Annotated in this window: 47 protein-coding genes and 2 pseudogenes (1 of these 49 cut by a window edge); 31 read left to right on the top strand and 18 right to left on the bottom strand. The window is 60.0% G+C overall.

The window, feature by feature from the left end; genetic code table 11:
* Positions 1 to 166 precede the first annotated feature (166 nt).
* Entirely contained in the window at positions 167 to 2,266 is a 2,100-nt protein-coding gene (locus tag ACI3K0_RS13935; protein ID WP_404945470.1) for a carboxy terminal-processing peptidase, read from the top strand.
* A 31-nt stretch (positions 2,267 to 2,297) separates the two neighbouring features.
* On the opposite strand, the gene ACI3K0_RS13930 is transcribed toward ACI3K0_RS13935, so the two are convergent.
* Positions 2,298 to 3,179, bottom strand: coding sequence for a LysR substrate-binding domain-containing protein (locus tag ACI3K0_RS13930; RefSeq protein ID WP_148144607.1), 882 nt, complete (start codon positions 3,177 to 3,179; stop codon positions 2,298 to 2,300).
* A 135-nt stretch (positions 3,180 to 3,314) separates the two neighbouring features.
* Between ACI3K0_RS13930 and ACI3K0_RS13925 the strand changes: the two genes are divergently transcribed.
* The 8 genes and pseudogenes from ACI3K0_RS13925 to ACI3K0_RS13890 all read left to right on the top strand — a co-directional run bounded on the left by ACI3K0_RS13925 (position 3,315) and on the right by ACI3K0_RS13890 (position 12,368).
* Positions 3,315 to 4,865, top strand: coding sequence for an ABC transporter substrate-binding protein (locus tag ACI3K0_RS13925; protein WP_206827252.1), 1,551 nt, complete (start codon positions 3,315 to 3,317; stop codon positions 4,863 to 4,865).
* A gap of 21 nt (positions 4,866 to 4,886) precedes the next feature.
* Positions 4,887 to 5,768 (top strand): dihydrodipicolinate synthase family protein, encoded by an 882-nt coding sequence (locus ACI3K0_RS13920; RefSeq protein ID WP_148144609.1) that lies wholly within the window; start codon positions 4,887 to 4,889, stop codon positions 5,766 to 5,768.
* A gap of 32 nt (positions 5,769 to 5,800) precedes the next feature.
* Positions 5,801 to 6,763, top strand: a complete 963-nt coding sequence (locus ACI3K0_RS13915; RefSeq protein WP_404945469.1) for a nucleoside hydrolase — start codon at positions 5,801 to 5,803, stop codon at positions 6,761 to 6,763.
* A complete protein-coding gene (locus tag ACI3K0_RS13910) occupies positions 6,760 to 7,740 on the top strand; it encodes a nucleoside hydrolase (RefSeq protein ID WP_148144611.1) in 981 nt (326 codons plus the stop codon). The genes ACI3K0_RS13915 and ACI3K0_RS13910 overlap by 4 nt, the downstream gene beginning before the upstream one ends.
* Positions 7,737 to 8,711: an ABC transporter permease gene (locus ACI3K0_RS13905; protein ID WP_148144612.1), complete on the top strand. Its 975-nt coding sequence runs from the start codon at positions 7,737 to 7,739 to the stop codon at positions 8,709 to 8,711. The genes ACI3K0_RS13910 and ACI3K0_RS13905 overlap by 4 nt, the downstream gene beginning before the upstream one ends.
* Positions 8,711 to 9,652, top strand: a complete 942-nt coding sequence (locus tag ACI3K0_RS13900; RefSeq protein ID WP_206827256.1) for an ABC transporter permease — start codon at positions 8,711 to 8,713, stop codon at positions 9,650 to 9,652. Before ACI3K0_RS13905 ends, ACI3K0_RS13900 begins: the two co-directional genes overlap by 1 nt.
* A gap of 4 nt (positions 9,653 to 9,656) precedes the next feature.
* On the top strand, positions 9,657 to 11,462 hold the full coding sequence (locus ACI3K0_RS13895) for an ABC transporter ATP-binding protein (RefSeq protein ID WP_404945468.1): 1,806 nt from the start codon (positions 9,657 to 9,659) through the stop codon (positions 11,460 to 11,462).
* Positions 11,365 to 12,368, top strand: a pseudogene (locus tag ACI3K0_RS13890) (ribokinase). Before ACI3K0_RS13895 ends, ACI3K0_RS13890 begins: the two are co-directional and overlap by 98 nt.
* A gap of 11 nt (positions 12,369 to 12,379) precedes the next feature.
* On the opposite strand, the gene ACI3K0_RS13885 reads toward ACI3K0_RS13890, so the two are convergent.
* Genes ACI3K0_RS13885 through ACI3K0_RS13875 form a run of 3 tightly spaced genes read right to left on the bottom strand, consistent with a single transcriptional unit; the run spans position 12,380 to position 15,864 of the window.
* On the bottom strand, positions 12,380 to 13,600 hold the full coding sequence (locus ACI3K0_RS13885) for an amidohydrolase family protein (protein ID WP_206827307.1): 1,221 nt from the start codon (positions 13,598 to 13,600) through the stop codon (positions 12,380 to 12,382).
* 7 nt (positions 13,601 to 13,607) lie between these two features.
* The gene (locus ACI3K0_RS13880; protein ID WP_404945467.1) at positions 13,608 to 15,173 is read right to left on the bottom strand and encodes a gamma-glutamyltransferase family protein; all 1,566 of its coding nucleotides are present in this window, start codon (positions 15,171 to 15,173) and stop codon (positions 13,608 to 13,610) included.
* A 1-nt stretch (position 15,174) separates the two neighbouring features.
* Entirely contained in the window at positions 15,175 to 15,864 is a 690-nt protein-coding gene (locus ACI3K0_RS13875) for a GntR family transcriptional regulator (RefSeq protein ID WP_404945466.1), read from the bottom strand.
* A gap of 240 nt (positions 15,865 to 16,104) precedes the next feature.
* Between ACI3K0_RS13875 and ACI3K0_RS13870 the strand changes: the two genes are divergently transcribed.
* From ACI3K0_RS13870 to ACI3K0_RS13825, 10 genes are all read left to right on the top strand, one after another.
* Positions 16,105 to 17,658 (top strand): ABC transporter substrate-binding protein, encoded by a 1,554-nt coding sequence (locus ACI3K0_RS13870; RefSeq protein WP_404945465.1) that lies wholly within the window; start codon positions 16,105 to 16,107, stop codon positions 17,656 to 17,658.
* A gap of 76 nt (positions 17,659 to 17,734) precedes the next feature.
* Positions 17,735 to 18,700, top strand: a complete 966-nt coding sequence (locus ACI3K0_RS13865; protein ID WP_183685400.1) for an ABC transporter permease — start codon at positions 17,735 to 17,737, stop codon at positions 18,698 to 18,700.
* Between the two features lie 12 nt (positions 18,701 to 18,712).
* The gene (locus tag ACI3K0_RS13860) at positions 18,713 to 19,681 is read left to right on the top strand and encodes an ABC transporter permease (RefSeq protein ID WP_206827262.1); all 969 of its coding nucleotides are present in this window, start codon (positions 18,713 to 18,715) and stop codon (positions 19,679 to 19,681) included.
* 9 nt (positions 19,682 to 19,690) lie between these two features.
* Positions 19,691 to 20,884, top strand: a complete 1,194-nt coding sequence (locus ACI3K0_RS13855; RefSeq protein WP_206827263.1) for an amidohydrolase family protein — start codon at positions 19,691 to 19,693, stop codon at positions 20,882 to 20,884.
* Positions 20,881 to 22,386 carry an amidohydrolase family protein gene (locus ACI3K0_RS13850; RefSeq protein WP_206827264.1) on the top strand — a complete coding sequence of 502 codons (1,506 nt, stop codon included), beginning with the start codon at positions 20,881 to 20,883 and terminating at the stop codon, positions 22,384 to 22,386. The genes ACI3K0_RS13855 and ACI3K0_RS13850 overlap by 4 nt, the downstream gene beginning before the upstream one ends.
* On the top strand, positions 22,383 to 23,384 hold the full coding sequence (locus ACI3K0_RS13845) for an ABC transporter ATP-binding protein (protein ID WP_404945464.1): 1,002 nt from the start codon (positions 22,383 to 22,385) through the stop codon (positions 23,382 to 23,384). Before ACI3K0_RS13850 ends, ACI3K0_RS13845 begins: the two co-directional genes overlap by 4 nt.
* On the top strand, positions 23,381 to 24,361 hold the full coding sequence (locus tag ACI3K0_RS13840) for an ABC transporter ATP-binding protein (protein ID WP_404945463.1): 981 nt from the start codon (positions 23,381 to 23,383) through the stop codon (positions 24,359 to 24,361). The genes ACI3K0_RS13845 and ACI3K0_RS13840 overlap by 4 nt, the downstream gene beginning before the upstream one ends.
* A 38-nt stretch (positions 24,362 to 24,399) precedes the next feature.
* Positions 24,400 to 25,596, top strand: coding sequence for an amidohydrolase family protein (locus tag ACI3K0_RS13835; RefSeq protein WP_404945462.1), 1,197 nt, complete (start codon positions 24,400 to 24,402; stop codon positions 25,594 to 25,596).
* Between the two features lie 472 nt (positions 25,597 to 26,068).
* Positions 26,069 to 27,097: a four-carbon acid sugar kinase family protein gene (locus ACI3K0_RS13830; RefSeq protein WP_404945461.1), complete on the top strand. Its 1,029-nt coding sequence runs from the start codon at positions 26,069 to 26,071 to the stop codon at positions 27,095 to 27,097.
* Positions 27,098 to 27,099: 2 nt separating this feature from the next.
* Positions 27,100 to 27,804: a FadR/GntR family transcriptional regulator gene (locus ACI3K0_RS13825; protein WP_148144756.1), complete on the top strand. Its 705-nt coding sequence runs from the start codon at positions 27,100 to 27,102 to the stop codon at positions 27,802 to 27,804.
* A gap of 107 nt (positions 27,805 to 27,911) precedes the next feature.
* On the opposite strand, the gene ACI3K0_RS13820 is transcribed toward ACI3K0_RS13825, so the two are convergent.
* Genes ACI3K0_RS13820 through ACI3K0_RS13810 form a run of 3 tightly spaced genes read right to left on the bottom strand, consistent with a single transcriptional unit; the run spans position 27,912 to position 31,194 of the window.
* The gene (locus tag ACI3K0_RS13820; RefSeq protein ID WP_404945460.1) at positions 27,912 to 29,033 is read right to left on the bottom strand and encodes an iron-containing alcohol dehydrogenase; all 1,122 of its coding nucleotides are present in this window, start codon (positions 29,031 to 29,033) and stop codon (positions 27,912 to 27,914) included.
* A complete protein-coding gene (gene pdxA / locus ACI3K0_RS13815; protein ID WP_404945459.1) occupies positions 29,030 to 29,989 on the bottom strand; it encodes a 4-hydroxythreonine-4-phosphate dehydrogenase PdxA in 960 nt (319 codons plus the stop codon). The genes ACI3K0_RS13820 and pdxA overlap by 4 nt, the downstream gene beginning before the upstream one ends.
* Before the next feature lie 2 nt (positions 29,990 to 29,991).
* Complete coding sequence (locus ACI3K0_RS13810) at positions 29,992 to 31,194, bottom strand: exo-alpha-sialidase (protein WP_404945458.1); 1,203 nt, start codon at positions 31,192 to 31,194, stop codon at positions 29,992 to 29,994.
* Between the two features lie 391 nt (positions 31,195 to 31,585).
* Here ACI3K0_RS13810 and ACI3K0_RS13805 point away from each other — a divergent pair, with 391 nt between their 5' ends.
* The 7 genes from ACI3K0_RS13805 (at position 31,586) to ACI3K0_RS13775 (ending at position 39,989) form a co-directional block, all read left to right on the top strand.
* A complete protein-coding gene (locus ACI3K0_RS13805; protein ID WP_404945526.1) occupies positions 31,586 to 33,061 on the top strand; it encodes an ABC transporter substrate-binding protein in 1,476 nt (491 codons plus the stop codon).
* A gap of 85 nt (positions 33,062 to 33,146) precedes the next feature.
* Positions 33,147 to 34,061, top strand: coding sequence for an ABC transporter permease (locus ACI3K0_RS13800; RefSeq protein ID WP_148144632.1), 915 nt, complete (start codon positions 33,147 to 33,149; stop codon positions 34,059 to 34,061).
* Between the two features lie 14 nt (positions 34,062 to 34,075).
* Complete coding sequence (locus ACI3K0_RS13795; RefSeq protein WP_206827277.1) at positions 34,076 to 35,008, top strand: ABC transporter permease; 933 nt, start codon at positions 34,076 to 34,078, stop codon at positions 35,006 to 35,008.
* Positions 35,001 to 36,620, top strand: coding sequence for an ABC transporter ATP-binding protein (locus ACI3K0_RS13790; protein WP_183685388.1), 1,620 nt, complete (start codon positions 35,001 to 35,003; stop codon positions 36,618 to 36,620). The genes ACI3K0_RS13795 and ACI3K0_RS13790 overlap by 8 nt, the downstream gene beginning before the upstream one ends.
* Before the next feature lie 24 nt (positions 36,621 to 36,644).
* Positions 36,645 to 37,526, top strand: coding sequence for a dihydrodipicolinate synthase family protein (locus tag ACI3K0_RS13785; protein WP_404945457.1), 882 nt, complete (start codon positions 36,645 to 36,647; stop codon positions 37,524 to 37,526).
* Positions 37,527 to 37,882: 356 nt separating this feature from the next.
* Complete coding sequence (locus tag ACI3K0_RS13780) at positions 37,883 to 38,638, top strand: fumarylacetoacetate hydrolase family protein (RefSeq protein ID WP_404945525.1); 756 nt, start codon at positions 37,883 to 37,885, stop codon at positions 38,636 to 38,638.
* 202 nt (positions 38,639 to 38,840) lie between these two features.
* The gene (locus ACI3K0_RS13775) at positions 38,841 to 39,989 is read left to right on the top strand and encodes an iron-containing alcohol dehydrogenase (RefSeq protein WP_404945456.1); all 1,149 of its coding nucleotides are present in this window, start codon (positions 38,841 to 38,843) and stop codon (positions 39,987 to 39,989) included.
* 108 nt (positions 39,990 to 40,097) lie between these two features.
* Here the strand turns inward: ACI3K0_RS13775 and ACI3K0_RS13770 are convergent, their stop codons facing one another.
* Entirely contained in the window at positions 40,098 to 40,940 is an 843-nt protein-coding gene (locus ACI3K0_RS13770) for a helix-turn-helix domain-containing protein (protein WP_183685385.1), read from the bottom strand.
* Positions 40,941 to 41,174: 234 nt separating this feature from the next.
* Here ACI3K0_RS13770 and rhaB point away from each other — a divergent pair, with 234 nt between their 5' ends.
* From rhaB to tpiA, 5 genes and pseudogenes are all read left to right on the top strand, one after another.
* Complete coding sequence (gene rhaB, locus ACI3K0_RS13765; RefSeq protein WP_206827286.1) at positions 41,175 to 42,650, top strand: rhamnulokinase; 1,476 nt, start codon at positions 41,175 to 41,177, stop codon at positions 42,648 to 42,650.
* Positions 42,650 to 43,921: an L-rhamnose isomerase gene (locus ACI3K0_RS13760; RefSeq protein WP_404945455.1), complete on the top strand. Its 1,272-nt coding sequence runs from the start codon at positions 42,650 to 42,652 to the stop codon at positions 43,919 to 43,921. The genes rhaB and ACI3K0_RS13760 overlap by 1 nt, the downstream gene beginning before the upstream one ends.
* Entirely contained in the window at positions 43,918 to 44,772 is an 855-nt protein-coding gene (gene rhaD, locus ACI3K0_RS13755; protein WP_404945454.1) for a rhamnulose-1-phosphate aldolase, read from the top strand. The genes ACI3K0_RS13760 and rhaD overlap by 4 nt, the downstream gene beginning before the upstream one ends.
* Before the next feature lie 12 nt (positions 44,773 to 44,784).
* On the top strand, positions 44,785 to 45,117 hold the full coding sequence (gene rhaM / locus ACI3K0_RS13750) for an L-rhamnose mutarotase (protein WP_148144640.1): 333 nt from the start codon (positions 44,785 to 44,787) through the stop codon (positions 45,115 to 45,117).
* Between the two features lie 181 nt (positions 45,118 to 45,298).
* A pseudogene (gene tpiA, locus ACI3K0_RS13745) lies at positions 45,299 to 45,997 on the top strand (triose-phosphate isomerase); the annotation flags it as partial.
* A gap of 146 nt (positions 45,998 to 46,143) precedes the next feature.
* Here the strand turns inward: tpiA and ACI3K0_RS13740 are convergent.
* The 10 genes in view from ACI3K0_RS13740 to ACI3K0_RS13695 are tightly spaced (at most 57 nt apart) and all read right to left on the bottom strand, a layout consistent with a single transcriptional unit that may run on beyond the window.
* The gene (locus tag ACI3K0_RS13740; protein WP_206827891.1) at positions 46,144 to 47,229 is read right to left on the bottom strand and encodes a branched-chain amino acid aminotransferase; all 1,086 of its coding nucleotides are present in this window, start codon (positions 47,227 to 47,229) and stop codon (positions 46,144 to 46,146) included.
* A 57-nt stretch (positions 47,230 to 47,286) separates the two neighbouring features.
* On the bottom strand, positions 47,287 to 48,129 hold the full coding sequence (locus ACI3K0_RS13735; protein ID WP_404945453.1) for an HpcH/HpaI aldolase/citrate lyase family protein: 843 nt from the start codon (positions 48,127 to 48,129) through the stop codon (positions 47,287 to 47,289).
* Complete coding sequence (locus ACI3K0_RS13730) at positions 48,126 to 48,578, bottom strand: MaoC family dehydratase (RefSeq protein WP_206827887.1); 453 nt, start codon at positions 48,576 to 48,578, stop codon at positions 48,126 to 48,128. The genes ACI3K0_RS13735 and ACI3K0_RS13730 overlap by 4 nt, the downstream gene beginning before the upstream one ends.
* On the bottom strand, positions 48,578 to 50,437 hold the full coding sequence (locus tag ACI3K0_RS13725) for an acetyl/propionyl/methylcrotonyl-CoA carboxylase subunit alpha (protein ID WP_404945452.1): 1,860 nt from the start codon (positions 50,435 to 50,437) through the stop codon (positions 48,578 to 48,580). Before ACI3K0_RS13725 ends, ACI3K0_RS13730 begins: the two co-directional genes overlap by 1 nt.
* 12 nt (positions 50,438 to 50,449) lie before the next feature.
* Positions 50,450 to 52,045 carry a carboxyl transferase domain-containing protein gene (locus tag ACI3K0_RS13720; protein WP_404945451.1) on the bottom strand — a complete coding sequence of 532 codons (1,596 nt, stop codon included), beginning with the start codon at positions 52,043 to 52,045 and terminating at the stop codon, positions 50,450 to 50,452.
* Complete coding sequence (locus ACI3K0_RS13715; protein WP_404945450.1) at positions 52,045 to 53,208, bottom strand: acyl-CoA dehydrogenase family protein; 1,164 nt, start codon at positions 53,206 to 53,208, stop codon at positions 52,045 to 52,047. The genes ACI3K0_RS13720 and ACI3K0_RS13715 overlap by 1 nt, the downstream gene beginning before the upstream one ends.
* Positions 53,209 to 53,236: 28 nt before the next feature.
* Positions 53,237 to 54,631, bottom strand: coding sequence for a dihydrolipoyl dehydrogenase (gene lpdA / locus ACI3K0_RS13710; RefSeq protein ID WP_404945449.1), 1,395 nt, complete (start codon positions 54,629 to 54,631; stop codon positions 53,237 to 53,239).
* Between the two features lie 3 nt (positions 54,632 to 54,634).
* The gene (locus ACI3K0_RS13705; protein WP_404945448.1) at positions 54,635 to 55,897 is read right to left on the bottom strand and encodes a dihydrolipoamide acetyltransferase family protein; all 1,263 of its coding nucleotides are present in this window, start codon (positions 55,895 to 55,897) and stop codon (positions 54,635 to 54,637) included.
* A gap of 3 nt (positions 55,898 to 55,900) precedes the next feature.
* Complete coding sequence (locus tag ACI3K0_RS13700) at positions 55,901 to 56,914, bottom strand: alpha-ketoacid dehydrogenase subunit beta (RefSeq protein ID WP_206827875.1); 1,014 nt, start codon at positions 56,912 to 56,914, stop codon at positions 55,901 to 55,903.
* 1 nt (position 56,915) lies between these two features.
* Positions 56,916 to 57,671: the 3' portion of a 3-methyl-2-oxobutanoate dehydrogenase (2-methylpropanoyl-transferring) subunit alpha gene (locus tag ACI3K0_RS13695; protein ID WP_206827873.1), read on the bottom strand. The gene runs 477 nt beyond the window's last position; only the last 756 of its 1,233 coding nucleotides appear in the window; its start codon lies beyond the right edge, outside the window; the stop codon is at positions 56,916 to 56,918.

The raw sequence follows: 57,671 nt of genomic DNA, 5'->3' as shown, positions 1-57,671 counted from the left end.
GCGCAAGGCGACGGCAGGGCAGAGCGGGAGCCGGCTCGCGACAGCAATTTTGTCGATAATGTGGGCGTTAGACACAAATTATTGCGCATAGAGTTGGGTTGCTAAAACGGCACGGTTGATGCAACACCTGACAGTCTGTTTATTCTGCACTTGGGATTATAGCTGAATGCGCGCTCGTTACGGTTTCGTTGGCCTGTTTCTTCTAATGGCACCGTCGGCCTATGCCCTGGAGCTTGGCCCGCCACCGGTTCTTGCGCCGCAAAAGAGCCAGGCGGAGGCCGCAAATCTGAGCGCGCAATTCCTTGAGCGCTATGCCTACAAGCCGGTTCCGCTCGACGATGCCCTGTCTGCGAAAATCATGGATCGATATCTGAAGTCGCTCGATCCGGACCGGAGCTTTTTCCTGCAGGCCGATATCGACAAGTTCATGGTCAACAAGACCAGGATCGACGATGCCATCGTCAACGAAGACCTGAAGATCCCGTTTTCGATATTCAACGTCTATTCGCAGCGCGTTGTCGATCGCATGGCATATGCGCGGGACCTGCTCAAGCAGGGCTTCGATTTCAGCGCCAAGGAAGATTTTCCTCTGTCGCGTGAGGATGACCCATGGGCGCAATCGGAAGCACAGCTTCATGACCTGTGGCGCAAGAGTGTCAAGAACGACTGGCTGCGGCTGAAACTAGCCGGCCAGACAAGCGACACAATTCGCAATACGCTCGACAAGCGTTACGAGAACATCCAGCAGCGCGTCTACACCTACAAGAGTGATGACGTGTTCCAGTCCTTCATGGCTGCCTACACAACCTCCGTCGATCCGCATACCGACTATTTCGGTGCTGCCGCCTCGGCTGATTTCGACATTTCGATGAAGCTTTCGCTGGTCGGCATCGGGGCGGTTCTGCAGGAACGGGACGGCTACACGACCATTCGCGAACTCGTGCCCGGCGGTCCGGCCCAGCTATCCGGGCAGCTGGCGGTCGGAGATCGCATCATCGGCGTTGGCCAGGGCAAGGATGGCGCGGTCAAGGAAGTCGTCGGCATCCGCCTCGACGAAGTTGTCCAGCTTATCCGCGGCGAGAAGGACTCCGTCGTGCGGCTCGATATCCTTCCCGCCGAGACCGCCGCGAATGCAAGCCATCGGGTGATCAGCCTGGTGCGCGACAAGATCAGCCTTGAAAAACAGGCTGCGAAGAAAACCGTCCTGCCCATCGATGATCATGGTGTGCCCCGCAAGATCGGGGTCATTACCCTGCCGGCCTTCTACGAGGATTTCGATGCGCGCCGCAAAGGCGACAAGGACTACCGAAGCGCCAGCCGCGACGTCGCCAAGCTTCTCGGGGAGTTGAAGCAGGAAAAGGTCGATGGCGTCCTGATCGACTTGCGCGACAATGGCGGCGGTTCGCTGACCGAAGCGATCGACCTGACCGGTCTGTTCGTCGGCAAGGGTCCGGTCGTTCAGCAACGCGATGCGGCGGGCAGGGTCGAGGTCGAAAGCGATGATCTTTCCAAGCCGGCCTGGGCTGGCCCGGTCGGCGTGCTGATCAATCGCGGCTCTGCGTCGGCATCAGAAATCTTTGCAGCGGCGATACAGGATTACGGTCGCGGCGTGATCATCGGCGAGCCCAGTTTCGGCAAGGGCACAGTGCAGACTGTCATCGATCTCGACCAGGCCGTTCGCAACAATACGCCGAAATACGGCCAGTTGAAGCTGACGATCGCGCAGTTTTTCAGGATAGACGGCGGCACGACCCAGCTTCGTGGTGTGACGCCTGACATTACTTTGCCGGGTCTCCTTGATCCGAAGATCGTTGGCGAGTCGAGCTATGACAATGCCTTGCCGTGGGACAAGATCAAGCCTGCCAGATATACCGCATCAAACAAGACGACTTCGTTGCTGCCGCAACTCCTGAGCCGTCATGAAGCCCGCGTGAAAGACGATAAGGATTTTCAGCGTTTCGTCGAAGACGCTGCGGAGTTGAAGGCGCAACGGGAAAAGCGCGTCATCTCCCTGAATGAGGCCGAGCGCCGAGAAGAGATGAAAGCCCTTGAAAGCCGCCTGAAGGCACGTGCAGAAGGTGATGACGGCGTGCTGCGTGGCGAGGATGACGGCTTGCAGGCCAACGAGCGCAGTCTGAGTGCGGATCTTGCGCTTGAGAATGCCCGCAAGAACGCAAAGGACGTCTTGAGGGCCGAGGCTGCTTCCATCGTTGCCGATCAGGCGGAATTGCTGGCTCCAGTGCGAAAGGCCGCCAATCAGCCGTAACGAAGCGCCGGCAGGAAAGGCTCGCTCTGGGTCAGTTCTGGATCAGGTGCTGGATCCTGTTGATGATCTCGTCGAGGATGGCGATCCGTTGACCGCCGCTCGGGCGTATGGCGAAATAGGAAACCTCGATATTCGGTTCGAACGGGATGGAGATCACATCCGCCTCCGCGGACCTGAGGCTGGTGTGATCGACGATCCCCACTCCCATGCCGGCGGCGGCGAAGTAGCAGCAGTTCAGCATGGATGTTTCCATAGTGCTGACCGGCTGATGCTCCTCGCGAGAAAAGGCCCTGTCGAGCGAGAGGCGCAAAGGCGAATTCCGGCCTGGTATCAGCACCCGCTCATCGATGAGATCGGAGGGCGTAATGACGGAACGCCCCGCCAAACGATGGCCCGGCGCCATCGCGGCAACGGCATGCGTGCTGTGCAGACGAACGGCGTTTTTGTCGGGCATGCGCGGTGAAGCGAAGACCAGGCCGAGATCGTAGCGGTTCCGCTCGACCATGTCCCAGATGTAACGACTGTTCTCGACCTCGATAACCAGAGGAATATCCAGCCGCTCGCCGATCACGTCGACTATGGCCCGATGCAGATAGGGACGGACAAGTGATGTCACGCTGCCGATACGAAGAACGGTATTCTTGTGCAGGCGGATATCGTCGGCGGCCTGGGCAATCTGGTCGAGACCCAGATAAAGCCGCTCGACCTCCCGATAGAGCTGGGTCGCCTCTGCGGTCGGTATGAGGCGTGCGCCGATCCGCTCGAACAATGTCATCTGAACGACGTCCTCGAGATCGCGGATCAACCGGCTGACGGCGGGTTGGGTAACATTGAGGGCATCTGCCGCCGCGGTAATGCCCCCGGCCATCATCACGGCCCTGAATGCCTCTACCTGACGTGGTTTCAATCGCATGCTGGTATCCTCTCCATAACATTTAGGCATGGATCGAGTACAAAATGCAATTTTTCTTTCTTGTAAGAAAGCTTTAACTCATCTCCACCCCGCAGGGAGAGTGCGGAGATTGGACAACCCGGAGGAGTCCTCACCATGAAGTTTTCTGTGTTCGCAGCCGCATTGGTCGCGTCTGTTTCCGCCATGCCGCTCGCAAGCCAGGCAAAGGATTTGACCGTCGGTCTTTCCGCCTCGACGACATCCATGGATCCGCAATTCTATGTCGTCGGCCCCAATAGCGCGATGGCGCGCAATATTTTCGACGGCCTTGTCAATCAGGACGACAAGCAGCAGATCCAGCCGGCTTTGGCAGTCTCCTGGCAGATCGTTGATGACACGACCTGGGAATTCAAGCTGCGCGAAGGCGTGAAATTCCACGACGGCAGCGATTTCACCGCTGAAGACGTGGTCGCCAGCATCAAGCGCATTCCGCTTGCATCCACCAACAGCCCTAGCTCGTTTGCCGCCTATGTGAAGGCGATCACCGACGTGACGGCAGTCGATCCACTGACGGTGCGCATCAAGACCTCCGGCCCGACGCCGCTGCTCTTGAACAACCTCAGCCGTATCGCCATCCTGCCGGCCGAGATGGAAAAGGTCACGACCGGTGAGATGAACACTGGCAAGGGCGTCATCGGCACCGGGCCGTTCAAGTTCGTTTCGTGGTCTCCGGATGATAACGTCGTCGTTGAGAAAAACGATGCCTATTGGGGCGAAAAGGCTCAGTGGGACAAGGTCACCTTCCGTGTCTTCAAGAACCCGAGCGCCCGTGTTGCCGCCATGCTTTCGGGCGATGTCGACATGATCGAAAACATCCCGACGGCCGATACCCGCCGCCTGGAAGCCTCCGACAAGATGAAGGTCGTCAACATTGCCGGCAACCGCATCATGTATCTGCATATGGACCAGAACCGCGAACAATCGCCGTTCGCCAAGGGTCCTGACGGCAAGAACCCGCTCTTGAACGCCGATGTGCGCCGTGCGCTTTCGCTGTCGATCAACCGCGAGGCGCTGGTCGATCGGATAATGGACGGGCAGGGCGTACCTGCCGGCCAGGTCGTGCCGGAGGGTTATTTCGGTTATGATCCGGCCATCAAGGTCGATGCCTATGATCCGAACAAGGCGAAGGAACTGCTTGCCAAGGCCGGTTACCCGGATGGTTTTGCGCTGACCTTCCATGCCTCCAACGACCGTTATCCGAACGACAGCAAGGTGGCACAGGCAATCGGCCAGTTCTTCAGCCGCGTCGGCGTGAAGACCGAAGTCGCCACCCTGCCAGGCAGCGTTTATTTCACCCGCGCCTCGAACCTCGAGTTCTCGTTCATCATGGGTGGTGCTGCCGTCGAAACCGGCGAAGCTTCGGGCGTTCTCGGGCCTATCCTTGAGACCTATGGCGAAAAGGCCGGCCAGGGCAATCGCGGTCGTTATTCCAACCCGGAATTCGACAAGGCGCTCAACGAAGCCCGTGCAACGCTGGACGATGCCAAGCGCGAGGACCTGCTGAAGAAGGCCACGGAAATCGCGATGACCGACCTCGGCGTCATCCCGGTCTTCTATCTCGCCAATACCTGGGCGGTGAAGAGCGACATAAACTATGCGGGTCGCTCCGACGGCTACACGCTTCCCTATTACGTGAAGCCGAACTGATCGAAAGAGGAGCGGTTCACCATGTCCTTCAGCGGTGTATTTCCCTATCTCGTTTCGCCGATCGACGAAGCCGGCAATGTGATGCGGAATCTGCTTGCAGATCTGGTGGACCATCTCATCGATGAAGGTGTCCATGGCCTCGCGCCGCTCGGCAGCACTGGTGAATTTGCCTATCTCTCCCAAGAGCAAAGGCGCCGCGTCGTCGACACGGTGATCTCGGCCAGCAGTGGCCGTGTCCCCGTTGTCGCCGGCGTGGCGTCGACATCAACAGCCGATGCCGTTGCCCAGACCGAATATATGGTGAACTCGGGCGCCGACGGGATTCTGGCCATCCTGGAAGCCTACTTCCCGATCAGCGACGAGGGGGTTGAAGCGTATTTCACCGCAATCGCCAAGGCGGCAAAAGGGCGCCCCGTGGTGCTCTACACCAACCCGCAGTTCCAGCGCTCCGACCTGTCGCTCCCGGTGATCGAGCGCCTTAGCCGCATCGACAATATTCGTTACATTAAGGATGCCTCCACCAATACCGGTCGTCTTCTCTCCATCATCGAGCGGACGCGTGGCCGGATGGAAGTGTTTGCAGCTTCCGCACACATTCCGACCTGCGTGATGATGATCGGCGGGGTTGGCTGGATGGCTGGACCGGCCTGTATCGCGCCCAGACAGAGCATTGAACTCTACGAAACCGCCAAGGCGGGTGATTGGGCGCGGGCAATGGAGCTGCAGCGGCCGCTCTGGAAGCTGAACGAGGTTTTTGCGAAATACTCGATCGCCGCCTGCATCAAGACGGCGCTCGACCTGCAGGGATTTGCCGTTGGTGCGCCGATGCATCCGCAAATGCCGCTGAATGACGCGGCGCGCGAGGAAATCGCCGGCGTTTTGCGCAGTATCGGCGCCCTTTGACGTTTCTGATTCCCACATTGAAGGCATTTTGTATGAAGCCGACTTCGATCATCGTCGATTGTGATCCCGGTATCGATGACACGATTGCGCTTTTGACCGCATTCGTTTCGCCGGAACTGAAGATCCTTGGTATAACTCCGGTCTGCGGCAACCAGCCGCTGGAGCGTACGGTGCGTAATGCGCTGCAGGTTTGCGAGCTCGGAAACCGCACTGATATCCCCGTCTATGCCGGTTGTTTCCGGCCGATGCTGCGCGAGCCGATCCATGGACAGTTCCATGGCAAGACGGGCCTCGGCAACACGACGCTGCCGGAGCCGGTGAAGAAGGCGGAAGCGATGTCCGCCGTCGATTTTCTTATCGAAGCGCTTGGCAATGCTGCCGAAACCGGTGAGCGCATCACGCTCTGCTGCCTTGGACCGCTCACCAATGTTGCGGTGGCCCTACGGATGAAACCGCAATTGGCCGACGGTATCGAACGCATCGTCATGATGGGCGGTGCCTATCGCGAGCCGGGCAACCGCACGATGACCTCGGAATTCAACGTTCTCGCCGATCCACACGCCGCGCATATTGTATTTTCGAGCGGCATCCCGATCGTGGCGCTGGCGCTCGACGCGACCCATCAGGTGATGCTGAAGCCGGAGCATGTCGCCGAGTTTTCGCGCGTCAGCGGCCGTATTTCCGAAACGCTGGCCGAACTCATGGCTTTCTGGGACCGCAACGACGTGCGCCGTTACGGCTCGCGCGGCGGCCCGCTTCATGACCCGCTGGTCATGGCCTACATCCTCGCGCCGCATTTGTTCGAGACGCAGAAGGCGCGCGTCTTCGTCGAATACGAAAGCGAGCTTTGCATGGGCCAGACGATTGCCGACTGGTATGGCAAGAGCGGGCTGGCGCCGAATGCAGACATCGTCACCAAGGTCGATGCGGAAGGCGTGATTGCCTTTTTCCTGGAGCGCCTGTCGCGCTACGCTGACGAAAAGGCTGTCGCATGAGCAGCCACAAGGTCATCATCGATGCGGATCCGGGCGTGGACGATGCCGCCGCCATCCTGATGGCGCTTGCCTCGCCGGAAATCGAGGTTCTCGGCCTCTCTATCGTGGCCGGCAATGTTTCGCTGGAACATACGGTTACGAATGCCTGCAAGCTGGTGGGCGTGAGCGGCCGCCGTGACGTGCCGGTTTTTGCCGGCGCAAGTGGCCCGCTTGTGCGCGAACAGGTTTATGGCAAATACGCTCGCATCGGTTCGTTCGATGACAAGCTGGTCAAGGCGGGCGATGTCGTGCCGGCAGAAGAGAGTGCAATCCAGTTTATCGTGCGTTCGGCTCGCGCCGCCGTAACGGCGGGTGAGCAGATCACCATTTGCGCCATCGGACCGCTCACGAATGTCGCACTGGCGCTGATCCAGCATCCGGATGTCGCGCGCGGCATTCGCCAGATCGTATCGATGGGCGGTGCCTTCACGGCGCTTGGCCATCGCACGCCCTGGGCGGAGTTCAACATCTATGCCGATCCGCACGCGGCCGAGATCGTTTTCCAGTCCGGCGTGCCGATCGTGCTGATGCCCCTCGACATGACCTTTCAGGCTTTGTTTACGGCAGACCATTTCGAGCGGTTCCGCGCCGGCGGCGAGGCGGGTGCCGCACTCTACAATCTCTTCACCACTTTCGACCGCAGCGACGAAAAGCGCTTCGGTCGTCCGGGCGGCCCGATCCATGATGCGACGACTATCGCCTGGCTCATCCGCCCCGAACTGTTTACCAGCCGCGAGGCTTTTGTCGGCGCGCAGGTTACCGGCCTGACGATGGGTTATACCTATGCCGATTTCTACAACAAGATGAACCGGCCAGCCAATACCACTGTCGTCACCGATGTCGACGAAACCGGGTTCATCGAATTGCTGATCGAGCGCATTGCCCGCCATGGCGGGGAAACGTTCGGTAGCCGAACTATGGGAGGCTCACACGCATGAGCGGATATCTATTAAGCCGGTCCCTGCAGACCGTGCTCACACTTTTCGTCATGTCTGTTCTGGTCTTTGCTGGCCTCTTTCTCGTCGGCAACCCGGTCGACGTCCTCTTGAGCCCGACCGCGACACCGGCCGAACGCCTGCAGGTCATTCAGGCCTTCGGTCTCGATAAGTCGGTCTGGGAGCAGTACTGGATCTTTCTGACCAACGCTCTCTCCGGTGATCTCGGCAATTCATTCGTGTTCAACCAGCCGGCCCTGACGCTGATCCTGAACCGGATGCCGGCGACCTTGGAACTGGCTTTCGTGGCGCTCGCCATGGCGCTGGTCATCGGTATTCCGCTCGGCGTTTATGCCGGCTTGAAGCCCAAGGGTTTTATCTCAAAATCGATCATGACCTTCTCGATCCTCGGCTTCAGTCTGCCGACCTTCTGGATCGGCCTCGTCATGATCATGTATTTCAGCGTCTATCTCGGCTGGCTGCCGTCATCGGGCCGTGGCGATACCGTCAATGTGTTTGGCGTGCCGCTGTCGATGTTCACATGGGATGGCCTGTCGCATCTGTTCCTGCCCGCCTTCAATCTGGCGCTGTTCAAGATCTCGCTGGTCATCCGCCTCACCCGCGCCGGCGTGATGGAAACCATGCAGCTCGATTTCGTCCGTTTCGCCCGTGCCAAGGGACTGCCGGAACGCCGTATCGTCACCGTGCACGTATTGAAGAATACACTCATCCCGCTGATCACCGTCATCGGCCTCGAACTCGGTTCGCTGATCGCCTTTGCGGTCGTGACCGAAACCATCTTTGCATGGCCGGGCATGGGCAAGCTGATCATCGATGCCATCGGTGTTCTCGATCGCCCCGTTATACTCGCCTACCTGATGATTACCGTCGTGATGTTCAGCGTCATCAACCTTCTGGTCGACATTCTTTACTCGATCGTCGATCCCCGCGTCCGTCTTGAGGGGAACTCGTGATGACCGACAATACTTCGTCCTCCACCACTTCAGTTCATGCCACTGCAAACAGCGGTGCAAAATCCACCTCCCGTTCGCCTGCGCGCGAAATCATCTATGCCTTGCTGCATGACAAGCTTGCGCTACTCGGCATGGTGCTGGTGACCATCTTCATTCTTGCGGCGATCTTCGCGCCGCTGATTGCACCGCAGAACCCTTACGATCTCGCACAGCTCGACATCATGGATGGTCGCCTGCCGCCGGGTTCGGAAAGCATGTCGGGCATGACCTACCTGATCGGCACCGACACACAGGGGCGCGATCTGTTCAGCGCCATCCTTTATGGCCTGCGCACCAGCATCCTCGTCGGCCTTTCCAGCGCGGCGATCGCATTGGTCATCGGCGCCTCCATCGGCCTCATCAGCGCCTATGTCGGTGGCCGGACCGACTCGATCCTGATGCGTATCGTCGACATTCAGCTCAGCTTCCCCGCCATCCTGATCGCGCTGATCTTCCTCGCCATTCTCGGTCAGGGCGTAGACAAGATCATTCTGGCGCTCGTCGTGACGCAGTGGGCCTATTATGCCCGTACGATCCGCGGTTCGGCACTGGTGGAGCGCAAGCGCGCCTATGTCGATGCCGCCCGCTCGATGGCGCTGCCGGACCGCAGCATCCTGTTCCGGCACATCCTGCCCAACTGCCTGCCGCCTCTGATCGTGGTCGCCACCATGCGCGTTGCCTATGCAATCATGCTGGAAGCGACACTCTCCTTCCTCGGTATCGGCCTGCCGGTCACCGAACCGTCGCTGGGTCTCCTGATCTCGAACGGTTTCGAATATCTGCTCTCCGGCGATTACTGGATCAGCCTCTTCCCGGGCATCGCCCTTCTGTTGCTCATCGTCGCGATCAACCTGATCGGTGACAGCCTGCGCGACATCCTCAATCCGCGTCGTGAGGGCTAAGATCATGACAAGTCCAATTCTCTCCATCTCCAACCTCAACACGGCTTTCCGCGTCGGTAGCGAGTGGCGCAATGTCGTCAAAGATGTGAGCTTCGACATCGCACCGAAGGAAACCGTTGCCGTCGTCGGGGAATCCGGTTCCGGCAAGAGCGTCACGGCCATGTCGATCATGCGCCTGCTGTCGCCCGGAAACTCCCGCGTGACCGGCAAGATTGAATTCGAGGGCAAGGATCTTCTGTCCATCCCGCTCGAAGACATGCAGAAGATCCGCGGCAACCGTGTAGGCATGATCTTTCAGGAACCGATGACCTCGCTCAACCCGGTCCTGAAGATCGGTGAGCAGATCACCGAAGTGCTGCGTCAGCATCGCGGCATGTCGGAAAGCCAAGCTCAGGCTGAAGCCGTACGGCTTCTCGAAAAGGTCCGGATTCCCTCGGCCAAGGCGCGCCTCAACGAATATCCGATGAACTTTTCGGGCGGCATGCGCCAGCGTGTCGTCATCGCCATCGCGCTTGCCTGTGATCCCAAGCTGCTGATCGCAGATGAGCCGACCACGGCTCTCGACGTCACCATCCAGGCGCAGATCCTCGAACTGATCAAGACATTCCAGGAAGAGGAGGGCATGTCAGTCCTCTTCATCACCCATGACATGGGCGTGGTCGCGGAAATTTCCGACCGCACCGTCGTCATGTACCGCGGCGAGCAGGTCGAGACCGGCACGACGCACGATCTCTTTGCCGGCGCAAGACATCCCTATACCCGTGCGCTTCTGTCGGCTGTGCCGCAGCTTGGCTCGATGACCGGCAAGGATCGTCCGCTGAGGTTCCCGCAGGTCGACATGCAGACCGGCGAGATCAAGCCGGTCAAGGCGACCGAAGACACCGTCAAGCGCGATCAGCCGCCGATCCTCAAGGTCGAGAACCTGATCACCCGCTTTCCGGTCAAGCGGGGCTTCCTGCGCAAGACGATCGGCCGTATCCATGCCGTCGAAAGTGTTTCGCTGGAGCTTCGTCAGGGCGAAACCCTGTCGCTGGTCGGCGAATCCGGTTGCGGCAAGTCCACCACCGGCCGCTCGATCATCCGCCTCACCGATCCGGTGTCGGGCGAAGTACGGATCGATGGCAAGAACGGGCTGAAAGCCGGAAATACGGAACTGACGGACATTCGCCGCGAAGCGCAGATGATCTTTCAGGATCCGTTCGAAAGCCTCAACCCGCGTATTCGTGTCGGGCAGGCGATCGCCGAGCCGATGATCACCCATGGTCTGGTGAGTGCATCGAATGCGCGTGACCGTGTTGGTGAACTCCTGGAGCGTGTTGGTCTTGCCGCGTCGATGGCGGATCGTTTCCCGCACGAGTTTTCCGGCGGCCAGCGGCAGCGTGTCTGCATCGCCCGTGCGCTTGCTCTGGAACCCAAGCTGTTGATCGCCGACGAATCCGTTTCGGCGCTCGATGTGTCGGTCAAGGCGCAGGTCATCAACCTGATGCTGGACCTTCAGGAAAAGCTTGGGCTGGGTTACCTCTTCATTAGCCATGACATGGCGGTTGTCGAGCGCATCAGCCACCGCGTTGCGGTCATGTATCTCGGTGAAATCGTCGAAATCGGCCCGCGTCAGGCCGTGTTCGAAAACCCGCAGCACGATTATACCAAGCGTCTGATGGCGGCGGTTCCGATCGCCGATCCGTCACGCAGGCAGACGCGCCGCATCTCCAATGACGAGATCAAGAGCCCGTTCCGCGGCGCCGATTACGTTCCGCCCAAACGCACCTATGAAGAAGCCGGCGAAGGCCACTTCGTTCAGGTCGCTTGAAGGAAGACATGCCATGATCATCACCTTCGGCTCCATCAACGTCGACTTTGTCTACGAGGTCGAGGAGATGCCGCAACCGGGGCAGACCCTGCTTGCCAGACGGTTCCGCACGGAATCTGGCGGCAAGGGCGCTAATCAGGCGCTGGCGGCGGCACGGGATGGCGCCGAAGTGGTGATGGTCGGTGCGGTCGGCAAGGACAGCCTTGCCGAAATCGGTCTGCAGAACCTTGCCACTGCGGCGAATATCAGCCGTGTCGCCCGTGTGGATGAGCCGACAGGCAACGCCTCTATCCATATCGACGCCAGAGGCCGCAACATGATCGTGGTCGCATCCGGCGCCAATCTTTCCGTGTCTTCGGATGCCGTGGAAGAGGATCTGCTGCAGCAGGCAAATGTCGTGCTGATGCAGATGGAAAACGATGTGGCGGAAGTGGAAAAGCTCATCCGCCGCGCAAGTGCCTCGAAGGCCCTGTCGATCCTCACCCTCGCTCCGGCCTTCCCGCTGTCCGAAAAGATACTGTCGCTCTGCGGCCTTGTCGTCGTCAACGAAGATGAGGCCGAGGCGCTGGCCGGTTGGCTCGGCTGCGGAGCATCCGCCGCAGCGCTCTCGACCCGCCTTGGCACCGGCGTTCTGCGAACTCTGGGTGGAGACGGTGCGGAAGCCTGTGTCGATGGAGATGAAATCCGGGTCACGGCTCTGCCGATCGATGTAAAGGACACGACAGCGCCGGCGACTGCTTTGTCGGCGTGCTTGCTTCAGCACTCGATCGCGGCCTGCCGCTCAAGGCGGCCATGGAACGCGCTTCGGTCGCGGCCGGTATAGCCTGCTCGCGACGCGGCAGCCAAAGCAGCATTCCTGCAGCCGGGGAAACCGACAGGCATCCCGGATTGCTCGCACTGACGTAAATGCAATCGCCTCAGAGCAACCGCGCCTTCGGGCGAACGAATGTCTTTCGCCCGCGCTTCCATCCCGCAAGGGTGGGAGCTGAGGAACGGACGATCTCGGATGGATTTGCGGCATCGAGAGCGACGATATCTGCCGGTTGGCCGACCGACAGATCATGTCGAAAGCCGGTAATTGCTGCTGCTTGCGCTCCCACCATGTCGAAGACAAGCTCGATGTCGGCGTCACGCGAAAGCTGCATGACATTGGCATAAAGATTGGCCATGCGCGCCAGCGATGCATCACCGAAGGGCGTGAACGGGTTCAGCACATTATTGGTCGCGATTGCCGTTTTGACGCCCAAAGCTGCAAGGGCGTTGGCAGGTGCGATACCGCGCGGAACATTCGAACCATATTGCCGCCCCATAAGAAAAAGGTCGGTTGCAGGCAGGACCGTGAGTGCGATACCCGCCTCGACAATCTTCTTTCCAACTGTGGAAAGCGCATCGGGATCGAGCGCTGACAGATTGGTGACATGCCCTATCGTCACGCGGTCGGCATAACCGTTTATTCGTGTCGCTTCGATCACGGCCGGAAGATCGGTTCTTGCCGGATCGAGGCTGAAATCGAGGTGGAAATCGACATCGACATCATGTTTTCGCGCCAGTGCAAAGATCCTGCGGACATGTTCTGTCGGATCGGTATCGGTATAGGGGCAGCCGCCGATCAGGTCCGCCCCCGAGCCAAGTGCGTCGTCCAGCATGGCTTCCGTTTCCGGTTCCTGTGTCAGCCCTTCCTGCGCGAAGGCGCAGATCTGGATATCGATTGCGAAGGCGTAATGCTCGCGAACCCGCTTTATCGCCTCGAAGGAGCGCATTCCGGCGCGTGGGTCGATTTCAACGAATGTCCGCATGCGGTTGGTGCCATGCATGATGGCCTTTTCGACCAGCGCCGATGCCCGCTTGTAGACGTCGTCCTCCGAGAACCCGGCCTTTGCCTTCGCCGTCTCGCGCACGGCCTCCTCGAGCGTTCCCGCACAGATCGAGCAGCGTTCCATGATGCAGGCCTTGTCGAGATGGATATGGCTGTCGACAAAGCCGGGAAAAGCAAAGGCTCCTTTGAGATCCTCTACCTCGACCGCCTCGCAAGTGATCCGGCTTCCTATTTCTGCAATCAGGCCGTCCCTGATGGCGATATCGACCAGGCCCGGATGGCCGGCGATCAAGGCATTGCGGAGAACGAGATCGACTTTCATCTGAAACCTATATTCCGATGGCGCAGCCATCGCTGCGCGGGTCATGCGCCCCGTCCGTCCAGCCGTCACCGTCCAATCGAATGACGCCGGCCTGACCGGAAAGGGCATTCAGCGCCGAGATCGGAATGACCTCGTGCCCGCGACCCGCAAGCTCGGCCAGAACATCATCGCCGACGGCATCCTCGATCTTGAGGTTGTCGCGGGTGTCGGAGAAGGTTCTGCCCAAAAGGAAACGGGGCGCCGAAAGGGCGGATAGTGGGTCAAAGCCGTGGTCTATAAGACGGCTAAGAAGAACGGTCAGCGTCTGCGGCTGGCCGTCTGCGCCCTGGGTACCGTAGAGAAGATGCGGCATCCCGTTCTTCAGGCCAAGGCCGGGATTGAGCGTGTAAAAGGGGCGTTTGCCGGGCGCCAGCACATTCGGGCTTTTCGGATCGGTGCTGAACGCGGCTCCTCGGTTCTGCCAGAGAATGCCGGTATCCGGCAGCAATACGCCGCTGCCCCAGTCATAATAGGTGCTCTGCAGTACGCTTGCCGATCGGCCTTCGGAGTCGACTGCTGCGAGGTAGACAGTATCGCCGGTCTGGAAACGGTGAGGCCAGGGCAGGGCGGATTTGGGATCGATCGCCCCCGCCTTGGCCGCAAGATAATCGCCCGCCAGCCATTCTGCGCAACGTTGCGCGGCGAAATCCGGATCGGCGATCTGCTCACGGTCGAGAAACGCCTGTTTTACCGCCTCGACACAGAGATGGTAGAAATCGGCAGAGGTCGGATCGACATTCCGCATCGAGAAATTCGACAATATGCCCATGATGGCGAGTGTCGAAATACCCTGCGAGGGGGGCGGCGGGGCCAGAAGCTCGATATCGCGATAGGTGACAGACACCGGGTCGGCAAGGGTGGCCACGGTCTTTGCCAGATCATCTGCCCGGATCTGGCTGCCGGCTGCCTCCAGTGCCCTGGCGATGCGGTTAGCGAGTTCGCCCTCGTAGAATTCGCGATGCCCATGCAGAGCGATCGCTTTTAGCACTTCGGCAAGCTGCGGTTGGCGTTGATGCCCTTCCGTGACGAAAGCATTTGCGACCCCCGGCCAGCTTTCGATCTCGCCGCTTCGAAAGGCATGCCAATGCTGTTGCGAGCGGCTGACCGGAAAACCTTCCTCCGCCAGTTCGATCGCATCGCCAAGCAGTGAGGCAAGGCTCTCCTTGCCCTGCCAGTTTTCCTGCGAAAAATTGAGTGCCTGGCCCCAGCTGTCGACGACTGCTGCGGTGGTCAGGGCAGAAAGCGGGCCGCGGGCAGGTATGGTTTCAAACTTCGGCAGGTCATTCGCTGCCTGGCCGATCCCCATGATGGCCTTGCGCCGGCCGGCGCGGTCGGCGACGATCCAGATAGCATCGCCGCCCAGCCCGCAAAAATGCGGATAAAGCACTGTCAGCGCGGCACCTGCAGCGATCACCGCCTCGATCGCCGTACCACCGCGGCGCAGGACCTTGGCTCCGGCTTCGCTGGCGAGATGATGCGGGCTTGTCACCATGCCGCGCCTGGAGCGCGCAGCCGTCTCTCTTTGCTGGCTCATTTCAATCGGATGCCGACATGTAGCGATTGAGGATTTCGGTAATGTCGGGGACGTCATCCTTGTCATCCGTCTTGGCGCGGTCTTCGACTGCATGCAAATGGTGGTCCATGATCCGGCAAGCCGTCTGTGGATCCTGCTCCTTGAGCGCCTCGATCAACTGCACATGTTCGTCGATCCCGCATTCGGCGGAATGCGGTCTTCCGAAACGCGCGAGGATCAGCGACGAGCGCGAGACGACCTGGCTGATGAAGTCGATCAACAGTTTCGATCCGGTGAGTTCGGCAAGCAGGATATGAAACTCGCCGGCAAGCCGGATGGAGCGCGGCGAAGATGCCTGAAGCGCCCTTTCTTCTTCCCGAACATGGCTGATCAGCGCGTCGATGCCATCGCGCGGCATGCGCTTGCACAGCCTTTCGATCACTTCACGCTCCAGGCAACGTCTCAGAGCAAAAACCTCTTCCGCTTCTTCCAGCGTCGGCATGGCGACGGCTGCGCCGCGGTTCGGCTTGATCTCGACAAGGCCGTCGGAAGCCAGCCTTAGCAACGCATTACGGGCACTCGTGCGGCTGACACCGAACGTATCACCGATGGAATCTTCCGGCAGCTTGGTGCCGGGCTTCAACGCCTGTTCGAGGATTGCGCGACGAAGCGAAGCGTAGATCGCATCGCTTCTGCTGAGATTGGTGGACATTGCTGTCGCTCTTTCGAATGAATGCAGTTTCATCAGCATATCGCATAAAAATCGTACGTCATCCAGTCTAATAAATTGCATGCAATTATCTATTGAGTTTGCATTCGTTCTGATCTAGCCTGAAGTCAAGCTCATAGAGAAAGCGCCAAAAGCCACCTTCAGCAGCCGGTTTTAACGTCATGCATTCCAGTTCCAAGCATCGTCTTGTGAGAATTGCATGCAATCCGAGGGGAATTATCAATGCGTTTATCGAGAATTCTGGTGGGGGGCGTTGCGCTTCTTGCTCTTGCGATGCCGGCCACGGCCGGAACGTTGAAATGGGGTGCCTCGCGCGATATCAGCTCGCTCGACCCCTATTCCTACGGCGACAGTTTTGCGCTTGGCGTCCTCAATCACACTTATGAGGGACTGGTCCGCTACGATCGCAATCTCAAGATCGAGCCTGCGCTCGCCACATCCTGGGAAATCGTCTCGCCGACGACATGGCGGTTCAAGCTGCGGGAAGGCGTGAAGTTCCACAACGGCGCCGATTTCACGGCTGAAGATGTGCAGGCTTCGCTGAAGCGCGCCTCGGACCCGAAGTCGCCGCTGCGCGGCAATATTCCGGCCTATAAGGGCTCCCGCGTCATCGATGCACACACGATCGAGATCGATGTCTCGGCCAATTACCCGCTTCTGCCGAATGACCTTACAACCATCTACATCTTCGATGCAGGTTGGCTGAAGGTCAATAATGCCGAAGCGCCGACCGATGTCGGGTCCGGCACCGAAGGTTATGCCACCTACAATGAAAACGGCACCGGCCCGTTCAAGCTCGAAAGCCGCCAGCCGGACGCAAAGACGGTCTTCACCAAATTCGATGGCTGGTGGGACAAGCCTGAACACAATATCGACCGGATCGAGCTGACCCCGATTGCCTCGCCGGCAACTCGTGTTGCTGCCCTTCTCGCCGGCGATATCGATTTCACCGACCAGGCGCCGGTGCAGGATCTGCCGCGGCTTGCGGCTTCGCCTGAGGTCAAGGTGCTGGAAGGCACCGACCTTCGCACTGTGATGATCGGTTTTTCCCAACGTGATCAGCTTCTGTCCGGTGCTGCAAACCCGATGAAGGATCTGCGTGTCCGCCAGGCAATGCAGCTCGCCATCGATCTCGACCTGATCAACAAGAAGGTGATGCGCGGAAAATCGCGCAATGCCGGCGCGCTCGTGGCTCCGCAGATCCCCGGTTATGACGCGGCACTTGATACGCCAGTGAAAGCCGATCCGGAAAAGGCCAAGGCTCTGCTGAAGGAGGCAGGCGCGGAAGGTTTCGAATTCGAGTTCAACTGTGCCGACAGCCTCGTCAACGAGGAGCAGATCTGCCAGGCGGTTGCTTCCATGTGGTCGCGCGTCGGCCTGAAGCCGAAGCTGGACCAGGGCACCCGTGCGGTACAGACGCCGAAGCGCTCGTCCGGCAAGGTCGATGTCTACACGCTCGGCTGGGCGACCCTGCCCATGCTCGACACCTACAGCCTCACCTCGCAGGTTCTTCATACGAAGGAAGGCTCGTTCGGCATCTTCAACTGGGGCGGCTGGTCCGACAAGGAATTCGATAAGGTAACCGAGGCTTCCGCCGTCGAACTGGATCAGACCAAGCGGCTGGCGATGGAAGCGCAGTCGCTGAAAATCGCCAAGGACCATGCCCTGATGATCCCGCTGCATCAGCAGCCGCTTGCCTGGGCGACAACCGCGAAGATCAAGGATTTCCCGCTCTTCTCGGACAACCTTCCCCGCCTTTGGCTGGTGAAGATGTAAGTCGCCATGCCCCTTGCCGTCGATCACACCGGCAAGGGGTACCATTCGCTTTTCTGAAACCAGGGACGCCGCGACCATGATCGCCTTCCTCGTAAAACGCGTCGGCAACGCCATCCTTGTCATGCTGACCGTCGCCTTTTTCGCCTTCCTGATCTTCCGTTTCCTCGGCGATCCCGTCGAGATGATGGTGAATGAAAGCGCCACCCAGGTGGAGCGCGACGAGTTGCGCAGCCGTCTCGGCCTGAATGACGGATTTCTGGTGCAATATCTGCGTTTCGTCACCAATGCCGCCCAGGGTGAATTCGGTCTTTCCTGGCGCAATCAGCAGAATGTCATCACCCTGATCGGCGAGCGTTTTCCGGCAACTTTCGAACTCGTCATCATCGCCACCATCCTGTCGCTGGCGATCGGTATTCCACTCGGCGTCTTCACCGCGATCGGCCGCGGGCGCTGGTGGGCTGAAGGCCTGCAGTTTTCCTCCATCGTCGGTGTCTCGCTGCCGAGTTTCTTCGTCGGCATCATCCTGATCCTTGCCTTTTCCGTCAGCCTCGGCTGGCTGCCGGGTTATGGTCGTGGCGAGGTCGTGCAGCTTGGCTGGTGGTCGACTGGACTGCTGACGCCCTCCGGCCGTGCCGCAATCGTGCTGCCGGCGCTGTCTCTGTCGCTTTTCCAGATCACGCTGGTTATGCGCCTCGTCCGCGCCGAAATGCTGGAAATATTGCGGGCCGATTTCATCAAGTTCGCCCGTGCCCGCGGGGTGAAACGCCGGGCGCTCTGGTTTCGCCATGCACTGAAAAACTGTCTCATGCCGGTGGTGACGCTGACGGCAATGCAGGTGGGCAACCTGATCGCCTTTGCGCTCGTCACCGAAACCGTCTTCCAGTGGCCCGGCATGGGCATGCTGTTCATGCAGGCCGTCACCTTCGTCGATATCCCCGTCATGGCGGCCTATCTCTGCATCGTATCCTTCATCTTCGTGACGTTGAACACGTTCGTCGACATTGCCTACGCGCTGATCGACCCGCGCCTGCGCGCTGCGTGACGGGAGACAATCATGACACCCCTGATCAATACTGCTGAACAGACTGCGAAACGGGACCCCCGCTCCGCTCCCTTCTGGCTCTCCCGTCTGCGGGAATCCGATTTGTGGTGGAGTTTCACGCACCACCCTTCCGCCGTCGGAGCCGCAATCCTCTTGCTGCTTCTCATCGGTTCGGCATTCTTCGCGCCCCTGATCACCGTCCAGAATCCTTACGATCTCGCCTCGCTCGACCTGCTCAACGCCGAGATCCCGCCGATCTGGATGGAGGACGGCCAGTGGCCGTTCATCCTTGGAACCGACACGCAGGGCCGCGACCTGTTGTCGGCCATTCTTTATGGCTCGCGGGCGTCGATCGTCATCGGCGCCGCTTCCGTCGCGGTATCGCTGATCGTCGGCTCGGCGCTCGGATTGGTCGCGGGTTATTACGGCAAATGGGCGGATGGTCTGCTGATGCGGGCCGGAGACGTTCTCCTGTCGATGCCGACCATGCTGATCGCCATCCTCGTCTCGGCGCTCGCACGGCAGGCTCTGCCGCCGTCCTTGCGTGAGGTTGGCGCTTCCAGTGTCATCGTGCTGGCGATTTCACTTTCCGCCTGGGTGCAATATGCGCGCACCGTCCGGGCGCTGACCATGGTCGAGCGCAACAAGGAATATGTGCAGGCGGCAAGGCTGATCCGCGTGCCGACATGGCGGATATTGATCAAGCATATCCTTCCCAACACCACCACGCCGCTTCTGGTGACTGCGACGCTGAATTTCGGTCTCGGGATCCTGATCGAGGCGACGCTTTCCTTCCTCGGCGTCGGCATGCCGCCGGAACAACCGTCGCTCGGCACCCTGATCCGCATCGGCAATCAGTTCCTGTTTTCCGGACAATGGTGGATCGTGCTTTTCCCCGGCCTGCAGCTCTGTCTGCTGGTCGTCTCGATCAACGTGCTGGGCGACTGGCTGCGTGACGCTCTCAATCCCAAACTGCGCTGAGGCATATCCATGAGTGATCTTCTGATTAAGAACGCAAGACCCCTGGGGGGCGAGGCGTCCGACATCCTGATCAGGGACGGCCTTATTGCCGCGATCGGACAGGGACTTTCCGACGAAGGCATAGCAACGGAGGACGCCGGTGGCCGCATCGCCATTCCGGGCCTGGTCGATGCGCATACCCATCTCGACAAGTCGCTGCTTGGTTATCCCTGGTATGTCAACGAGGTCGGCCCGCGGCTGATCGACAAGATCGACAACGAGCGCAAGGTGAAACGCGACTACGGGCTTGATGCCCATGTCCAGTCCATGCGCCAGTCGCTGCAGTCTGTCGGTTACGGCACGACGCTGATCCGCACCCATGTGGATATCGACACCGATCAGGGGCTGGTCGCGCTCGAAGGCGTGATGGAAACGCGTCGCCAGCTTGCCGGTGTCGTCGAGATCGAGATCGTCGCCTTCCCGCAATCCGGCCTGCTGCGTCGGCCGGGGACGGTCGAACTGCTCGATCAGGCGATGGCGATGGGCGCGGATCTCGTCGGCGGCCTCGACCCTTGCGGCATGGACCGCGACCCGAAGGGACATCTCGACACGATCTTCGCGCTGGCGGAAAAATACGGCAAGGGCATCGATATCCATCTGCATGAAGGCGGCGAACTCGGGGCCTTTTCGATGGAGCTGATCTTCGAGCGTATTCGGGCTTTCGGCATGCAGGGCAAGGTGGCCGTCAGCCACGCCTTCTGCCTCGGGATGCCCGACTGGAACGTGAGCCAGGGACTGATCGATACCTGCGCCGAACTCGACGTGCCGATCCTGACCACCGCACCGCCGTCGCGCGAAGTCCCGTCGCTCAAGCGGTTGCGTGCTGCCGGCGTGCGTTTCGGCGCGGGCGTCGACGGTTTTCGCGACACATGGGGGCCTTATGGCAATGGCGACATGCTGGAGCGCGCCATGCTGCTCGGCATGAAGAACAATCTGCGCCGCGACGATGAATTGCTGATGGCGCTTGATGTCTGCACGACAGGCGGCGCGGTGGCGATGGACCGTGCCAACCATGTGCTGGCTGTCGGCGGGCGTGGCGATGTGGTCATCGTCGAGGGCGAGAGTGTCGGTGAGGCGATCGTCACCCACCAGCCGCGCAAGCTTGTCGTGACGACCGGCAATGTCGTTGCCCGTGACGGGAAGAGCCTGCGGGAACGGCCATGATCAGAGACAGAAACTGGTCCGTCCTTCCGCTCGGAAAACGGCCGCCCGGCCGGTGGGCGCTGAAGGCTCGCTACATCGTTGCCGATTTTCCCGAAGGCCGGCGGCTCGTCGAAGGTGGCGAAGCGGTGATCGAGAATGATCGCGTCATCTGGATCGGCAAACGGTTCGAGGGCGAAGTTGCGGCACGTTACGATATGGGCGACGCCCTGATCGGCCCCGGCTTCGTCGATCTCGATGCGCTGTCTGACCTCGACACGACCGTTCTGGGCATGGACAACCAGCCAGGATGGAAAAAGGGCCGTGTCTGGCCGACGGATTACGCAGCATGGGCTTATGAAATGTACAGCCCGGAAGAGCTTGCCTTTCAGAAGCGTTATGCCTTTGCGCAGCTTCTTCTGAACGGCATTACTTCGGCTCTGCCGATTGCATCGCTCTTCTACCGCGCTTGGGGCGAGACGGTGGCGGAATTCGAGGCGGCGGCGGTGGCAGCCGAGGAACTCGGCCTGCGCGTCTGGCTCGGGCCTGCCTATCGCAGCGGCGGCGTGATCCTCGATGAGACGGGCGCGATGCAGGCGGTTTTCGACGAGGAGCGGGGGCTGGCGGAACTGGATGTCGCCGCGGCTTTTGCAGGCCGTATCCACGGAACCGCCGGTGGCTTGCTCTCCGGGATGTTCGCCCCCGACCGTGTAGAGACCTGTACCGAGACCCTGTTGCGCCGCACATTCGCCCATGCCGGGGAGCTGGGTCTTCCGGTTCGCCTGCATATGGCACAGGGCGAAATGGAACTGCAGACCGTTCGGCGCCTGCATGGGGTCACCGCGCCGGAATGGCTGGATGGCCTTGGCCTGCTCTCCTCACGCCTGATAGCACCGCATGCGACCGTCGCCACGAACGACGATCTTGCCCGCTATGCCGCAAACGGCGTCACGGTCGCCCATTGCCCGCTGGTTTCGGCCCGGCATGGTTCTGCGCTCAAGTCCTTCTCGAAGCTGAAGGCGATGGGTATCCGCATCGGGATGGGCACCGACACCGCGCCGCCGGACATGGTGCTGAACATGGCGGTCGGCCTGATGGCAAACCGCATTGCCGAAGGGCGTGGCGATGCCGGATCTGCCGCGGACTTCTACGACGCTGCGACGATCGCAGGTGCCGACGCTCTCAAACGCCCCGATCTAGGTCGGCTTGCCATCGGCTCCAAAGCAGATATCGCCGTCTTCGACATGGCCGACCGGATGATCGCACCGCGCATCGATCCGATCCAGACGCTCGTCTATGGCGCGACCGGGCGCGTCACCCGCGCCACCATCGTCGATGGTCGCCTGTCGATGCGTGACGGACAGGTTGCCGGCATCGATCTTTCGGCGGCTCGCGATGAGGCACAGGCGCAGTTCGACAGGCTTGTGAAGCGTTATCCCGAACGCACTTACGGGCATCCGCCGGTCGAGACGATCTTTCCTCCAAGCTATCCACTGCATCTCAGCCAAAGCGAGGTCGCGTCATGAGCATTTCCTGTCACCCTCCAGCCTCCGACGCACTTGCGTTGGATGTTCGCGGCCTGTCCGTCGAATTTCCGACCCGCAAGGGAGTACTCACCGCACTCTCCGATGTTTCGTTGACGATCAAACGCGGCGAAATTCTCGGTGTCGTCGGCGAATCCGGCGCGGGCAAATCGATGACGGGCATGGCCGTTCTCGGCCTGCTCGAACCGCCCGGCCGTGTGGCTTCCGGCGAAATTCGCATCGGTGGCAAGCGCACGGACAATCTCGGCGAAGCGGAAATGGCATCGATCCGCGGCAGCATGGTCGGCGCGATCTTCCAGGATCCGCTCACCTCGCTCAATCCGTTGTTCTCCGTCGGCCAGCAGTTGATCGAGACCGTCCGGCTGCATTCCAGCCGAAGTCGCGCGGAAGCGCGCGCTCAGGCTATCGCATTGCTGAAACAGGTCGGCATTCCCGGCGCGGATGAGCGGATCGATCACTATCCGCACCAGTTTTCCGGCGGAATGCGCCAGCGTGTCGTCATCGCACTGGCGCTTGCGGGCAATCCGCAACTGATCATCGCCGACGAACCGACAACGGCGCTCGATGTTTCGATCCAGGCGCAGATTACCGCGTTGCTGCGCCGGCTGTGTCGCGAGCACGGAACCGGCGTCATGCTGGTGACGCACGATATGGGCGTGATTGCCGAGACCGCCGACCGTGTGGCCGTGATGTATGCCGGACGCGTCATCGAGATCGGTCCGGTCGAAGAGGTGCTGAGCCGGCCGAAACATCCCTATACGCGTGGCCTGATGGGTTCGATCCCGGCACTCGGCGCCCGTGTCGAGCGTCTTGCCCAGATCGACGGTGCAATGCCGCGGCTGAATGCCATTCCCACCGGTTGCGCCTTCAATCCGCGCTGTCTTGAAGCCGGGTCGCGGTGCCGGCAGGTCCGCCCCGTGATGGTTGCTGAAGGGCAGGGCAGTGTTGCCTGTCTCGTTCATGATGGAGGTGTTCAGTGAGAAGCGCAAACAACGCCCTGGAAGTCGACCAGCTCTCCCGCATTTTCGATGTCTCCGCGCCCTGGCTGAACCGGGTGATCGACCGCAAGCCGAAGCGTTACCTGCGCGCCGTGCAGGATGTCACCTTCACGGTCGAGAAGGGGAAATGCCTCGCACTTGTCGGTGAATCCGGCTGCGGCAAGTCCACGGTCGCGCGACTGGTCACCGGGCTCTACGCACCGAGCGAAGGCGCAATCCTTTATGCACCCGCAGTCAAGGGCAGGGGCCGCGGCAAGCCGATGGAAGCGCAGATGATCTTCCAGGATCCGCATGCGAGCCTCAATCCGCGCTGGCGCGTGGGCGATATCATTGCCGAGCCCATCCGCGAATTCGATCTGCGCAGCGGTGCAGATGTGATCGAGGCGCGTGTCGCCGAACTGTTGCGCACGGTCGGCCTTTCTGCAGACGATGCGAAACGCTATCCGCACGAATTTTCCGGCGGGCAGCGTCAACGCATCTCGATCGCCCGGGCGCTCGCCAGCGAGCCGGAATTCCTCGTCTGCGACGAGCCGACCTCTGCACTCGACGTTTCGGTGCAGGCGCAGATCCTCAACCTGATGCGCCGCCTGCAGGACGAACTCGGCCTTACCTATCTTTTCATCAGTCACAACCTTGCCGTCGTGCGGCACATGGCGGATCGGATCGCGGTCATGTATCTCGGCCGGATCGTTGAGGAAGCGGATACCGAGGCGCTTTTTGCCGATCCGCAACACCCCTATACGCGACTGCTGCTCCAGACGATCCCGGATGTCGCGGCTCCCAATCGCGACCGGGAACTGATGGGCGGTGAACCACCAAGCCCGCTTGATCCGCCAAAGGGTTGTGCGTTTCACCCGCGCTGTCCGATGGCGACGGATATTTGCAGCAAGGCGGCGCCCGAAGTTCGGGCACGCAAGGGCGGAGGTTTGGTTGCCTGTCATCTGGCGCTAGCCGTCTGAATCCTTCAACGACCAAGATTTTCAGGAAATACCCGATCATGAACAAGACGATATTCACCAATGCGAAGCTTGCCGATGGGAGGCTGCACGATATTCATGTCGAGAACGGCCGGATAACCGGTATCCAGCCGGCGACCGAGGCATCCGCTTCAGGCATTGTCGTCGATATCGCAGGGGATCTGCTCGTTCCGGGTTTCGTCGAAGGTCATATCCATCTGGATACGAGCTTCTACGGCGGAAAATGGGTGCCGCATCGTCCCTGCACCAACGGTTTCGACGTGCATGAACGGGTCGCCTTCCAGGCCGAAAACATGGCGAAAGCGGAGCCGATGGCCGAGCGTGCCATCAAGCAGCTCGAACTTTGCGTTTCGCACGGCACGCTGCAGATGCGCAGCCACGTCATGGTCGACGGGTCGGTCGGGTTGAAGTCGCTGGAGACCATCCTGGCGGTGAGGGAAGAATACCGGGATATAATCGATATCCAGCTCGTCGCCTTTCCCCAGAGCGGCATTCTGAAAAGCCCCCGCACTCCAGAGCTTCTCGACGAGGCCATCGGCCTCGGCGCAGACCTGATCGGCGGCCTTGACCCGGCCAGTTTCGACCGCGATGTCAGCGCCCATCTCGACGTCGTCTTCGGCATTGCCGAAAAACGCGGCGTAGATGCGGATATCCATCTGCACGAGGGCGGCACGATGGGAGCCTTCACCATCGATGAAATCTGCGCACGGACGGAAGCGCTCGGCATGCAGGGCCACGTTTCGATCAGCCACGCCTATGGTCTCGGCGATCTTCCAGCCGATGCAGCGCGCAAGATCGCCGCAAGGATTGCCCGGAGCGATATCTCGATCATGACCAATGCGCCGGGACATCACAGCTTTCCGCCGGTCGCGCTGTTGCGCTCTGAAGGCGTCAATGTCTTCAGCGGTAGCGATAATATCCGCGATAGCTGGTGGCCTTATGGCGATGGCGACATGCTGCGCCGGGCGGAGATCATCGGCTACCGGTCCGGCTTCTTCACCGACGCAGAACTGCAGGCAGCCTTCGATATCGTCACCACGGCGGGTGCCAAGGCGCTCAGGCTCGTTGGTTACGGGATCGAAGTCGGCGCAAGGGCTGATTTCGTTGCGATCGCTGCCGAACATGTTGCGGAAGCGGTCGTCGGCTTTCCCGGAAATCGCAAAGTATTCAAACAGGGGCGCCTGGTGGCCGACCAAGGCCAAGTCAGGCAAAAGTAACTAGCATAAAATCGCGTTTCGACCGAGAGCCTTGCCCCACGTCATGGTTGGCGGCCTCGGTTGGAGCGGTAGAAGAAAATCATGGCAGTCCAAAGCTATTTCCGTATAGCGAAGAACGGGCTTGTGACTGGCAGTCGAGATTTCACCGAGTGCCAGCACGCCACCGCATCGATAAAATACCGCATCCCTGCCATTCGGAAAATGTCCGTCAAGTTCCAGAAGGGCTGAGCGATTGCTGCTGCCCTTGTTTTCTTTGCAATTGATCAAAACGGCGAAATTGCTGTCGATTCGATAGCTGGCCTTGTTGATGGCTGCGAGGTTTCTCTCCGATCGCAGGCCTGGCAGAGTAGGCTTTACGTCCCCTCGCTTTGTCAGAAGAGGTGATCTCATTTGTAATTTAGTTCTATATTATTGTTGACATATAAGCGTTTTTTTATGGTATAAAGATTACAACATAAGTGGGCGGAGACATATGTTAGCCATTCTCGCGGACGATTTGACAGGTGCGCTCGACTCTGCAGCCCCTTTTGCCGGGCGTGGTCTTCGTACGGAAGTCGCGCTCGACCGGGATGCAATCTCTGGTGTCGTTGGGGACCGCCCAGACGTTTTGTCGATCAATCTTAATACGCGGGAAATTGATTCAGATAAGGCTCGTGCTGTAACGACTGCGGTCATTGCTCTGCTGCCGAAGGGGACGAAACTTTTCAAGAAGGTCGACTCCCGCTTGAAGGGCAATATTGTCGCCGAGTTGGATGCTACCCCCTTCAAGAAAGCTCTCGTCGTGCCGGCGATCCCGGAATTTGACCGTATCGTGGAGGATGGGCGCGTCTCCGGTTTCGGCATAGAGACACCGATCGTGATTGCCGATCGGCTGGGCGCCCATGCTGCCTGCGCCCGCATTCCGAATACCCGCACGCCGGCCGATATGGATGCCATTCTGGCTGAGGCGCAGAGCGACGGCACGGACCTGTTGGTCGGAGCTCGTGGCCTTGCCGAAGCGCTTGCTCGACGCATGACCGCCGGAGCCGAGGCACGTGCGGCAGCCATTCCCTCCGGCCGGATTGCTTTCGTTATCGGCTCGCGCGATCCGATAACGCTTAGGCAGATAGAAATTCTGCGCCATGAACACAGGTTGAATTATCTGCCTGCGCCCAACGGTCATCTCGACGCGGCAACCGATACCGGATCTGACTTGACGCTGGTTCAGGCAACGCCGGGTACCGACGATGTAAACCCTCAGCTTGTCTCAGAAGCTCTGGCGGACGGTCTGAAGCGGAATTTCGCCGATTACGAAGGCATACTGCTTCTCTCTGGTGGCGCGACTGCGGAAGCCGTGCTGCGCAGGTTCGGTCTTTCGCGGATGCGCCTGCATGGTGAATGTATGCCGGGCCTGGGTATTGCTTCAGCCGAGGGGCGCTGCATTATCGCCAAATCGGGTGGTTTCGGTCAGCCCGATACGTTGAAACAGATTGCAGATACTGTCCTGCAGAAAGCAGGTTGATGATGGGATTGGAAACAGGAACAGCTCGCAAAGGTCTCGCTGACGTCGTTTTCGAGCGTATGCTGCGTGCGATCAAGTCCGGTGCCTACAAGCCGGATGAGCGTCTGCCGACGGAACATGATCTCGCCGCCGAATTCGAGGTTTCCCGCCCGGTTATCCGCGAGGCATTGAAGCGCTTGCGCGACCAGAGCCTGATCTATTCTCGCCGCGGGGCGGGTAGTTTTGTCCGCTCGATGGGTCTGAGAAACCCGCTCGGTTTTGGCCAGTTGGAAAATGTCGCTGACCTTCTGAATTGTTACGAATTCCGCCTGACGCTGGAGCCGGCTGCAGCAGCTGCCGCCGCGACGCGGCATGATGCCGAAAGCCTGAAGGCGATCCGCCAGGCGCTGGAACTGCTGCGTGACGCGACAAACCGCCAGTCACATCGCGAAGACGCAGATTTTCAGTTCCATCTCGCAATCGCCCGCGCCGCCCAGAACAATTATTTCTCCACCGCCATGGAAGCGTTGAAGGACCATATTGCCGTCGGAATGAAGTTCCATGGCGCCTCGATCAAGCGGGAGGCGTCTGGCTTGTCCCGCGTGTTTGGCGAACATGAGGCTATCGCCACTGCGATTGCCAGCCGTGACGAGAATGAAGCGCGGCGGCTGATGCTTGAACATTTGAAGGGCTCGCGCGAGCGGCTTTTCCAGTCATCTCATAAGTAGGGTGGGAGAGAGCGAAAATAGCTCTCTCAAGTCTATACCGCAGCGATATCAGACAAAAAAGGTGGCGCGAGCTATCGCGCCACCTCTCCTCCTCCAGCGGCCTGTGATCAGAAGCTGGCCCTGTAGATCCCTAGAACGTCGTTAACACTCATATCGACCGGGTTATTGTCCATCAGTCGGCGAATGGCGTGGGCGTCCGCGGCAAAGCGGGGCAAATCAGCTTCGGCGGCACCGTGTTTGGCGAGAGACATCTGGATGCCAAGATCAGCGCAGAAGCCATGTGCCGCACTACTCAGGTCGGCCTGTGAAAGGTTCTTGCCGAGGCCGAGTGCCTCAGCAACTTCTGCCGTCTTGTCCCTCATGACGGGTTGGTTGAAGGCGAGGACGTGCGGAAACACGATGGCGTTGGCGAGCCCATGCGGCAGATGCAAAAGCGTCCCGAGCGGATAGGCAATGGCATGACCTGCCGCCGTGTTGACCGGGCCAAGGCAAATGCCGCCGTAATAGGACGCGAGCATCAGCCCTTCGCGGGCTTCTCGGTCCGATCCATCCTTGACCGCACGTGCCAGGAATTTGCCGACAAGATGAAAGCCCATACGGGCAAAACCGTCGATCATCGGATGGGCGCGTCTGTTGGTGAATGCCTCGACGCAATGCGCCATGGCATCGACGCCGGTTGCGGCTGTTACGGCCGGCGGCACCGAATAGGTCAGTTCCGGGTCTAGCACCGCCAGATCGGCGATCAGATGCGGGCTTTCGACCGCGATCTTGCTGCCCTTGACCGGGTCGGTAATCAGCGAGCGGATACCGGCTTCCGAACCGGTGCCGGCTGTCGTTGCCACCTGCGCCAGCCGGGTCTTGCGGCCGGTAACCTTGTTAGGCCCGGCAACGTCGGCAAGCGTCTGTTCGCCGTCCCACAGGGCTGCCACCAGCTTGGCGACATCCATGACCGAACCGCCGCCGAGACCGACAACGAGATCCGGTTTTGCCGCCCGCGCTGCAGCAAGCGCTGCATCGAGCGTCGCAATTTCAGGCTCGCCCGGAATGGCATCGAACACGGATATTTTGCCCGGCAGTTTAAGGCGATCGACAAAGCCGACAGTGATCGGCGTCGCGATCACCAGCGTCGAGGATACGTCACCGGCCCATGGCCCAACTTCGCCGATCGTACCGGCGCCAACAAGAAGTCTTTTCGGCTGATGCAGGGTGATAACGGGAGCGCTGCTCATGCCTGTTCTCCTTTGCCGCCGTTCACCAATTTGCGGGCATAGGCTATGGCCGAGAGCATGTTGCCGTGGTTGGCAATGCCCTTGCCGGCAATGTCGAAGGCCGTTCCGTGATCGACCGAAGTACGGTCAATCGGCAAATCAACGGAGACATTCACAGCGGTATCAAAGGCGACAAGCTTGATCGGGATATGACCCTGGTCGTGATATTGCGCGACCACGAGATCGAATGCGCCGGAATAGGCGCGGTGGAATACAGTGTCGGCGGAAATTGGCCCATAGGCATCGATGCCTTCGGCACGCGCTGCCGCAACGGCCGGTGCGATCTGGTCATCGTCTTCAGTGCCGAAAAGGCCGTTTTCGCCGCAATGCGGATTGATGCCGGCAATCGCGATGCGGGGAGCGGCATAACCGGTGCGCTTCAGGTGGTCATCACCGGCCTTGATCGTTGCCAGTACCCGTTCGGTCGTGGCGCGGCGAATGGCTTCCTGCAAGGAAACATGGGTGGAAACGTGGATGACTTTCAGCTTTTCAGATGCGAGCAGCATATAGGCCGCTGCTGATTTGGTCAGGCTTCGCAGCATGCCCGTATGGCCGTCGTAATGGTGGCCGGCAAGGTTGAGTGCTTCCTTGTTGATGGGGGCTGTGACGACGCAGCCGATCACTCCGGCTTCCGCATCTCGCACCGCTTTTTCGATGAAACGGAAAGCTGCGTCGCCAGCGACCGGCGACAGCGTGCCCCATGGAAGCGGCGCACCTTCGATAGGGAGGTCAACGACATAAGGTTTGAGATCGATATCGACGTTCAGTGCCTCACGGGCCGCTTCCAGCGTGGGCAGATTGCCGTAGATGCGGGTGGCAGCGCGGTCCGCATCGTCCATTTCGGCCAGCGCCCGCACCGTGATTTCCGGTCCGACGCCGCAGGGGTCACCCATGGTGATGCCGATGATATTGCTCATGATTATTCTCCCGCTTCTGCACTCGAACTGGCATTGGCCCAGCCCGGAGCCAGACGAACATATTTGATGGCGCGCCTGTAATAGGTGTAGGCGATGTGGAGGCTGCCGTCTGATCCTTCCAGCAGCCACGGATAGGACATTTCCTTGTTGTGGCCGTCGATTGAATTGTTCGACATGCAGGTGCCAGGACCATTTTCAATCACGATCCGCTGTGAAAAACTTCTGGCACCATCAGCCGAAATGCAGACGGAAACCGGAGCGCGTGGCACGCCCCAGATGGGCACGCAGCCGCCATCCGGGTTGGCATCCGGCCGGTCGTCTTCTTCGCCCAACTCATCGTAAAGCGACGCGCGGCGATCTGCAGACATTTCCGCATTGGTCGGGTTGCAGATCATTGCGATCCGGCCGTCTTGCAGGCGGATCGCTGCAATTGAAGAATTGTTGTTTGGCACATCGGTTGCCTGTGGCGCGGACCAAGTTCGGCCGCCGTCCCCACTTTCCGTGCGATAGACGGAATCGGCCTGGCGGCGGCGGAATACTGCCGCCAGTTTATTCTCGCCGATCAAGACAGGGCTCATATGTACGCAACCTGTCGACTGGTCGATATCCTCCAGTCGCCATGTCTTCCCGCCATCTTCGGAGATGCCGACAGCGGCACGGTCATGGCTGCCATTCCACTTTTGGCCTGGACGCTGGATGCAGCGGAAGATCGGCAAAAGCCACGCGCCATCATCGCGTACCACCAGAGGAGCGCGAACGAAACAGCCGCGCGGCAGATCGAGATATTGCCCCTCGCTTGCCGTCAGCTTGGTCGGGTCGCAGGCATCGCGCGAAATCTCCGCCAGACGAATCCGGCATTCGTCCTGATTGCCGGATGGCTGCGAGGTGTGAAACAGGATGAGCTTGCCATCAGGTGCGGCAAACAGAACCGGATTCTGTTCGGAATGATCTGGGTCGAAGCTCAGCCGCTGCGGCTCGCCCCATTGGTCGGAGCCTTCAGGCAGGACCGAAGCAAAGATCGAGATATCCGACTTCCCTTCTAGCGTGCCGCCAAACCAGGCGCAGATAAGTGCGCCTTCATCGGTCATGTGAAGGAAGGAAGCATGGTTCTGGATCATCGGAGAGGCCAACATGGCCTCATGTCGTCCATTTCCGGCAACGTTTACCGCGCCGTTCATGGCGGATGCAATCTCTTCAGGCGTCATCGGGGTCTCCTCTTGACCCTATGAAAATCACTCAAATAACAAAGTTGTCAAGTTTGAAAAAAAACGAAATTTGCCATTGATGACCCTATGTTGCGATACATCTATCTGAAATTAAATCGTTTTATGAAAGTTAAGTTTGTACAAATCGATAGTTCCGAATATTTAATTTGACAAACTTATCGAGAAATCCGATGGTCGGTGCCAGCTCGATCAAGGCGATCGTTAAGGACGGAGGCATCCCGACCGACGCACAGGGCTTCAGGAGGAGTGCCTTCAGCACGCGAACGCCAATGCGCCGCGAGATGAGCAGCAAACGGTGCGACATGCACCCCAGAGGGAGGAAATGACATTGAAAACCTCGCATCTATTTGGAGCCGTTCTTGGCTCTGTCATGGCATTCGGTGCCGGCATTGCACCGGTTCATGCCGCGTCTACGGATATCAAGATCGTTCTCCCGGAAGAGGCAGACCTTCTCGAGCCGTGCATGGCGACCCGCTCAAATATTGGTCGCGTCATCATGGAAAACGTCAGCGAAACGCTGACCGAGCTCGATGTCCGCACCAAGAACGGTGTGATGCCTCGTCTGGCTGAAAAGTGGGAGCAAAATGCCGATGGAAGCTGGCGTTTCCATCTGCGCCAGGGCGTGAAATTTTCCGACGGCAAGGCTTTTGGCGCCAAGGATGTCAAATATAGCTTCGACCGCATTTTCAGCGACAAGAATGTCTGCGAATCCCGCCGCTATTTCGGTGGCATGAAGTTTGACGTGAAGGTCGTCGACGACAACACGATCGATTTCAAGGTTGATCCAGTCCAGCCGATCTTGCCGCTGCTCCTGTCGCTCGTCACCATAGTTCCGGAAGGCACGCCGCTAGAATTCGTTCGCGAGCCGATTGGCACCGGTCCTTACAAGCTGTCCAACTGGACGCCGGGTCAGCAGATCGTGCTTGATGCGCGTGACGATTACTGGGGCAAAAAGCCCGCCGTCACCAAGGCAACCTACGTCTTCCGCGCCGATCCTGCCGTCCGCGCCGCCATGGTTCAGGCCGGTGAAGCCGATCTCGCACCGTCGATCTCGCAGGTCGAAGCCACGAACGAGAAGACCGACTTCTCCTATCTCGACAGCGAAACGGTCTATCTGCGTATCGACGGAAACATCGCGCCGCTTAACGATGTCCGCGTCCGCAAGGCACTCAATCTGGCGATCGACCGTCAGGCGTTCCTTGGTACACTCGTGCCGCAGGATGCTGTTCTGGCAACAGCCCTTGTGCCGCCGACCACGCTCGGCTGGAACCCGGACGTCAAGGTTTTCCCGTATGATCCGGATCAGGCCAAGAAGCTGCTTGAAGAAGCCAAGGCTGCCGGCGTTCCGGTCGATACTCCGATCACAGTCGTCGCCCGTACTGCGAATTTCCCCAACGTGACGGAAATCATGGAAGCCGTCCAGGCGCAGCTGCAGGACGTTGGTTTCAAGATCGACCTGAAGTTTGTCGAAGTCGCCGAGCACGAAGTCTATTACTCGAAGCCATTCAAAGAAGGCCGTGGCCCGATCATTGTCGCTGCCATGCACGACAACTCCAAGGGTGACCCGTCCTTCACCATGTTCTTCAAGTACGACTCGAAGGGTACCCAGTCCGGTTACGCCGACCCCAAGGTCGATGATCTCATCGCCCGCGCTTCGGCCGCCACCGGTGATGAGCGTGCAAAGCTGTGGTCGCAGCTGATCGCCTATGTCCACGACGATCTTGTCGCCGACGTCCTGCTCTTCCACATGGTCGGTTATTCTCGCGTATCCGAACGTCTGGACTTCAAGCCCAGCATTGCCACCAACGGGATGCTGCAGCTCTCTGAAATCGGCTTCAAGAAGTAACTACCGCCAGGCGATTTGATCGCCCTATCGAAGCGAAGTGGGCGGCGAGGCGTTCGCCGTCCATTCCAGCAAGATCGAGGTCCCAATGCTCAGATTCATCCGCAAACGCGCCCTCGCCAGCCTTATCTCGCTGATCGGGCTGCTGGTCATGGTATTCTTTCTGTCCCGCCTGACCGGCGATCCGGCATCGCTCTTTCTTCCCGTCGAAGCGTCGGCCGAAATGAAGGCCGAATTCCGTGCCCTGCATGGGCTGGACCAGCCGCTTCTCGTGCAGTTTGGCCAATATGTCGGCGATGTCGTCACCGGTGATCTGGGGGAGAGCCTGCGCAAGGCCCGTCCCGCACTTGACGTCGTGCTCGAAGCCTTCACATGGACTCTGTGGCTTGCGGTCATCACCATGACGCTGGTCACAGTCTGCGCCATTGTCGTCGGTTCGCTCGCAGCCTTCCGCACCGGTGGCTTTTTCGATCGCTTTTCTTCGATGTTGTCGTTGATAGGCGCCTCCGTACCGGATTTTTGGCTGGCCATCGTCGCCATCGTTATCTTCGCCATCCAGCTTTCCTGGCTGCCGACCTCCGGTACCGGTACGCTCGCCCATTGGATTCTGCCAATCTGCGTTCTGTTCGTGCGTCCCTTCGGCATCATCGTTCAGGTGGTGCGCGGCTCGATGATCTCGGCGCTTTCTTCCGCCTATGTGAAGACTGCACGCGCCAAGGGGGTCAAATCCGGCCCGATCATCTTCGTTCATGCACTGCGCAACGCCATGTTGCCGGTCATCACGGTTATCGGCGATCAGGCGGCAAGCCTCTTGAACGGTGCTGTCATCATCGAGACGATATTCGGGTTCCCCGGTGTCGGCAAGCTGATGATCGACAGCATTCTCCAGCGTGACTTTAACGTCGTGCTAGCGGCGATCCTCGTCACCGCTTTCGCCATCTTCCTCATGAACCTCGTGATCGACCTCGCTTACGCGCTTCTCGATCCGCGCATCCGCTACTGAGGATCGACATGACCATGGCCATTCAATCTACCCACACCCCAAAAGAAACAGTCGCGGAAGAACCAAGTGCCATTGTGCGTATGGCGCGTATGCTTTGGGCAGACAAGTTCGCCCTCTGTGCCGCAATCTTCCTCGTCTTCGTCATCGTCATGGCGATCATCGGCCCGACATGGCTCGATGAGCTTGCGACCAAACAAAACCTGCGTGGCCGTAACCTTGCGCCATTCATGTTCGACCGCGAATGGTATATGTGGCTCGGCGCCGATGCGCTTGGCCGCCCGCTCTGGCCGCGCATCATCGTCGCCACCCAGAACACCATGATGGTTGCTGCAGGTGCCGTTGTCATCTCGGCCATCGTCGGCACGCTGCTCGGCCTTATCGCCGGTTTTGCGTCGGAACGTGTCAGTCAGGTCATCATGCGTCTGGCAGACGTCATCATGTCCTTTCCGTCATTGCTGGTGGCTGTGATCGTTCTCTACATCCTCGGTTCGTCCATCCTCAACCTCATGCTGGTACTCGCGATCACCCGTATTCCTGTCTATCTGCGTACCACCCGAGCGGAAGTTCTGGAAATCCGCCAGCGTATGTTCGTGCAAGCCGCACGGGTCATGGGGGCGTCGTCCAACCGTATCCTCTTCCGCCATATCCTGCCGGTCGTCATCCCTACGCTGACGACGTTGATGACGCTCGATTTTGCCTATGTCATGCTGGCGGAAAGCGCGCTGTCCTTCCTCGGCATCGGCATCCAGCCGCCGGAAATCACCTGGGGCCTGATGATCTCTCAGGGCCGCCAGTACCTCACCAATGCCTGGTGGCTGTCCTTCTGGCCGGGCCTTGCGATCATCCTCACCACGCTCTCGCTCAACCTTCTGTCCAACTGGCTGCGTATCGCGCTCGACCCCGTGCAGCGCTGGCGCCTGGAAATGAAAGGACCGAAACATGGCTGATCATCTGCTTGAAGTCCGCAACCTCTCGGTCGACTTCCACACCGCATCAGGTGTCGTGCACGCCGTGCGCAACATCTCCTACCATCTCGATCGTGGCGAAACCCTCGCCATCCTCGGCGAGAGCGGTTCCGGCAAGTCGGTGTCGTCCTCGGCGATCATGAATCTGATCGACATGCCACCCGGCAAGATCTCCTCCGGGGAAATCCTGCTCGACGGCAAGGATCTCCTGACGATGAGTGGTGAGCAACGCCGCGAAGTCAACGGCCGCCGGATCGCCATGATCTTTCAGGATCCGCTCAGTCATCTCAATCCGGTCTACACGGTCGGATGGCAGATGCGCGAGGCGCTGAAAACGCACGGCATAGGCAATACGCAGGCCCAGGCCGAGGCGCTCCGCCTCTTCAAGCGCGTCGCCCTGCCCGATCCGGAACGCGCGCTCGACAAATATCCGCACGAGTTTTCCGGCGGCCAGCGCCAGCGTGTCATGATCGCCATGGCGCTTGCCCTGAAACCTGACCTTCTGATCGCCGACGAACCCACCACGGCTCTTGACGTCACGGTGCAGGCGGAAGTGCTGAACCTGCTGAAGGAACTCCAGCGCGAAACCGGCATGGGTGTGCTGATCATCACCCACGATCTTGGCGTTGTCTCCGAAGTCGCCGACCGCGTCGTCGTCATGGAAAAGGGCCAGCTGGTCGAAAGCGGCACGGTGCGCGAGGTCTATCACAATCCGCAGCACGCCTATACGAAAAAGCTGATCGCCGCCGCTCCCGGCAAGGGCGAAATGCATGAACCGGAAGCTTCCGGCGACGCCATCCTCAGCGTCAAGGACGCCCGCAAGTTTTACGGCGGCTTCGAAGCCCTGAAGGGCGTTTCCTTTGATCTCAAGGCTGGCGAGACCGTTGCTGTCGTCGGCGAAAGCGGCTCGGGAAAATCCACGCTCGCCCGTATCCTGCTGCGTCTCGAAGAAGCGGATGGCGGGACTGCAAAATGGAAGGGCAAAGACCTTTTCACCATGTCGCCGGGTGACCTGTTCAAGCTGCGCCGCGATCTGCAGATGGTGTTTCAGGACCCAACCCAGTCGCTGAACCCGCGCATGACTGTCTACCAGCTGATTTCCGAGGCCTGGGTCATCCATCCGGAAATTTTGCCCAAGGCGAAATGGCGCGAGCGTGTCGCCGAGCTGCTTGGTCAGGTCGGCCTTTCTTCCGAACATATGGGCCGTTATCCGCATCAGTTCTCCGGCGGCCAGCGCCAGCGTATCGCCATTGCCCGCGCGCTTGCGCTTGAACCGCAACTGATCGTCTGCGACGAGGCCGTCTCGGCGCTCGACGTTTCGGTTCAGGCGCAGGTGATCACGCTTCTCGACAAGCTGCGCAAGGAAATGGGCATCGCCTTTATCTTCATCGCCCACGACTTGCCGCTGGTGCGCGATTTCGCCGATTATGTGATGGTCATGCAGAAGGGCGAAGTGGTCGAATTCGGCACTGTCGCGCAGGTCTTCGACAATCCGCAAAAGCCCTACACGCAGGCCCTTCTTGCCGCCAGCCTCGATCCGGACCCGGACGTGCAGGCGGCCAACCGCTATGCCCGGCTGGCAGCCGCATCCTGATTTGATTGATTCCGGAGTAGAATGATGACCAAGAAAGCCTTCGTCGCGATCGTGACATGCTTCAACGACGACGAAACGATCAATTATGAAGCGACGCGCGCGCAGGTGCGTCGTCAGGTGGCGGCCGGCAACAACATCATGTGCGCCGGCACCAATGGCGATTTCTCCGCGCTGACACACGGCGAAAAGATCAAGCTGCTCGAGGAAGTGGTCGATGAAGTCGGCGGCAAGGTCGACGTCATCGTCAATGCCGGCATGCCCGCCACGTTCGAGACGCTGCAGCTGGCAAAAGAATTCGACCGCATCGGCGTCACCGGCATCGCCGTCATTACCCCCTTCTTCATCGCCTGCACGCAGGACGGCCTGATCCGTCATTTTTCCACCGTCGCCGATGCCGTCAACACACCGGTCTATCTCTACGACATCCCGGCCCGCACCCAGAACCACATCGAGCCGGAAACCGCCCGCAAGCTTGCAGCCCACGGCAACATCGCCGGTATCAAGGATAGTGGCGGCGCACAGGAAACGCTGGCCGCCTATCTGCAGGTTTCCAAGGACGTTGAAGGGTTCGAAGTTTATTCCGGCCCTGATCATCTGGTCCTGTGGTCGTTGCAGAACGGCGCTGCCGGCTGCATTTCAGGCCTGGGCAATGCCATGCCGGACGTTCTCGCCGGCATCGTCGGCGGCTTCAACTCGGGCAATATAGAAGAAGCCCAACGCCAGCAGGAAATCTACACTGCCTTCCGTACCGATCTTTACGCCCACGGTTTCCCGCCTGCCATGGTCAAGCGTGCGCTCTATCTTCAGGACGCTTCCGTTGGTGCCAGCCGTCAGCCAGCACTTCTCCCCAACGCTGAGCAGGACGCCAAGATCGGCGAGACACTGAAGAAGTTCGGCCTGCTCTAAGGGAGGCAATTATGTCTACTGCTGTCGCTACGACGTCGCCCGGTCGGGCGGCATGGCCGGTTGCCGCAACTGCTTGAGGAAACCGGCTGGGAAATCATCCGCTGCACCGATACAGCGCTACCAGATGGCGGCCTGCCTCGGCATATGGGAAGTCGATTTCCCAGCTGTTGGGCGGGTATCGGTCAATTCGGCGACGTTTATATGTCGGCATGATAGATTCATTGCTGCCGCATGCCGAACGTCTTGGCCTTGAGCTTCAGAAACCTTTGTAACAACGGCATATCGGAACAGTAGGGTGATACCCGACACGCCAAATCAAAACCTGAGCAATTCGGAGATGATAAATGAACGATAGTCTGTCGACGGTTTTCGATGTTCAGGCGCTCGCCGACAGCTTGTATGCGTTACGCGAAGCGTGCCGATCGCAAGCGACCGCCGAATTTTCTTTGCCTCAGAACTTGGTGACCGCGATGCAGGCTCAACAGACACTTGCCGCAAAGGAAGGCGTACCGGGTAACGCCTGGAAGGTGGCGATGTCTCCTGATAAACATGCTGTCGTGGCGCCGCTGCACCCTTACGTCGAAACCTCACGCGATGCGGAATTGCCCTATCTTCCCGGCATGAAGTTCGAGGTGGAAATCGCCGTCCGCCTCGGCCGATCCCTTCCGATCAAAAGCGATCTCTATTCCCGCGTAGAGATCTATGATGCGGTTTCAGAGGCTTATCTCGGAGCGGAACTATTGTCGTCTGCCATAAAGGAGGGCGGAACACTGTCTTTCCCGCTTTTCGTGGCAGATCGCATAGGAAATCGCGGATACGTGCTAGGCCCGGCTGTCCCTAAAACCCTCGTTGATACGGTGGGTGAGGCTGAGCTAATCGTCACCCAGGGGGACAACCCGATCTATAAAGGACCGGCAAAGCATCCGGTTGGCGATGTTCTTGCGTGGCTGGTCGCCTATGCGAACGACAGTGCCCGTCCCGGAAACTCGCTGAAGGCCGGTGCGATCATCACGACCGGTGCTCTTTCTGGCGCAATGCTGTTGCCGGGATCTGGCAAGGTCGAAGTTCTGCTATCCAAGGTGCATGCGTTAAACGTGGTGCTCATGGCATAAACTCTCCGACTGTTCGACGCTGCCGCGCTCTCCTGCCATGTTCCGACCTCTAATTTCCGGCCATGCAGGCTGCAACAATGTCCAAGGCACAAAGGCTTCCTCGTTCGGCCTTCGCTAAACTTCCGGTCACCAAGGAGATTATCAGCAGGAGCGCTGCCGTCCATAGAAGCGGCAGCCTCCCGATCAGGAGGAAAAGAACGAGATGGCATTTCGACTGTGTTTCCCAAAAATCAACATCAGCGGTGCCGGCAGTCTGGCCGAAGTTCCCGGTGAGCTTGCTGCTCGCGGCTTGAAGCGGCCGGTCATTATCACCGACGCGACGCTGGTGAAGTTCGGACTTGTCGCACCACTTCTGGAAGGCTTGAAAGAAAAGGGTATCGAGGCTTTCGTTTACGATGGCGTCGTTCCCAACCCGACCGTTCCGGTCGTCGAGGCTGCCTACAAGGTGTTTGTCGACAACAAGTGCGACGCGATCATCGGTGTCGGCGGCGGCAGCCCGATCGACACGGCCAAGGCCGTGCGCATCCTCTCGGCCAATCCCGGCCCGATCACGCTTTATGAAGGTGTCGGCAAGGTCGCCAAGGCAGGCGCATTCCTGGCTGCCGTCAACACGACTGCGGGAACTGCCGCTGAAGTCACCTCCAACGCGGTCATCACCGATCCGGTCGCTCAGGTGAAGATGGTCATCATCGACGCCAACATCATCCCGGATATTTCGGTCAACGATTCTACCATGATGACCGGTATCCCGGCTGCAACGACAGCTGCAACCGGCATGGATGCTCTGACCCATGCAATCGAAGCCTATGTCGCCAAGGGCGCGCATGTGCTGACCAATTATGCAGCGCTCGAAGCGATCCGCCTGATCGCGGCCTATCTGCCGCGCGCAGTCAAGGATGGCAAGGATCTGGAGGCACGCGAGATGATGGCCTATGGCCAGTTCATTGCCGGTCTCGCCTTCAACAGCGCCGGTCTCGGGCTCGTCCATGCCATGGCGCACCAGCCGGGCGCAGTGAAAGATCTTCCGCATGGCGTCTGCAACGCAATCCTGATGCCGCTGGTCGAGGAGTTCAACCGTCCTTATGCCGTCGAACGGTTTGCACGCATCGCCGAAGCAATGGGTGTCGATATCAAGGGATTGAGCATTGAGGATGCCTCCAAGGCCGCGATCAAGGCGATCCGCGATCTGTCGGAAACGGTCGGCATTCCCAGCGGCTTTGCCGAACTTGGCGTAACCGAGGACGACTTCCCGCTCTGGGTCCAGAAGGCACAGAAGGATCCTTGCGCACCGGGCAACCCGGTCGCGGCCACGGATGCGGATATTCTGGACCTCTACAAGAAAGCTCTGTGATTACGCGCGGAAGCGCGATTTGCGAATAGACACGAAAGGCCCGCTCATAAGGCGGGCCTTTCGGCGTTCCGGCCGCAACGCCGGCCGCCTCATGCCCCTTGTTCGGGTTCAGGCGTGGTTGTGACGCGGCATGCGACGATATTCGCTCGGCGCCATGCCGGTCATCTTGCTAAAACTGTAGGAAAAATAGTTGCTGTCGTTGAAGCCGCAGGAAAAGGCGATGTCGGTGACGCTGTCATTGGTCGCGCGCAATGCCCGCATGGCTTTGCTCAGTCTGAGCTTGACGAGATAGTTGTGCGGCGTCGTGGCCGTCGCCTCGCGAAACAGCCGGCTGAAGCTGCGCGAGGAATAGCCGAAGCGCTGAGCGACACTTTCGAGGTCGATATCTTCGGTGCAATTGTGCCTGAGATAGTTGAGCACATGTCCGAGGCGTGCCGAATTCGGCAGGCCGCGTGCGTCCGTGGCGAATTGAGAGCGCGACAGGATGATCGAGAGCTGGTTGAACAGCGCCTCCGACATCGCGTCCGAAAGCGGATCTGACCGGCGGGCCTCGTTCTCCAGCGCTTCGATCAGCGGCTTGACCTGCGCAAGTACATCCTCGGTAACCTGCCAGTGGCGCCTCGTGCCATCTTCCCCATCTGCCGAACGCCGCATGATGTCGAGAAAATCATAACGCCCGGAGGCCCTATCGGGCCGAAACAGGATGTTGGTCAGGTAGAGGTCGTCGACCTGCTCATAGGCGTGGTGGTCCTCTGCCTTGATGTAGAAAAGTTCGCCGCAGGTAATGAAGTGCGGTTCATCATTCAACATGTGCCAGCCATTGCCGGAAAGAACGATCATGACCTCGTGAAAGTCATGGTCATGCAGAGGAAACGGTGTCTGCGGAGTTCTTTCCTCCACGATGACCGTTTGAGCGTCTGAGCGGAAAAATTCCTTGGCCAAAAGCTTCATCGAATCAAAACTTCATAATCGCGCACGATGTTACAGATAGCCCATTCGAAGACGCCGATCCGGATCTGCATCAATGCGGCGCTGCGACTTAATAATGCAGCCAGGCAGCTTGCCGCGAAAGCCCCGGTGTCATCTTCGAATAATGACACGTATCAGCAAATCTCATGTCTGCATCTTCAAGGCGCCATGCCCATCAACAGGGCTAAGCTGCTGAAAACGAACAAGAGAACAAGCATGAAAGTGCCTGAGAAAATCGTTGCCGTCGATATCGGTGCCAGCAGTGGCCGTGTTATCCTGAGCGAAGTCAGGGATGGCATTTTGTCGCTGACGGAAATCCACAGGTTCGAAAACAACCTGTGTGGCGACGATGTCTTTGCGCATCAATGCTGGGATCTCGATTTCCTTGAAGCCGAAATGCGAAAAGGGCTGGCGATTGCCCAGGAGCAGGGGGGGCTGGCGAGCGTCGGGGTCGATACCTGGGGCGTTGACTACGTATTGCTGGACGACAATCTGGAGCGCATCGGCCCCGCCGTGTCCTACCGGGATCATCGCACCGACGGCATGATGGAGACGGTCTTCGCTGAGATCTCGCGCGCCGAAATATACCACCGCACCGGCATCCAGTTCCTGCAATTCAACACGCTCTTTCAGCTAGCAGCCACCGTTCGTCAGCATCCCGAATGGTTGGCTCGCGCCCGCCACTTCCTGATGATCCCGGACTATCTGCATTTCCGCCTCTGCGGCGTGCTTTCCAACGAATACACCAACGTGACGACGACGCAGTTATTCAATCTGCATGAGAACGATTGGGATACTGATCTGCTCGAAGTCGCGGGATTGCCCAAGACGATGATGATGCATCCGGTCGAGGCAGGCACCATCATCGGCGAGATACCGGCCTTGCAGAGCGAGGCAGCCATCAAGGTCGTTGCCCCGGCCACCCATGATACGGGGTCCGCGGTTGCGGCCGCACCGTTGGAAACCGAGGATGAGGCCTTCATCAGTTCGGGCACATGGTCGCTGATGGGGATCGAGAGCAAGACGCCATTTGCCGATGCTGAGGCGCTGGCCGCAAATGTCTCGAACGAAGGCGGTGTCGAGCGGCGTTACCGCGTCCTCAAGAACATCATGGGTTTCTGGCTTATCCAGCGGGTCCGCAAGGAACTGGGATCACCGGATCACGGCGGGCTCGTGTCGGAAGCGCGTGACGGCACGCCCTGGCGAAGCCTGATCAATCCCCAGGAGGCGCGGTTCCTCAACCCGGATAACATGACGGCGGAAATCCAGGCGTTCTGCCGGGAGACGGGACAGCCCGTACCGGAGAGCGCCGGCGCCCTTTCGCGCTGCATCTTCGATAGCCTGGCCCTTTCCTATCGCCAGGTGAAAGAGAAGCTGGAAACCCTGCGCGGGCGTCCTGTCAATCGTATCCGTATCGTCGGTGGCGGCAGCCAGAACGACCTCGTCAACCAACTTTGCGCCGATGCTTGCGGCGTTCCGGTAACGGCCGGTCCGATCGAGACGACGGCGCTCGGAAATGTCTGCGTGCAGATGATCGCCCTCGGCCAGCTTTCCAACCTCGATGAAGCGCGCGCACTCGTGCGCCGTTCATTCCCTCTAACCGAATATCTTCCCCGCCAGCGTGTACCCCAAGCCGTCTGGGATCGTTTCCAGTCGTTTAGCGCGCTGCCTGCTCTAGAAGGACAAGATTGATGAGCCAATCACAGAAAGTCGAAGCCGCCTATACCATGGCGCGTGATGTCTTCGCCGCGACCGGGATCGATACCGAGGCGGCTCTCAACCGCCTCGACAGCATCCCGATCTCGATGCATTGCTGGCAGGGCGATGACGTTCGCGGCTTTGAAAACCCGGCGGGCGAACTTACCGGCGGTATTCAGGTCAGCGGCAACTATCCCGGTCGCGCAAGCACTCCGGGCGAATTGCGCGCCGATCTCGATTTCGCCATGGCACAGATCCCGGGCCAGAAGCGGCTCAATCTTCACGCCATCTATCTCGAAACCGACAAGCCGGTCTCGCGTGACGCGATCGAACCCCACCATTTCCAGAACTGGGTCGAATGGGCCAAAAAAGCCGGCATTGGCCTGGATTTCAACCCGACCTGCTTTTCGCATCGCTTGAGCGAAGATGGGCTGACGCTCAGCCATCCCGACAAGGCGGTGCGCGATTTCTGGATCGCCCATTGCCAGGCAAGCCGCAAGGTCAGCGAATATTTCGGCAAGCAGCTCGGCACGCCATCGGTGATGAACATCTGGGTGCCGGATGGCATGAAAGATTTGCCTGCCGACCGGTTTGCACCGCGTGAGCGTCTCGCTCAGTCGCTGGATGCGATCATTGCCGAAAAGATCTCGCGCGAGTTCCACAAGGATGCCGTCGAGAGCAAGCTTTTCGGTATCGGAGCCGAGAGCTACACGGTCGGCTCCAGCGAGTTCTGCATGGGTTATGCCACGAGCCGCAAAACGCTGCTTTGCCTCGATGCCGGTCATTTTCATCCGACCGAAGTCATCTCCGACAAGCTGTCGTCGGTGCTGCAATTCGTCGATGAAGTTTTGCTCCACGTCTCTCGCCCGGTCCGCTGGGATAGCGACCACGTCGTGCTGTTTGATGATGAACTGCAGGCAATCGCCAACGAACTGATCCGGGGCGACGTACTTGGCAAGGTCAATATCGGCCTCGACTTCTTCGATGCCAGCATCAACCGCGTGGCGGCCTGGGTGATCGGCACGCGCAATACCCGCAAGGCGCTTCTGCGCGCTCTGCTTGAGCCGGCTTCCAGGCTGAAACAGGCGGAAAGCGAACGGGATTTCACGACACGATTGGCGATAATGGAAGAAGCCAAATCAATGCCGTGGTCTGCGGTTTGGGATTTCTATTGCCTCAGCAGAAACGTGCCGGTCGGCATCGCCTGGCTGGACGAGGTTAAAAATTATGAACGCAACGTGCTGAGCAAACGAAAGGCCGCATGATCATGACACTGCATACTGCAAATTCCTGGTTCGTAACCGCCATGGTCAAGGCGACCTCGGACATGTGGCTGAAGGGGTGGGACGAGCGCAATGGCGGCAATGTCAGCCTACGCTTGCTGCCGGAGGACGTTGCTCCCTATCTGGCGCAGTGGCCTGCAAACCGTAGCGCTCCGATCAGCGATCCGCTGCCGGAACTGGCCGGCCAGTACTACATCGTTACCGGAACCGGAAAATATTTCCGCAACGTTCAGCTCGATCCGGCAGCCAATATGGGTGTCGTCCAGGTGGCACCTGACGGAACCTCGGTGAAAATCCTCTGGGGCTTCACCGATGGCGGCGCGCCGACCTCCGAGCTTGCCTCCCATCTGAAGTCCCACGGCGTTCGCCAGAAGGTCAGCAATGGCCGCGATCGTGTCATCATGCATTGCCATGCGACCAATCTCCTGGCGCTGACCTATGTGCTGGATCTCGATCCGGCCAACGTGACCCGCGCCCTATGGGAGAGCAGCACCGAATGCCTCGTCGTCTTCCCGCAGGGGGTCGGCACCATGGGCTGGCTGGTTCCCGGTACCGATACGATCGGCGATGCGACCGCCAGGGAAATGGCCAATCACACGCTGGTCATGTGGCCCTTCCACGGTATCTTCGGCACGGGCGACACGCTTGATGAAGCCTTCGGCCTGATCGATACCGCCGAAAAGGCAGCCGAAGTTCTCGTCAAGGTCGTCTCCATGGGCGGTGCCCGCCAGACGATTACGACCGCCAACCTCATCGATCTCGCTGCGCGCTTCGGCGTCGAGCCGATGGCGGAAGCAATGGCGATCGAAAACTGGCGACTTGCCGGAAAATAAGGGATCAAAGCCATGGTCGCAGTGGAAACGAAGATCCGGAAGGCATTCGTCATGCAGGTCTTTGCCGACAAGCATGAGGAATACAAGCGTCGCCATGACGAGATCTGGCCGAAGCTTGCCGAGACACTGAAGGACCATGGCGCATCCTCTTACGCTATCTATCTCGACGAGGCGCGTAGCCTGCTTTTCGCCTCTGTCGAGATAGTGTCGGAAGAGCGCTGGGCGGCTGTCGCCGACACCGCGATTTGCAAGGAATGGTGGGCATTCATGACTGAAGTGATGCCCAGCAATCCCGATAACAGCCCTGTTTCGCAGGAATTGAAGGAAGTTTTCTACCTGCCCTGATCAGCCAAAATGTGCCGACGAGAACATGTCTCGCGACGGTGAGCTGGAATCCGGAAATAAACGGTGCGACGGGGTTGGATGCAGCGATGTCACACATTTTCGTTGTGGCATCGCTGAACTGAAGACAGAGAATAACGAGATGCGGGCCAGCGGAAGCCGGGTTCGCGGGGAGAGATATGTCATGGGACCGGTGCCGAAGCCGCTTATTGCCGGGAACTGGAAGATGAATGGCATGCGCGGTAGTCTTGCGCAGATCAAGGAGATTGCAGCCAGCAACATGCTTGCTTCAGGCAAGTTCGATGCGCTGATTTGCGTACCAGCCACGTTACTGCATTCAGCGACCTTAATGACGGCAGATACGCCGTTGAAAATTGGAGCGCAGGATTGCCATGATCGGGAAAACGGTGCCTACACCGGAGATATTTCCGCCGGCATGATTGCCGATAGTTTTGGCAGCCATGTCATCATTGGCCACTCCGAACGACGCACCAGATACCGTGAAGACGACGCCCTGGTGCGATCCAAGACAATTGCCGCACATAAGTCCGGATTGATTGCCGTCGTCTGCATCGGCGAAACGGAAGAGGAGAGATCGAGCGGCCGGACGCTCGACGTGCTTCGGTACCAACTGGCTAGATCATTGCCCGACGGCGCGACGGGAGAGAATACCGTTATTGCCTATGAGCCGGTTTGGGCGATCGGTACAGGTCGTACGGCCTCGATCGCAGATATTGCAGAAGCACACCGCTTTATCCGTTCCGAACTCTGCAAACGCTTCAATAGCGAGGGCGATCGCATGAGGATTTTGTACGGTGGGTCGGTAAAACCCTCGAATGTCGATGAAGTTCTGCACGTGGAAAACGTGGATGGAGCGCTTGTCTGAGGTGCCAGCCTGACGGCCAATGACTTCCTGTCCATCTGCAGCGCCTATTGACGGTCCTCGCCGTCAACCAATCGGTTTTCGGGGCGCCCGTCGCTTCTATATGACGGGCGCCACCAAGTCCTCAAGTGCGGATGCGCGCGGCCTCAGCTAACCGGGATCGAGTGAAGCCAACCGTGGCTGTCGGCAAGTGCCTGGGTCTGGATACCGACCAGCTTGTCTCTTAACAGGGTCGTGACCGCTCCCGTCTCGCCGGTGCCGATGGTGAGCGAGCCGCTGCGATGCTTCAATTCTCCGATACCGGCAACGACAGCCGCCGTGCCACAGGCGAAGGCTTCGACCAGGCGGCCGGAGGCGACATCCGCCTGCAGCTCGTCAAACGCGTAAGGGCGTTCTTCAACGGCGATATTGTTGTCCTTCGCGAGCGTCAGGACGGAGTTGCGGGTAATGCCGGGCAGGATTGTGCCGAGCGGCGGCGTGACCATCGATCCGTCGTTGAAGACGAAGAAGATGTTCATGCCACCGAGTTCCTCGATCCATTTGCGCTCGGCGGCATCAAGGAACAGGACCTGATCGCAGCCTTGGCTGCCGGCTTCGGCCTGGGCAACCAGGCTTGCTGCATAATTGCCGCCACACTTGGCAGCACCCGTGCCACCGACAGCCGCACGGGTATAATCTTCGGAAACCCAGATCTTCACCGGCTTGGCGCCGCCCTTGAAATAGGGACCGACAGGCGAGGCGATGACGCAGAAGATATATTCCTTCGACGGCCGGACACCGAGGAAGGACTCGTTGGCGAACATGAAGGGGCGAAGATAGAGGCTGCCGCCATTGCCTTCCGGCACCCATTTCCTGTCCACGGCGACCAGCTTCTCGATGGCGGCGAGAAAATCCTCTTCAGGCAGTTCGGGCATTGCGAGCCGGCGTGCCGAGGCGTTGAAGCGTTTTGCGTTCTGATCCGGGCGGAACAGCACGACCTTGCCATCGGCAGCCCGGTAGGCCTTCATGCCTTCGAAGATTTCCTGCGCGTAGTGAAGCACGCTGCTGGCCGGATCAAGAGCGAAGGGTGCACGAGCGGTTACCTGCGCCGAATGCCAGCCCTTGTCGGCGCTCCAGTGAATGACGGCCATGTGATCGCTGAACAGCGTTCCGAAACCGAGGTTCTGGAAGGCGAGGGCGCGATCGGCCTCTGCCATGGGTTTAGCATTCTTGACGATTTCGAATTCCAGCATGGGTCACCTAGAGATATGGATCGGCCGCTCAAACGCGGCTTTGTCGGCGTTGTTGAATCACGGCGACTGCCTTTCGGCAAGCCCAAGCAGTCGTCTTGCCTGTTTCAAATGCGGTTTATCGATCATCCGGCCGTTGAAGTTAAGCACTCCCTGTCCCGGATTGGCGGAAAATGCGTCCACAATCGCCTGTGCCTGCGCCAATTCCTCGGCTGTCGGGGTGAATGCCGCATTGATGACAGGCAGCTGTTCGGGATGGATCGCCATCATGCCGGTAAAGCCGTCCCGTCTTGCACGCCGGGCATAGACGGCCAGCCCGTCGAGATCACGAAATGCCGGATAGACCGTTTCGATTGCCTCCACGCCTGCGGCATGCGCGCCGAAGAGGGTGAGCGAGCGGAGCATTTCATAGGGTGGTGTATAGCGCCCGTCCTCGTCGCGTGAACCCGTGGCGCCGATTGCAGCCGGCAGGTCTTCCGCGCCCCAGGTGAGGCCAAGGATCAAATGCCGGACGCTTCGATAACTGCCGAGTTCGAACACCGCCGCCGGCGTTTCGGTGGCAATCGGCAGGATGGGAATGCCCGGAGCGCGTACAGCCATCGCCTCGACACTTGCTCCCCCCTCGGCTTTAGGCAGCACGAAAGCATCGGGCTTCACATCCTTCAACGTGTCGAGATCATCCCCCAGAAAGCCGCTGTCGAGCGGGTTTATTCGGACGAAGAGTTTTCGGTCTCGTCTGGCGGAACGGAGAAATTCGGCGGTCATTTGCCTCGCCGCCGCCTTTGCCTCGAGCGCGACGGAATCTTCCAGGTCGAGGATCAGCGCATCGGCATCCAGCCCGAGCGCTTTTTCCATCCGGTCCGGCCGGTCACCGGGGACGAAAAGCAGGGAGCGCAATGTCATTGCGGCCTCCGGTGAAGAAGGGCGCTGCGCAGGCATTGGCAGACGATCTCGTTGCGCTGGTTGATCAGTTCATGGCGGAAGGTGACGATACCGGCCGCTGGTCGCGAACGGCTTTCCTTCAGCTCGACTATTTCGGTTTCCGCCCTCATCGTGTCGCCAATAAAGACCGGCTTGGGCATGGTGAGCTTGTCGTAACCCAGATTGGCAACGAGTGTTCCGAGCGTCGTATCGCTGACGGAAAGCCCGACCATCAGCGCGAAGGTGAAGGTGCCGTTGACGATGATCCGGCCGAATTCGCTCGCCTTTGCCGCCTCGATATCGAGATGCAGCGGCTGTGGATTATGGGTCATGGTGGAGAAGAGGAGATTGTCGGTTTCCGTCACCGTGCGGCGGATCTCGTGGGCGATCCGGTCGCCGATGGTCCAGTCCTCGAAATAGCGTCCGGCCATCATTGGTCTCCCTCGATGCGCACGAGCAGGCTGCCTTCCGTAACCTGTGCGCCGGACATGGCCTTGAGTTCGACAACGGTGCCGTCGAAAGGCGCACTCAACGTCTGTTCCATCTTCATTGCCTCGATCACCACGAGTGGCTGGCCGCGGACGACCTTCTCTCCCTCACCGACAGATACGGCGATGACGGTGCCGGGCATGGGGGCGATGATCGCGCCATCCGCATGGTTGTGGCTTCCACTGGCGTGATCGGCGCGAGGCGAGCTGAAAGGCCATGCCGCGCCATCGACAAAGACGACATCTGCGGGGCCATTACAGCTTTTGCGCCGGGAAGGGTCCAGGGTCACCAGATAGGGGCGGCCGTCTACTTCCACGCTCACCAGCCGATAGGCCTCCGCATTCAGGCGGAATCCGGCAAGCGCGGTCCATGGCTCCTGCGCGCCGGTCGGCAGGAGTGCTGCGGCAGCCGCCTGCAACACGCGCTCGTCGGGTTCTGTCGATGGAACAAGATCGGCCAGATGGCGGGCGATGAAGCCGGTATCGACGGCGCCCTCCAGAAAATCCGGGTGTTTCAAGGTGCGTGCCAGAAAGGCGGCATTGGTGCGAACGGGCCAGATTTCGACGCTCGCCATGGCATGGGTAAGTGTGTTTGCTGCCTGTCGGCGGCCTGGGGCATGGCTGATCAGCTTGGCGATCATCGGGTCGTAATGGGCGGTCACCTCGCCGCCTTGCTCGACGCCGCTATCGACGCGAACGCTTGGCGGAAGGCGCAGATGCTCCAACAGGCCGGTGGAGGGCAGGAAATTGTTGGACGGGTTTTCGGCGTAAAGCCGCGCCTCCATCGCCCAGCCGTTGATGGAAAGCTCGTCCTGCCTCAGTGGCAAGCGCTCGCCCGAAGCGACCCGGATCTGCCATTCCACCAGATCCTGCCCGGTAATTGCCTCGGTAACCGGATGTTCTACCTGCAGCCGCGTGTTCATTTCCATGAACCAGATGCGGTCGGCACGCAGTCCTTCGGAGGCATCGGCAATAAACTCAACCGTTCCGGCCCCGACATATTCCACCGCCCTTGCTGCTTTGACGGCGGCATCGCAGACGGCGTCGCGTGTTGCCGCGTCCATACCCGGTGCGGGGGCTTCCTCAATCACCTTCTGATGGCGGCGCTGCAATGAGCAGTCGCGCTCGAAGAGATGCACGACATTGCCGAACGTATCGCCAAAAACCTGAACCTCGATATGCCGCGGCGACAGGATGTATTTCTCGATCAGAACCCGGTCGTCACCAAAGGAGGAAGCCGCCTCGCGCCGGCAGCTTTCTAGTGCTGCGAGAAAATCGGAAGCCGTATCGACCTTGCGCATGCCTTTGCCGCCGCCGCCCGCAACGGCCTTGATCAGCACCGGATAACCGATCGCTTCGGCTTCCCGCTGCAGCCGGGCGGGATTCTGGTCTTCGCCGAGATAACCCGGCGTGACCGGCACGTTTGTGGCGATCATCCGTTGCTTGGCGGCGTCCTTCAGCCCCATGGCGCGGATGGCGGCGGGCGGAGCGCCCACCCATGTCAGCCCATTCGCGATAACAGCCTCTGCAAATTCGGCATTTTCCGACAGAAACCCGTAGCCGGGATGAATCGCCTGAGCGCCTGTCTGTCGGGCCGCGTCGAGAATACGGTCATGGCGGAGATAGCTGTCTCGCGCCGCGGCTGGACCGATATGTACCGCTTGATCGGCCTCGCGCACAAAGGGCATGGCGGCATCTGCATCGGAATATACGGCAATGGTGCGAATGCCGAGCCGGCTTGCGGTGCGGATGATGCGGCGGGCGATTTCTCCGCGATTGGCGATCAGCAGGCTTTCAATCACCGGTCATCCTCCTCACATCCTAAACAGGCCGAACTGCGCACGGTCGGGGATCGGCGCGTTCAGCACTGCGGAGAAGGCCAGCCCCAGCACGTCGCGGGTCTGGGCGGGATCGATTACGCCGTCGTCCCAAAGCCTGGCGGTTGCGTAATACGGATTGCCCTCGTCCTCGTATTTCTGCCGGATCGGGGTCTTGAAGGCTTCCGCTTCCGCTGCACTCCATGTCTCGGCATTGCGATGCACGGAGGCGAGGACGGATGCCGCCTGTTCGCCGCCCATGACGGAAATCCGCGCATTCGGCCATGAAAACAGGAAGCGTGGCTGGTAGGCGCGACCGCACATGCCGTAATTGCCGGCGCCGAAACTGCCGCCGATCAGCACGGTGATCTTTGGAACGGAAGCCGTTGTGACAGCCGTCACCAGCTTTGCACCGTTCTTGGCAATGCCTTCCGCCTCATATCTGCCGCCGACCATGAAGCCGGAAATATTCTGCAGGAACAGCAGCGGAATACGGCGCTGGCAGGCAAGCTCGATGAAATGCGCGCCCTTCAAGGCGCTTTCCGAAAACAGCACGCCACTATTGGCCAGAATGGCGACCGGAATACCCCAGATGCGGGCAAAACCGCAGACGAGCGTCGAACCGTAGAGGGGCTTGAACTCCTGCAGTTCCGATCCGTCGACGACGCGGGCGATGACCTCGCGCACATCATAGGGCGTGCGCACATCCTGCGGCACGACGCCGTAAAGCTCTGACGTCTCCCGCAGAGGAGGGCGCGGATTTGCGATCTCGATATCGACTGCCTTTGGCCGGTTGAGGGTCGCCACGATATCCCGGACGATCAACAGCGCATGTTCGTCATTCTCGGCGACATGATCGACGACGCCTGATTTTCTTCCATGGGTTTCCGCGCCGCCCAGTTCCTCGGCCGAAATCACTTCACCGGTCGCGGCCTTCACCAGCGGCGGGCCGGCGAGGAAGATCGTGCCCTGATTGCGCACGATCACCGTCTCGTCGGACATGGCCGGAACATAGGCGCCGCCCGCCGTGCAGCTTCCCATCACGCAGGCGATCTGCGCGATACCCGCCGCCGACATCTGCGCCTGATTGTAGAAGATCCGGCCGAAATGATCGCGGTCCGGAAAGACTTCCGCCTGATGCGGCAGGTTGGCCCCGCCGGAATCAACCAGATAGATGCAGGGCAGGCGGTTTTCAGACGCGATCTCCTGTGCCCGCAAATGCTTCTTCACCGTCATCGGGAAATAGGCGCCGCCCTTCACCGTCGGGTCATGCGCGACGATCATGCATTCGCGGCCCGACACCCGACCGATGCCGGTGATCATTCCAGCAGCCGGTGCTTCATCGCCATACATGCCGCCTGCTGCAAGCTGGCCGATTTCCAAGAGCGGCGAGCCGGGATCTAGCAGCCGCTGCACCCGGTCTCTGGGCAACAGCTTTCCGCGTGCGACATGGCGCTCGCGATGGCTTTCCGATCCGCCGCGCGCAGCCGCCGCAACTTTCTCCCGCAGTTCTTCGGAAAGCGCGCGGTTATGCGCCTCATTGGCCTTGAAGCCTTCGGAATTGCGATCGAGCGTGGTCCGGATCTGGGGCATCAGCCGTTGCCCCCCGCACCAATCACTTCCCGGCCGATCAGCATGCGGCGCACTTCATTGGTGCCGGCACCGATATCGAGCAGCTTGGCGTCGCGCCAGAAACGCTCCACCGGCCAATCCTTCGTATAGCCCGCGCCTCCGAGCGCCTGGATAGCCTGTTCGGCGACCTTTACTGCGCTTTCCGACGCATAGAGGATGGCACCGGCGGCGTCCTGCCTTGTTGTGCGGCCTGCATCGCAGGCGCGTGCCACGGCATAGACATAGGCCCGGGCTGAGTTCAGCGCCACGACCATATCGGCGACCTTGGCCTGCATCAGCTGGAAACTGCCGATCGGCACTCCGAACTGTTTTCGCTCCCGCAGGTAAGGCAACACGACATCGAGGCAGGCCTGCATGATGCCGAGCTGGATGCCGGACAGCACGACCCGCTCGTAATCGAGGCCGGACATCAGCACTTTCGCGCCGCAGTTCAGCGGTCCCATGAGATTTTCCTGCGGCACGAAGCAGTCGTTGAAAACGAGCTCGGCGGTCGGCGAGCCGCGCATGCCGACCTTGTCGATCTTCTGGCCGATGGAAAAACCGGCAAAACCCTTCTCGATCAGGAAGGCGGTGATGCCCTTCGATCCGGCGTCGGGTTCCGTCTTGGCGTAGACGACGAGGGTCTGGGCATAGGGCGCATTGGTGATCCAGAATTTGGTGCCGGTGAGGCGAAAGCCGCCTTCGACCCTGTCGGCTCGCAATCGCATGGAGACGACATCCGAACCTGCACCTGTCTCCGACATGGCGAGGCTTCCGACATGGTCTCCGGAAATCAGGCCGGGGAGATATCTTGCCTTCTGATCGGGCGTTGCCCAGCGTGCGATCTGGTTGATGCAGAGGTTGGAATGCGCTCCGTAGGACAGGCCAACGGAGGCCGAGGCGCGGCTTACCTCCTCGCAGGCGATGACATGTTCCAGATAACCCAGTCCAAGCCCGCCATCGTCTTCCGCAACCGTGATGCCATGCAGCCCGAGCGCACCCATTTCCGGCCAGAGTTCGATGGGAAAGCGATCCTTCGCATCGATCTCAGTGGCGATTGGCACAATGCGTTCGCGCGCAAAACGCTGCGTCGTCTCGCGGATCGAGCGAGCCATATCGCTAAGGCCAAAATCCATGTCAGTCATCGGGCCTCCTCCCAGATAGCCGTTCCGTTTAGATATGCAGCGCGTGTCCCATCGCCTTGAGCGCCGCCTCCTGCAGGGCTTCGCTGCGTGTCGGATGGACATGGATCGTGCCGGCGATATCCTCCAGCCGAGCCCCCATCTCGATTGCCAGCGAAAATGCCGCCGAAAGTTCGGATACGCCTGACCCGACCGCCTGCAGCCCCAGTACGAGATTGGTATCGGCCCGCGCCACAATGCGGACAAAACCGTCTTCGTCCTGCATCGTCATCGCCCTTCCATTGGCGGTGAAGGGGAACTGCCCGACCTTCACTTCGTAGCCTTGAGCGCGTGCTTCTGCCGGTGAAAGCCCGGCGCTGACGATTTCCGGATCGGTGAAGCAGATCGAGGGGATGGAGCGCTTGTCCCAGGCGCGCTTTTTCCCCGCAACTATCTCCGCCACCATCTCGCCCTGCGCGATGGCGCGATGCGCCAGCATCGGTTCGCCGGTGACATCGCCGATCGCATAGACGCCACGCATCGAAGTGCGACAGCGATCGTCGATACGCAGGTATGGACCGGATCGATCGAGATCGAGGTCTTCAAGCCCGGACCCGACGCTGCGCGGACGGCGGCCGACGGCAACGAGGATATGATCTGCCGGCAGTTCCTGCCGTCTATCCGGTCCTTCGACAACCAGCGCATCGCCCTTCTCGGAAAGCCCGATCGCTTTGGTGTTGGTGAAAAGCCTGATGCCGCGCTCAGTCAGCCTGCGTGTCACAGGCTTGATCAGGTCGGCATCGTAGATCGGCAGGATCTGCGCCGTCGCTTCCACCACGGTTACCTCCGATCCGAGCTTCGCAAAAGCGGTGCCGAGCTCCAGCCCGATATAACCGCCGCCGACCACGATGAGCCTGTTCGGCACTTGCCTAAGCGACAGTGCTTCGGTCGAGGAGATGACGGGTCCACCGAAGGGCAGGGCTGGAAGTTCGACCGGGTCGGAGCCTGTGGCGATCACCACGGTTTCCGCGCGAACGATCTGCTGGCCGGTTTCGGTTTCCACCTCCACCGTCTTGCCGTCACGGAAACGGGCGCGGCCGGAAACGATCTTGACGCGGGCCTTCTGCAACAGGCCGGAAACACCGCTTGTCAGCCGCCCGACAATGCCGTCCTTCCAGGTCATGGTGCCGGCAAGATCGATCGACGGTTGATCGACGCGAATGCCCATTGCATTGCGTCCGCCTGCCATCTGCCGTGTTGCATCAAAAACCTCCGCCGCGTGGATCAGCGCCTTGGAAGGGATGCAGCCGATGGTGAGGCAGGTGCCGCCGGGCTTGGCAGCCTCGACGATGACCGTATCGATGCCGAGCTGGCCGGCGCGGATGGCGCAGGCATAACCGCCGGGGCCGGCGCCGATGACGAGAAGCTTGCAGGAAATCTCTTTCATGGCTCACCCTTCGATGAAGATCAGGGCTGGAGTTTCAAGCAGTGTGCGCAGGCGCTGGATAAAGGTTGCCGCGTCAAAACCGTCTATGATGCGGTGGTCGAAGCTGGAGGAGAGGTTCATCATCTTGCGCGGCACGAATTGCGCCCCATCCCAGAGCGGGCGGGTGGCGATCTTGTTGACGCCGACGATCGCCACTTCCGGATGATTGATGACCGGCGTTGAGACGATGCCGCCGAGCGCGCCGAGCGAACTGATGGTGATGGTCGAACCGGTCAGCTCGTCACGCGTGGCGGTACCGGAACGGGCGGCCTCCGCCAGCCGGTTCATTTCCGTTGCGCAATCCCAGATACTGCGTGCTTCTGCGTGCCTGACGACCGGTACGGTGAGGCCTGACGGTGTCTGGGTGGCGATACCGATATTCACCGCGCCGGACCGGGTCAGTATACCGGCATCATCATCGAATGTAGCGTTGATGTCGGGCTGATCGGTTACCGCCTTGACCATTGCCCGCATCAGGAAAGGAAGGAGCGTGAGTTTCGGTTGGTCGGGCTTGCGCGCACTGTTCATCGTCGCCCGCAACTCCTCCAGCGCCGTCACGTCGACCTCTTCCACATAGGTGATATGAGGGATGCGCGAGGTGGAAAGCGTCATCTTCTCGGCGATGCGGCGGCGAAGGCCGGTGAGCTTGATCTCCTCCTTCGAGGTCTTCCTGGCAAAACCCTGCTGCGGGGCCGGTGCCTCCTTGCCATGGGCAAGGAATTGCTCGACATCCTCGCGCAGGATGCGCCCGGCCGGCCCCGTTCCGCTCAACTGGCGAAGGTCTATGCCGTTGTCTCGTGCCAGCAGCCGCACCGATGGAGCGGCAAGCGGCTTGTCCATCTCCGTTGATAGGGTTGAAGAGAGGGACGGTGCCGGTGACGTAACGGGCGTGGCAGGTTTCGTTGGTTTTTCAGCGGGCTCGGCCTTCTCTGGCCTAGGTTCTTCGGCCTTGACCGGCTCAGGAGCGGTGACTTCGTTGCTGCCACCTTCCGTCTCGATCCGGATCAGCGGTGCCCGGACTGCGATCGTGTCGCCGATCTCGCCGCCGAGCCAGATCACGGTTCCGCTGACGGGGGTAGGAATTTCCACCGTCGCCTTGTCGGTCATCACGGCGGCGACCGTCATGTCCTCGCGCACGGGATCGCCGACCTTCACCAGCCATTCGACAAGCTCGGCTTCGGCAACGCCTTCGCCGACATCCGGCATCTTGATGGTGAACTCGCCCATGGCTCAGGCCTCCATGACGTCGGTCAGCGCGCGCCCGACGCGGGCGGGGCCGGGAAAATAGTCCCATTCCTGCGCATGCGGGTAAGGCGTATCCCAGCCGGCGACGCGCATGACCGGGGCTTCGAGATGATAGAAGCAATGTTCCTGCACCAATGCTGCGATCTCCCCGCCGAAGCCGGAGGTGAGCGTTGCTTCATGCACGATAACGCAGCGCCCTGTCTTGGAGACCGACCTCACGATCGCATCTAGATCGAGCGGCAGAAGGCTTCTGAGATCGATGACTTCGGCATCAATGCCGGTATCTTCGGCGGCGGCGAGTGCCACATGCACCATCGTGCCATAGGCAATCACGGTGACGGCCGAACCTTGCCGGCGCACTTCCGCCCTGCCGATCGGGATCGAATAATAGTCATCCGGCACATCGCCGAGTGAGTGTTTCGACCAAGGGGTGACCGGCCGTTCGTGATGCCCGTCGAACGGGCCGTTATAGAGCCGCTTCGGCTCGAGGAACATCACCGGGTCGGGATCTTCGATCGCGGCAATCAGCAGGCCCTTGGCATCATAGGGATTGGATGGCACGACGACCTTGAGGCCGCAGACGTGGGTGAACAGAGCTTCCGGGCTCTGGCTATGGGTCTGTCCGCCAAAAATACCGCCGCCGGTGGGCATGCGCACCACGATCGGGCAGGTGAAATCGCCGTTGGAGCGATAGCGGATGCGCGCGGCCTCCTGCGTCAGCTGGTCATAGGCGGGGTACATATAGTCGGCGAACTGGATTTCGACGCAGGGTTTCAGCCCATAGGCGGCCATGCCGATGGCGGTGCCGACGATGCCGGATTCGTTGATCGGCGTGTCGAAACAGCGGGTCTTGCCGTATTTCGCCTGCAACCCTTGCGTACAGCGGAAAACGCCGCCGAAATAACCGACATCCTCGCCGAAGACCACGACATCCTCATCCCGCCCCATCGCGACATCCATGGCGCTTCTCACCGCCTCGATCATCGTCATCCGGGCCATGTCAGTATCCCGCCTTCTGCCGCTGGCGGCGCAGATGCGGCGGCATCTCGGCATAGACGCCTTCGAAGATATCGCGCACGGAGGGCCTGCCGCCGGCATGCATCGTTCCGTGTTCCTCGGCCTTGCGCTGGGCGGCGATCACCTCGTCCGCGATTTCCGCTTCCGCCTGCACATGCCGTTCTTCAGACCAGAGGCCGCGCAGGATCAGGTGTTTCTTCAACCGCAAGACCGGATCTCCAAGCGGCCAGGCTTCGGATTCCGTCTTCGGACGGTAGGCGCTCGGGTCGTCGGAGGTGGAATGCGCGCCGACCCGGTAGGTGACGTATTCGATCAGCGTCGGCCCGAGATTGCGCCTTGCCCGCTCCGCCGCCCAACAGGCGACGGCATGCACGGCCAAATAATCATTGCCATCGACCCTCAGCGCCGGAATGCCGAAACCGAGGCCGCGGGCGGCAAAGGTGCCGGAGCCGCCGCGGGCGATGCCCTGAAATGTCGAGATGGCCCACTGGTTGTTGACGACGTTGAGGATGACCGGCGCCCGGTAAGTCGAGGCGAAGACCAGCGCCGAATGAAAATCCGATTCCGCCGTCGATCCGTCACCGATCCAGGCGGCGGCAATGCGGCTGTCGTTCTTGATCGCCGACGCCATGGCCCAGCCGACGGCCTGCACATATTGCGTGGCGAGATTGCCGGAAATCGTGAAGAAGCCATGCTCCTTCGACGAATACATGATCGGCAGCTGCCGGCCGCGCAACGG

Origin of the sequence: Rhizobium sp. ZW T2_16 (genome assembly GCF_044987325.1) — a bacterium.
Taxonomy (GTDB): domain Bacteria; phylum Pseudomonadota; class Alphaproteobacteria; order Rhizobiales; family Rhizobiaceae; genus Neorhizobium; species Neorhizobium cellulosilyticum.
The sequence above is the reverse complement of the archived record's forward strand: the minus strand, read 5'-3'. Positions and strand labels throughout refer to the sequence as shown.

Excerpts from the sequence above, each read along its gene's own strand:
- ACI3K0_RS13905 (WP_148144612.1), top strand. The coding sequence starts at position 7,737 with ATGAGCGGATATCTATTAAGCCGGTCCCTGCAGACCGTGCTCACACTT.
- ACI3K0_RS13910 (WP_148144611.1), top strand. The coding sequence starts at position 6,760 with ATGAGCAGCCACAAGGTCATCATCGATGCGGATCCGGGCGTGGACGAT.
- ACI3K0_RS13860 (WP_206827262.1), top strand. The coding sequence starts at position 18,713 with ATGACACCCCTGATCAATACTGCTGAACAGACTGCGAAACGGGACCCC.
- ACI3K0_RS13915 (WP_404945469.1), top strand. The coding sequence starts at position 5,801 with ATGAAGCCGACTTCGATCATCGTCGATTGTGATCCCGGTATCGATGAC.
- ACI3K0_RS13810 (WP_404945458.1), bottom strand. The coding sequence starts at position 31,194 with ATGACGCCTGAAGAGATTGCATCCGCCATGAACGGCGCGGTAAACGTT.
- ACI3K0_RS13760 (WP_404945455.1), top strand. The coding sequence starts at position 42,650 with ATGAGCCAATCACAGAAAGTCGAAGCCGCCTATACCATGGCGCGTGAT.
- ACI3K0_RS13880 (WP_404945467.1), bottom strand. The coding sequence starts at position 15,173 with ATGAGCCAGCAAAGAGAGACGGCTGCGCGCTCCAGGCGCGGCATGGTG.
- ACI3K0_RS13930 (WP_148144607.1), bottom strand. The coding sequence starts at position 3,179 with ATGCGATTGAAACCACGTCAGGTAGAGGCATTCAGGGCCGTGATGATG.
- ACI3K0_RS13920 (WP_148144609.1), top strand. The coding sequence starts at position 4,887 with ATGTCCTTCAGCGGTGTATTTCCCTATCTCGTTTCGCCGATCGACGAA.
- ACI3K0_RS13785 (WP_404945457.1), top strand. The coding sequence starts at position 36,645 with ATGACCAAGAAAGCCTTCGTCGCGATCGTGACATGCTTCAACGACGAC.
- ACI3K0_RS13770 (WP_183685385.1), bottom strand. The coding sequence starts at position 40,940 with ATGAAGCTTTTGGCCAAGGAATTTTTCCGCTCAGACGCTCAAACGGTC.
- ACI3K0_RS13850 (WP_206827264.1), top strand. The coding sequence starts at position 20,881 with ATGATCAGAGACAGAAACTGGTCCGTCCTTCCGCTCGGAAAACGGCCG.
- ACI3K0_RS13875 (WP_404945466.1), bottom strand. The coding sequence starts at position 15,864 with ATGTCCACCAATCTCAGCAGAAGCGATGCGATCTACGCTTCGCTTCGT.
- ACI3K0_RS13735 (WP_404945453.1), bottom strand. The coding sequence starts at position 48,129 with ATGACATTGCGCTCCCTGCTTTTCGTCCCCGGTGACCGGCCGGACCGG.
- ACI3K0_RS13775 (WP_404945456.1), top strand. The coding sequence starts at position 38,841 with ATGGCATTTCGACTGTGTTTCCCAAAAATCAACATCAGCGGTGCCGGC.
- ACI3K0_RS13700 (WP_206827875.1), bottom strand. The coding sequence starts at position 56,914 with ATGGCCCGGATGACGATGATCGAGGCGGTGAGAAGCGCCATGGATGTC.
- ACI3K0_RS13805 (WP_404945526.1), top strand. The coding sequence starts at position 31,586 with ATGGCATTCGGTGCCGGCATTGCACCGGTTCATGCCGCGTCTACGGAT.
- ACI3K0_RS13730 (WP_206827887.1), bottom strand. The coding sequence starts at position 48,578 with ATGGCCGGACGCTATTTCGAGGACTGGACCATCGGCGACCGGATCGCC.
- rhaM (WP_148144640.1), top strand. The coding sequence starts at position 44,785 with ATGGTCGCAGTGGAAACGAAGATCCGGAAGGCATTCGTCATGCAGGTC.
- ACI3K0_RS13900 (WP_206827256.1), top strand. The coding sequence starts at position 8,711 with ATGACCGACAATACTTCGTCCTCCACCACTTCAGTTCATGCCACTGCA.
- ACI3K0_RS13790 (WP_183685388.1), top strand. The coding sequence starts at position 35,001 with ATGGCTGATCATCTGCTTGAAGTCCGCAACCTCTCGGTCGACTTCCAC.
- ACI3K0_RS13715 (WP_404945450.1), bottom strand. The coding sequence starts at position 53,208 with ATGACTGACATGGATTTTGGCCTTAGCGATATGGCTCGCTCGATCCGC.
- lpdA (WP_404945449.1), bottom strand. The coding sequence starts at position 54,631 with ATGAAAGAGATTTCCTGCAAGCTTCTCGTCATCGGCGCCGGCCCCGGC.
- ACI3K0_RS13935 (WP_404945470.1), top strand. The coding sequence starts at position 167 with ATGCGCGCTCGTTACGGTTTCGTTGGCCTGTTTCTTCTAATGGCACCG.
- ACI3K0_RS13800 (WP_148144632.1), top strand. The coding sequence starts at position 33,147 with ATGCTCAGATTCATCCGCAAACGCGCCCTCGCCAGCCTTATCTCGCTG.
- ACI3K0_RS13855 (WP_206827263.1), top strand. The coding sequence starts at position 19,691 with ATGAGTGATCTTCTGATTAAGAACGCAAGACCCCTGGGGGGCGAGGCG.
- ACI3K0_RS13885 (WP_206827307.1), bottom strand. The coding sequence starts at position 13,600 with ATGAAAGTCGATCTCGTTCTCCGCAATGCCTTGATCGCCGGCCATCCG.
- pdxA (WP_404945459.1), bottom strand. The coding sequence starts at position 29,989 with ATGAGCAATATCATCGGCATCACCATGGGTGACCCCTGCGGCGTCGGA.
- ACI3K0_RS13825 (WP_148144756.1), top strand. The coding sequence starts at position 27,100 with ATGGGATTGGAAACAGGAACAGCTCGCAAAGGTCTCGCTGACGTCGTT.
- ACI3K0_RS13895 (WP_404945468.1), top strand. The coding sequence starts at position 9,657 with ATGACAAGTCCAATTCTCTCCATCTCCAACCTCAACACGGCTTTCCGC.
- ACI3K0_RS13865 (WP_183685400.1), top strand. The coding sequence starts at position 17,735 with ATGATCGCCTTCCTCGTAAAACGCGTCGGCAACGCCATCCTTGTCATG.
- ACI3K0_RS13795 (WP_206827277.1), top strand. The coding sequence starts at position 34,076 with ATGGCCATTCAATCTACCCACACCCCAAAAGAAACAGTCGCGGAAGAA.
- ACI3K0_RS13845 (WP_404945464.1), top strand. The coding sequence starts at position 22,383 with ATGAGCATTTCCTGTCACCCTCCAGCCTCCGACGCACTTGCGTTGGAT.
- rhaD (WP_404945454.1), top strand. The coding sequence starts at position 43,918 with ATGATCATGACACTGCATACTGCAAATTCCTGGTTCGTAACCGCCATG.
- ACI3K0_RS13835 (WP_404945462.1), top strand. The coding sequence starts at position 24,400 with ATGAACAAGACGATATTCACCAATGCGAAGCTTGCCGATGGGAGGCTG.
- ACI3K0_RS13740 (WP_206827891.1), bottom strand. The coding sequence starts at position 47,229 with ATGCTGGAATTCGAAATCGTCAAGAATGCTAAACCCATGGCAGAGGCC.
- ACI3K0_RS13720 (WP_404945451.1), bottom strand. The coding sequence starts at position 52,045 with ATGCCCCAGATCCGGACCACGCTCGATCGCAATTCCGAAGGCTTCAAG.
- rhaB (WP_206827286.1), top strand. The coding sequence starts at position 41,175 with ATGAAAGTGCCTGAGAAAATCGTTGCCGTCGATATCGGTGCCAGCAGT.
- ACI3K0_RS13870 (WP_404945465.1), top strand. The coding sequence starts at position 16,105 with ATGCGTTTATCGAGAATTCTGGTGGGGGGCGTTGCGCTTCTTGCTCTT.
- ACI3K0_RS13830 (WP_404945461.1), top strand. The coding sequence starts at position 26,069 with ATGTTAGCCATTCTCGCGGACGATTTGACAGGTGCGCTCGACTCTGCA.
- ACI3K0_RS13820 (WP_404945460.1), bottom strand. The coding sequence starts at position 29,033 with ATGAGCAGCGCTCCCGTTATCACCCTGCATCAGCCGAAAAGACTTCTT.
- ACI3K0_RS13925 (WP_206827252.1), top strand. The coding sequence starts at position 3,315 with ATGAAGTTTTCTGTGTTCGCAGCCGCATTGGTCGCGTCTGTTTCCGCC.
- ACI3K0_RS13705 (WP_404945448.1), bottom strand. The coding sequence starts at position 55,897 with ATGGGCGAGTTCACCATCAAGATGCCGGATGTCGGCGAAGGCGTTGCC.